This window comes from Xanthobacter versatilis, from assembly GCF_043193975.1.
Lineage (GTDB): Bacteria > Pseudomonadota > Alphaproteobacteria > Rhizobiales > Xanthobacteraceae > Xanthobacter > Xanthobacter autotrophicus_E.
Genome location: NZ_JBAFVB010000007.1, coordinates 227,679 through 268,212, shown reverse-complemented (window position 1 = coordinate 268,212; position 40,534 = coordinate 227,679). Strand labels below are relative to the sequence as shown.

The 40,534-nt window shown below is 65.1% G+C and carries 29 protein-coding genes and 1 riboswitch (1 of these 30 running past the window's edge); of the genes, 17 read left to right on the top strand and 12 right to left on the bottom strand.

Annotated features, from left to right (window positions below; genetic code table 11):
- Positions 1-159: 159 nt before the first annotated feature.
- From V5F66_RS15565 to V5F66_RS15530, 8 genes are all read left to right on the top strand, one after another.
- A complete protein-coding gene (locus V5F66_RS15565; RefSeq protein ID WP_394094198.1) occupies positions 160-372 on the top strand; it encodes a ribbon-helix-helix domain-containing protein in 213 nt (70 codons plus the stop codon).
- A 41-nt stretch (positions 373-413) separates the two neighbouring features.
- Positions 414-3,581: a helicase-related protein gene (locus V5F66_RS15560; RefSeq protein ID WP_394094197.1), complete on the top strand. Its 3,168-nt coding sequence runs from the start codon at positions 414-416 to the stop codon at positions 3,579-3,581.
- Positions 3,578-4,363: a DUF4391 domain-containing protein gene (locus V5F66_RS15555; protein WP_394094196.1), complete on the top strand. Its 786-nt coding sequence runs from the start codon at positions 3,578-3,580 to the stop codon at positions 4,361-4,363. Before V5F66_RS15560 ends, V5F66_RS15555 begins: the two co-directional genes overlap by 4 nt.
- The gene (locus V5F66_RS15550) at positions 4,360-6,309 is read left to right on the top strand and encodes a GmrSD restriction endonuclease domain-containing protein (RefSeq protein ID WP_394094195.1); all 1,950 of its coding nucleotides are present in this window, start codon (positions 4,360-4,362) and stop codon (positions 6,307-6,309) included. Before V5F66_RS15555 ends, V5F66_RS15550 begins: the two co-directional genes overlap by 4 nt.
- The gene (locus tag V5F66_RS15545) at positions 6,306-8,222 is read left to right on the top strand and encodes a site-specific DNA-methyltransferase (RefSeq protein WP_394094194.1); all 1,917 of its coding nucleotides are present in this window, start codon (positions 6,306-6,308) and stop codon (positions 8,220-8,222) included. Before V5F66_RS15550 ends, V5F66_RS15545 begins: the two co-directional genes overlap by 4 nt.
- A 10-nt stretch (positions 8,223-8,232) precedes the next feature.
- Positions 8,233-11,220: a type III restriction-modification system endonuclease gene (locus tag V5F66_RS15540; protein ID WP_394094193.1), complete on the top strand. Its 2,988-nt coding sequence runs from the start codon at positions 8,233-8,235 to the stop codon at positions 11,218-11,220.
- 281 nt (positions 11,221-11,501) lie between these two features.
- Positions 11,502-12,065: a type IV toxin-antitoxin system AbiEi family antitoxin domain-containing protein gene (locus V5F66_RS15535; RefSeq protein WP_394094192.1), complete on the top strand. Its 564-nt coding sequence runs from the start codon at positions 11,502-11,504 to the stop codon at positions 12,063-12,065.
- Positions 12,066-12,229: 164 nt separating this feature from the next.
- Complete coding sequence (locus tag V5F66_RS15530; protein WP_445329425.1) at positions 12,230-12,967, top strand: nucleotidyl transferase AbiEii/AbiGii toxin family protein; 738 nt, start codon at positions 12,230-12,232, stop codon at positions 12,965-12,967.
- Positions 12,968-13,344: 377 nt separating this feature from the next.
- Here V5F66_RS15530 and V5F66_RS15525 read toward each other — a convergent pair whose 3' ends face one another.
- Both V5F66_RS15525 and V5F66_RS15520 read right to left on the bottom strand, forming a co-directional pair.
- Positions 13,345-14,121 carry an SDR family oxidoreductase gene (locus V5F66_RS15525; protein WP_394094191.1) on the bottom strand — a complete coding sequence of 259 codons (777 nt, stop codon included), beginning with the start codon at positions 14,119-14,121 and terminating at the stop codon, positions 13,345-13,347.
- Positions 14,122-14,168: 47 nt separating this feature from the next.
- Entirely contained in the window at positions 14,169-14,918 is a 750-nt protein-coding gene (locus tag V5F66_RS15520) for a GntR family transcriptional regulator (RefSeq protein ID WP_393999643.1), read from the bottom strand.
- 129 nt (positions 14,919-15,047) lie between these two features.
- Here V5F66_RS15520 and V5F66_RS15515 point away from each other — a divergent pair, with 129 nt between their 5' ends.
- From V5F66_RS15515 to V5F66_RS15485, 7 genes are all read left to right on the top strand, one after another.
- Entirely contained in the window at positions 15,048-16,325 is a 1,278-nt protein-coding gene (locus V5F66_RS15515) for an ABC transporter substrate-binding protein (RefSeq protein WP_393999644.1), read from the top strand.
- Between the two features lie 112 nt (positions 16,326-16,437).
- Positions 16,438-17,319, top strand: coding sequence for a branched-chain amino acid ABC transporter permease (locus tag V5F66_RS15510; RefSeq protein WP_011996087.1), 882 nt, complete (start codon positions 16,438-16,440; stop codon positions 17,317-17,319).
- Positions 17,320-17,392: 73 nt separating this feature from the next.
- Positions 17,393-19,918, top strand: a complete 2,526-nt coding sequence (locus V5F66_RS15505; protein ID WP_394094190.1) for a branched-chain amino acid ABC transporter ATP-binding protein/permease — start codon at positions 17,393-17,395, stop codon at positions 19,916-19,918.
- Between the two features lie 256 nt (positions 19,919-20,174).
- On the top strand, positions 20,175-21,122 hold the full coding sequence (locus V5F66_RS15500) for a 3-hydroxyacyl-CoA dehydrogenase (RefSeq protein WP_011996085.1): 948 nt from the start codon (positions 20,175-20,177) through the stop codon (positions 21,120-21,122).
- Positions 21,123-21,235: 113 nt separating this feature from the next.
- The gene (locus tag V5F66_RS15495; protein ID WP_011996084.1) at positions 21,236-22,201 is read left to right on the top strand and encodes a beta-keto acid cleavage family enzyme; all 966 of its coding nucleotides are present in this window, start codon (positions 21,236-21,238) and stop codon (positions 22,199-22,201) included.
- A gap of 204 nt (positions 22,202-22,405) precedes the next feature.
- Positions 22,406-26,623: an amino acid adenylation domain-containing protein gene (locus V5F66_RS15490; protein ID WP_394052658.1), complete on the top strand. Its 4,218-nt coding sequence runs from the start codon at positions 22,406-22,408 to the stop codon at positions 26,621-26,623.
- A complete protein-coding gene (locus tag V5F66_RS15485) occupies positions 26,620-27,831 on the top strand; it encodes an MFS transporter (protein WP_011996082.1) in 1,212 nt (403 codons plus the stop codon). The genes V5F66_RS15490 and V5F66_RS15485 overlap by 4 nt, the downstream gene beginning before the upstream one ends.
- Positions 27,832-27,936: 105 nt before the next feature.
- On the opposite strand, the gene V5F66_RS15480 is transcribed toward V5F66_RS15485, so the two are convergent.
- From V5F66_RS15480 to V5F66_RS15450, 7 genes are all read right to left on the bottom strand, one after another.
- Positions 27,937-29,370, bottom strand: a complete 1,434-nt coding sequence (locus V5F66_RS15480; protein ID WP_394094189.1) for a DUF1254 domain-containing protein — start codon at positions 29,368-29,370, stop codon at positions 27,937-27,939.
- A gap of 149 nt (positions 29,371-29,519) precedes the next feature.
- Entirely contained in the window at positions 29,520-31,748 is a 2,229-nt protein-coding gene (locus V5F66_RS15475; protein WP_394094188.1) for a TonB-dependent receptor, read from the bottom strand.
- 135 nt (positions 31,749-31,883) lie between these two features.
- A complete protein-coding gene (locus V5F66_RS15470; protein ID WP_394008421.1) occupies positions 31,884-32,267 on the bottom strand; it encodes a DUF2946 domain-containing protein in 384 nt (127 codons plus the stop codon).
- Between the two features lie 175 nt (positions 32,268-32,442).
- Complete coding sequence (locus V5F66_RS15465; RefSeq protein WP_394094187.1) at positions 32,443-33,120, bottom strand: energy-coupling factor ABC transporter permease; 678 nt, start codon at positions 33,118-33,120, stop codon at positions 32,443-32,445.
- Positions 33,121-33,156: 36 nt separating this feature from the next.
- Positions 33,157-33,385: riboswitch (cobalamin riboswitch) on the bottom strand.
- A gap of 72 nt (positions 33,386-33,457) precedes the next feature.
- Entirely contained in the window at positions 33,458-35,149 is a 1,692-nt protein-coding gene (locus V5F66_RS15460; RefSeq protein ID WP_394094186.1) for a copper resistance CopC/CopD family protein, read from the bottom strand.
- A gap of 48 nt (positions 35,150-35,197) precedes the next feature.
- Positions 35,198-35,755, bottom strand: a complete 558-nt coding sequence (locus tag V5F66_RS15455; RefSeq protein ID WP_011996076.1) for a copper chaperone PCu(A)C — start codon at positions 35,753-35,755, stop codon at positions 35,198-35,200.
- 88 nt (positions 35,756-35,843) lie between these two features.
- Positions 35,844-36,239 carry a DUF2946 family protein gene (locus V5F66_RS15450; RefSeq protein WP_394094185.1) on the bottom strand — a complete coding sequence of 132 codons (396 nt, stop codon included), beginning with the start codon at positions 36,237-36,239 and terminating at the stop codon, positions 35,844-35,846.
- Positions 36,240-36,406: 167 nt separating this feature from the next.
- On the opposite strand from V5F66_RS15450, the gene V5F66_RS15445 reads away from it, so the two are divergent.
- Together V5F66_RS15445 and V5F66_RS15440 are read left to right on the top strand one after the other, a co-directional pair.
- Positions 36,407-36,571, top strand: a complete 165-nt coding sequence (locus V5F66_RS15445) for a hypothetical protein (RefSeq protein WP_394008412.1) — start codon at positions 36,407-36,409, stop codon at positions 36,569-36,571.
- Between the two features lie 164 nt (positions 36,572-36,735).
- Complete coding sequence (locus V5F66_RS15440) at positions 36,736-37,146, top strand: DUF983 domain-containing protein (RefSeq protein WP_394008410.1); 411 nt, start codon at positions 36,736-36,738, stop codon at positions 37,144-37,146.
- Positions 37,147-37,156: 10 nt separating this feature from the next.
- Here the strand turns inward: V5F66_RS15440 and V5F66_RS15435 are convergent, their stop codons facing one another.
- The 3 genes from V5F66_RS15435 to mtaB form a co-directional block, all read right to left on the bottom strand.
- The gene (locus V5F66_RS15435) at positions 37,157-38,539 is read right to left on the bottom strand and encodes an aminotransferase-like domain-containing protein (RefSeq protein WP_394094184.1); all 1,383 of its coding nucleotides are present in this window, start codon (positions 38,537-38,539) and stop codon (positions 37,157-37,159) included.
- A gap of 107 nt (positions 38,540-38,646) precedes the next feature.
- On the bottom strand, positions 38,647-40,236 hold the full coding sequence (ftsY, locus tag V5F66_RS15430) for a signal recognition particle-docking protein FtsY (protein ID WP_394094183.1): 1,590 nt from the start codon (positions 40,234-40,236) through the stop codon (positions 38,647-38,649).
- A 26-nt stretch (positions 40,237-40,262) separates the two neighbouring features.
- Positions 40,263-40,534, bottom strand: partial view of a tRNA (N(6)-L-threonylcarbamoyladenosine(37)-C(2))-methylthiotransferase MtaB gene (gene mtaB / locus V5F66_RS15425; protein ID WP_394052678.1) — the 3' end only. The gene runs 1,042 nt beyond the window's last position; 272 of the gene's 1,314 nt are visible here — the last part of the coding sequence; its start codon lies beyond the right edge, outside the window; its stop codon occupies positions 40,263-40,265.

Genomic DNA, 40,534 nt, shown 5'->3' with positions numbered 1-40,534 from the left:
GCAGCATTCCCCATACGAGTGCCGAACACTTCCATTCGCGCTTCGGCTCATCTTGTTCAGCCCATGCAGCACGGCTTCGGGCACCCTTCTGGTGAAAAGTGCATCACTTTGTTGAAGTCTGATGCGCGAGCCGGTAGGTTGATATGAGGAACCGTGGGGATGGAAATGAACGAGCGTCCGCGCAAGGCAACGCGACTGACCGTGAGTCTGGAAGAACAAGATTATCAGACTCTGTGCCAGATCGCGCTATCGAGGGACGCTTCGGTTTCGTGGGTCATCCGCCAGGCGATCCGACAATTCATCGAAAGCTCGTCCGAACCCCGTGGCCCATCGTCTATGTCTAGACCCCCTCGGAAGGGTGGTGAGGCATGAGGCTTATTAGGAACAGCGGGACGGACCGTGCCATCGACAGATTGCGCGAATGGCTGGATCAGGGCGCTCTCATAGACATCGTTTCCCCGTCCTTTTCACTGCTTGCATTTGCCGAGCTTCGAGGCGTTCTCGATCGAATCGAGCGATGCCGGCTGTTGCTGGGAGACGCCAGTTCCGTTCTTCCCAGCCTTCTCGGCGGTGAAGCTGACATCGTCTTCCGGGGACAACTTCAAGGGCGTTGGCTCGCCCGTCTCGTCGCCGAATGGGCGCGGAAGCGGGTTGAGATTCGGCACGCACGTCGAACACCGCCACAGTCGCTAGTACTCGTCAACGGCAAACCCGACTTCCGCCGGGCCATGGTCGGGACATGCTCATTCACGTCCGATGGTCTGGGTGTCACCCCGAGCGGTCGATTGGGGTTGGTTCAAGCAACCGAGTCGGATGCCGAGACCGCTGATTTTTCGGAATGGTTTCGCTCGAACTGGGAGGACATCGAGGCGAGCCCATCGGCGAAGGCCCACTTTCTGAACGCACTGGAGGAAATCGCCTCGCAGCGCGCGCCATCTCTCGTCTATTTCCAGATACTCTATCAAGTCTTCAAGGACCTGGGTGATGAGCTCGACGAGGAGCGGATCATCAAGTCGGCGACGGGCATTCGAAACACCGTCGTGTGGAAGAAGCTGTTTCGCTTCCAACGCGATGGGGTGGTGGGTGCGATCGACAAATTGGAGAGGATCGGCGGCTGCATTATTGCTGACAGTGTTGGCCTCGGAAAGACATTCGAAGCGCTCGCAGTTGTAAAGTACTATGAGCTTCGCAATGATCGCGTTCTCGTGCTTTGCCCGAAGCGCCTTCGTGATAATTGGACCCTTTATAAGGCAAATGACCGCCGAAACATTCTGGCTTCAGATCGGTTCAATTATGATGTTTTGAACCACACGGATCTGTCGCGCGATGGCGGTGTATCCGGCGACATTGATCTTGCTCACGTAAACTGGGGCAATTACGACCTCGTGGTCATCGACGAGTCGCACAACTTCAGGAACAAGCCGACCCATAAGGACCGCGACAGCCGCTACGACCATCTCATGAAACGGATCATTCTGTCGGGGGTGAAGACCAAGGTGCTGATGCTGTCTGCAACGCCGGTCAACAACCGTCTTGCCGACCTCAAGAACCAAATCGCATTTGTAACAGAAGGGAATGACGTGGCTCTTGCGGCCAATGGCATTCCAAGCATCGCAGCGACGATCCGGAAAGCGCAAGGGCAGTTCAATCGTTGGCTCGACCTTTCGGAAAGCGAACGCCGGCCCGCTAAGCTTATGGACATGCTCGGCTTTGATTATTTCAAGTTGCTCGACATGTTGACGATCGCCAGGTCACGAAAGCATGTGCAACGCTATTATGGGATTGAGGAAACGGGGCAGTTTCCTGACCGGCTGCCGCCGGTGAACATCAAGGCGGACGTTGATCTCACGGGTGAGTTTCGGCCTATTCGCGAGGTCAACAACGAAATTCGTCGCCTTACTCTCGGTGCCTACGCGCCACTGCGATACGTGCTGCCACACAAGCAGGCTGCGTATGACGAGAAGTACAGTACAAAGATTCGAGGTGGCGATCAGTTCTTCCGGCAGCTCGACCGCGAGGAAAGCCTCACCCACCTCCTGCGTGTGAATATCCTGAAGCGCATGGAGAGTTCCGTTGCGTCGTTCTCCCTGACCATCGAACGCCAACTTGCGGACGTTGATGCACTGCTCGCCAAAATCGACTCCCATGACGACGCGATCGAGGAAATCCCGATTGACGACGTGGATGTGGACGATCCCGCATTCGAGCCGCTGCTCGTCGGCCGAAAGGTCAAGGTGCTTCTCCAGGACGTTGACCGTATTCGCTGGCGACAGGATCTTGTCGAGGACCATGAACGTTTGGCGGCGCTTCTATCGGCCGCGCGTCTTGTTATCCCCAAACGGGATGCCAAGTTGGCTGCGCTCAAACGGCTTGTCGTTGAGAAGGTTCGTAATCCGATAAACCCGGACAACCGGAAGATTTTGCTGTTCACGGCGTTCGCCGATACGGCTGACTATCTCTATCGCGAGTTGGCCGATTGGGCGCCCTCGGCACTTAGCCTACATAGCGCGGTCGTTACCGGCGCTGGGGCGAATAAGACCACATTGCCGGGCGTTCGCGGGGATATGAGCAGCATTCTGAGCGCTTTCTCTCCAAGGTCCAAAGAACGGCCGGCAGAGCTTGTCGCCGAGGGAGAAATCGATCTTCTGATAGCCACGGACTGTATTTCGGAAGGTCAGAACCTTCAGGACTGCGATTACCTCGTCAATTACGATATCCATTGGAACCCTGTCCGGATCATCCAACGATTTGGCCGCATCGACCGGATCGGCTCCCGAAACGCTAGGATTCAGTTGGTCAACTTCTGGCCGAATATGGAGTTGGACGAGTACCTCGACCTCGAATCCCGCGTCAGCGGGCGCATGATGCTCCTTGATGTGTCGGCAACCGGCGAGGAGAACGTCATCGAGTTCCAGGCGGGCAACGAGATGAACGATCTGGAATACCGTCGCGCGCAGCTTCAGAAGCTGCAGGACGCCGTGATCGATCTCGAGGACTTGTCCAGTGGCGTTTCCATCGCGGATCTCACACTCAACGATTTCCGGATCGATCTGGCGGGCTATCTGGGTGCCAATCGGGAGCGGCTCGATGCGTTGCCGCTCGGCACCTATGCCGTCACAGAGGCTCCCGACGACGGAGAGAGCCCAGTTCCGCCGGGTGTCATCTTCTGTTTGAGGGCTGTTGGCGAGACAGCTTCCTCCGTCGTCGAGCCGGGCTATCCGCTGGCGCCCCATTACGTTGTTCATGTCGGAGAGGATGGAGAAGTCCTGCTTCCCTACACGCAGGCGAAGCAGGTGCTCGATCGTCTGAAGAAGCTCAGTCTCGGCCGTGACCAGCCGGACCAGGCGGCTTATGGTCGATTCGACAAGGCCACGCGCGCCGGTCGCGACATGGAGCCCTACCGCAAGCTGCTCGCCCGCGCCGTCGGTACGATTGTCGGCAAACGTGAAGAGCGAGCGGTTGCCAGCCTGTTCCAAATGGGTGGCACCCACGCGGTGAAGGGGGAGTTTGCCGGCGTCAATGACTTCGAGGTTATCGCGTTTTTGGTGGCTCTGGCTCCGACGACGGACGTGGCGCCATGACGGAGGTGGCGGCAACTGACCCGATCATAACGGCTCTGGATTTGCCGCCGGGCGCGCGCCTTGACATGCGCGTGCCGAAGAAGGCGCTGCTTGAGCAGGGTGCGCCGACGGCGACCGACAAGCGGGCGATTCAAGACGGCATCGAAGAGATGCAGTGGATCGCGGCTCTCAAGCCCAACACCGTCGCCATACCGGCATTCGTGCACGAAGGCCGGAACTATTCGGAGATTGCAGTCCTATCCGCGATACTTCGGCCGGAGGCCCGCTCGCCCCGCCTAACGGAACTCATTCATCGTGCCATTCCCTATCCGGTTCTGCTGATCACTCTGTCGGGCTCGCACGCGGCCTTGTCGGTCGCACCTAAGCGGGCGGCTCAGAACGAGGGCAACAAGATCGTGGTCGAACGCATCGTGCTCGCGGACGAGATCGATCCTGGCGCACCGTCGGCGATCGAACGGTCATTCCTGGAAAGCCTGGCACTCGCACAGCAACCCGCACGCGATCTATCGACGGTGTACGACGGGTGGCTGGTTCGGATCGAGGCGCTGAACGCCGCGCGCGTCTCGGGCCAATTCGTCCTCGCCAGTGTAGCCGATCGGATCGATCGTCGTCGCTCGGCGCTGGAAGAGCACGCTCGGCTTTTGCGCGAGATCGCACAGTTGCGGGCGCAGGCGGGCCGCGCCAAACAGATTAGTCAACGGGTTGATTTGAATCAGAAAATCAAGGCGGTCGAAGCCGCCATCGATCGAGCCAAGCGGTCGATGTTGGGGGATGGCGAATGAAGATTTCCACGATTCTGGACCATATTGACAGTGGGCACATGGCGCTGCCTGAATTCCAGCGTGGCTATGTCTGGAACCGCGATCAGGTTCGCGGCCTGTTCGACTCGCTGTACCGTCGGCATCCGGTCGGTGGCCTGCTTGTGTGGGCAACGGAGGCTAAAACGGCCGCGCATCGCGGCGACGGCCCGATCGCGGCAGGCATCGTCAAACTCCTGCTCGACGGTCAGCAACGCATGACATCGCTCTACGGTGTGGTGCGCGGGGATCCGCCGAAATTCTTCGATGGCAACACCCAGGCCTTCAGTGGCTTACGGTTCCATCTCGGAACAGAGACCTTCGCCTTTTACCAGCCGGTCAAGATGCAGGACGATCCGCTATGGATCGATGTGACCGCCCTGATGAAGGCGGGGAACGCCGGGCTTGGGGCATTGATCGCTCAGCTTTCCGCCGATCCCGCCCATGTGGCGAATGTCGGCGCTTATGTCGGCCGGCTTGGCGCTCTGCTCGGCGTCACCGAGATCGATCTGCACGTCGAGGAGGTCACCGGCCAGGACAAGACCCTGGATGTCGTCGTCGATATTTTCAACCGGGTGAACAGCGGCGGCACCAAGCTGTCGAAGGGTGATTTGGCGCTCGCGAAGATCTGTGCCGAATGGCCGGAAGCGCGCGACTCCATGAAGGCCAAGCTGAAGGAATGGACGGCCGCCGGCTACCAATTCAACCTCGATTGGCTGCTACGCTCCGTCAACACGGTCCTGACCGGAGAGGCCAAGTTCAGCTATCTCCACGACAAGGGCGCGCTCGACATTCAGGATGGCTTGAAGCGCGCCGGTAAGCATATCGATGCGAGCTTGAACTTCATCGCCGGGCGCCTCGGGCTCGATCATGACCAGGTGTTCTTCGGGCGCTTCGGCGTGCCCGTCATGGTGCGCTACATGGACAAGACGAAGGGAGCGCTGGACGCCAAGGAGCGCGACAAACTCCTGTTCTGGTTCGCGCAAGCCGGCATGTGGGGGCGCTTTTCGGGCTCGACGGAGACCTTCATCGATCAGGATTTGGCCGCCCTCGAAGGGCCGAACGGCGGCCTGGACACGCTGCTGGAACAGCTTCGGCTCTGGCATGGCGGGCTTCGGGTTGAAGCCGGCCACTTCACCGGCTGGAGCCTCGGCGCGCGCTTCTATCCGGTGCTCTATATGCTGACCCGCATGGGCGAGGCGCGGGATTGGGGGACGGGGTTGCCTCTGCGCGCCAGCCTGCTCGGCAAAATGAGCCGCCTGGAGGTGCATCACATCTTCCCCAAGGCGCAGCTCTACAAGCTGAAACACCGCCGGGCCGACGTGAACGCGCTTGGCAATTTCTGCTTCCTGACCAAGGACACGAACCTCAACATCAGCGATCGTTTGCCGGAGGAGTATTTCCCGGAGGTCGAGGCGCGACACCCCGGAGCGCTGGCGTCGCAGTGGATACCGGCCGAACCCGCACTGTGGAAGATCGAGCACTACCTCGATTTTCTCGAAGCCCGCAAGGCGTTGCTGGCTGAAGAGGCGAATCGGCGCTTCGAGGATTTGCTCCATGGCGATACCCGCTGGCTCGGCACGGCAGCGCCGGTGACGGAAGCCGAGACACAGACTGCGGGCGGCATCACGAGCGAGGTCGAGGAAGCTGAACTCGAAGCCCTCAACGATTGGGTCGACGGCCAAGCCTTGCCGCGTGGCCTGCTCGGCTTCGACTACGCAGATCCTGTCACGGGTGCGCAAAAGGCGCTGTTCGATCTGGCGTGGCCGGACGGTCTGCAGCCTGGCTTGAGCGCTCCGATCGCCGTGTTGCTCAATGAAGGCCCGGAGATCCTCGCCCTGGCGAGCAAGGCGGGATTCCGCTGCTTCACGTCCTCGGCTGATTTCCGCACCTATGTCGAAACCGAAATTCTGCACCTGGAAGCGGCGTGACCACTGCTTTGCCTCGTTTGCACCTGATTGAGTTGGAAAAAATGAAGAAACTTGATGCCGAGAGCCCCGAGACCAAGAGCGCCGATATCATCTCCGGCAACGTCGAGGTGCTGAAGTCCCTGTTCCCCGACGCCTTCACCGAAGGGAAGATCGACTTCGAGGTGCTGAAGGCGCTGCTTGGCGGCTCTGTGGACGAGCGCGAGGAGAAGTACGGGCTGAACTGGCATGGCAAGCGCCGCGCCCGGCAGATCGCGCTGACCCCGTCGGCGGGGACGTTGCTCCCTTGCCCGGAAGAAAGCCTCGACTGGGATACGACGCGGAACCTGATGATCGAGGGCGACAACCTCGAGGTGCTGAAACTCTTGCAAAAGAGCTACGCCGGAAAAGTGAAGCTGATTTATATCGATCCGCCCTACAACACGGGAAAGGATTTTGTATATCCAGACAATTTTAGGGACGGTATTGGAAACTATCTCGAAATAACTTCGCAAATAGACGATGATGGGCGGAGATTAAGTTCCAATACGGACTTTTCGGGACGATTTCACACAAATTGGATAAATATGATGTATCCTCGCTTAAAACTGGCGAGGAACTTGTTGCACAATAATGGTGTAATATTTGTAACCATCGATGACACCGAGGTTGCGAATTTGCGAGAAATTGCGAACGAGATTTTCGGCGAAGAAAATTTTGTCGCGAATGTCGTATGGCAGAAAAAATACGCCAAGCAAAATGATGCTACTTGGTTCAGCACAAGCCACGATCACATCCTTGTATTTGCTAAGAGTAAGGATGCGTGGAGGCCGAACCTCCTTGAGCGGACGCAGGAGCAGCTTGGCGGCTACGCAAATCCGGATAACGATCCTCGCGGACCTTGGCAATCTGTCGTTTACACCTGCAACAAGACCCGCTCTGAGCGGCCAAACCTATATTACGGCATCGAACACCCATCGAGGACGGAGCGGGTGTTCCCAAGTGAAACACGAGTGTGGGGCTACGAAGAGCCGACGCATCAAAAACACGTAGAGGAAAAGCGGCTCTGGTGGGGAAAGAATAACGACCTCGACAAGCCTCGCCTGAAGGTCTTTTTGAAGGAAGTTGGGACTGGTCTCGTACCTGACACGCTTTGGCTTCGTACTGACGTCGGTGATAATCAGGATGCTAAGCGTATATTGCTTGATCTCATACCAGAAGCGGCCTTCGAAACGCCTAAACCGCCCCGACTGATTGAGAGAATGATAGAACTCGCCACTAAGCCGGACGCAGATGATATTGTGTTGGACTTCTTTGCCGGATCGGGGACAACTGGGCAAGCCGTAATGAATGCCAATTTGGCAGACTCGGGCAACCGACGCTGGTTATTGGTGCAACTTCCCGAGCCAACCGGGAGGACAGACTACAAGACTGTGTTTGACATTACGAAAGCCCGTGTGACGCGCGCGGCTGAAAGAATCTCAACCGGTGACAGAGCCTTGGACTTTGGCTTTCGCGTCTTCAAACTCGCAGCTTCAAACATCCGCGCGTGGGAGCCTGACGCCTCGGATCTCGAAGACAGTCTTCTGAAGAATGCCGAACATCTCGTGCAGGGTCGCAAAGAGCGAGACGTGCTTTATGAGCTCTTACTCAAGCTCGGCCTCGATCTCTGCGTGCCGGTCGAGACAAAGACGATAGCAGGCAAGACAGTTCATTCCATTGGTGGCGGAGCGTTGATCGTCTGCCTTTCGGACGGATTGACGAAAGGCGTGGTTGAGGAACTCGCGAAAGGTATCGTCGATTGGCGGAAGGCGCTGGCGCCGGCCGTCGACACGCGCGTCGTGTTCAAGGATACCGGCTTCGCCGACGATATCGCCAAGACCAACATGGCCGCGATCCTGAATCAGGCCGGCATCGCCGACGTTCGCAGCCTGTGAGGACGGTTCGATGAAGCTGCATTTCGAACCCGATCTCGATTACCAGAAACGCGCGATCGAGGCTGTCGCGGACCTGTTCCGTGGCCAGGAGATCAACCGCACCGAGTTCACCGTCACCCGGCAGGAGGCGGGCGGACTACAGGGCGAACTCGGTCTGGTCGAAAGCGAACTCGGCATCGGTAACCGGCTTACGCTGCTGGACGACGAGATCACCGCCAATCTGAAGGATATCCAGCTCCGCAATGGCTTGGCGCCATCCGCCGCGCTGACCTCTGGCGACTTCACGGTGGAAATGGAGACCGGCACGGGCAAGACCTATGTCTATCTCCGCACCATCTTCGAGCTGAACAAGCTCTACGGCTTCACCAAATTCGTCATCGTCGTGCCGTCGGTCGCGATCAAGGAGGGCGTCTACAAGACGCTCCAGATCACCGAGGAGCATTTCAAGGGCCTCTATTCGGGCCAGCCCTTCGACTATTTTCTCTACGATTCCGCCAAGCTCGGCCAGGTGCGCAATTTCGCGACCAGCCCCAACATCCAGATCATGGTGGTTACGGTCGGCGCCATCAACAAGAAGGACGTGAACAACCTCTACAAGGACAGCGAGAAGACGGGCGGCGAACGGCCGATCGACCTCATCCGCGCGACCCGGCCGATCTTGATCGTGGACGAACCGCAGAGCGTCGACGGCGGCCTGTCTGGCGCGGGCAAGAACGCCCTCGACGAGATGAATCCGCTTTGCACGTTGCGCTATTCGGCGACCCACGTCGACAAGCATCACATGGTGTTCCGCCTGGACGCGGTCGACGCCTACGAGCGCAAGCTGGTCAAGCAGATCGAAGTCGCCTCGCTCGAAGTGGAGGGCGGGCACAACAAGGCCTATGTCCGTTTCGTCTCCGCCAGCAACGCCAAGGGAACCATCACCGCGCGCGTTGAAATCGACGTGCTCGATGGCAAACAAGTGCGTCGCCAGGAGGTGACAGTTCAGGATGGCTACGATCTGGAGGAACTGACCAAGCGCGCGATTTACGCCGATTGCCGGATCGGCGAGATCCGCGCCGGACGGGACAATCAGCTCCTGGAGGTGAAGCTGCCGGGGAGTGAAGAGTTTCTCCAGCCCGGCCAAGCCGTCGGCGATGTTGATGCCGACGCACTGAAGCGCCTGATGATCCGCCGCACGATCCACGAGCATCTGGTAAAGGAGAAGCGCTTGGCGCCGCTCGGCATCAAGGTGCTGAGCCTGTTCTTCATCGATGCGGTCGAGCACTACCGGTCCTACGACGCCGATGGAAATCCCGTGAAGGGCAAATATGCCCGCATCTTCGAGGAAGAGTATCGCCGCGCAGCGAAGCTTCCCGACTTCGTAAGCCTGTTCAAGGAGGTCGACGTTACTTCGGAAGCCGAAGAGGTGCACGACGGCTATTTTTCGATCGACAAGGCGCGGCGCTGGACCGATACGGCCGACAACAATCAGGCAGGCCGCGACAATGCCGAGCGTGCCTATAACCTGATCATGAAGGACAAGGAGAAGCTGCTCAGCTTCGAGACGAAGCTGAAGTTCATCTTTTCGCACTCGGCCCTGAAGGAGGGGTGGGACAATCCCAACGTCTTCCAGATCTGTGCGCTCCGCGAGATCGGCACCGAGCGCGAGCGGCGGCAAACCATCGGCCGTGGTCTTAGACTGTGCGTGAACCAGAATGGCGAACGCCTGCGCGGCTTCGACATCAACACGCTGACCGTCATCGCCACCGAGAGCTATGAGGACTTCGCCGAGAATCTGCAGAAGGAGATCGAGAAGGACACCGGCATTAAGTTCGGCATTGTCGAGAAGCACCAGTTCGCGACAATCCCCGTGGTCAACTCGGACGGCTCGACCGGAATGCTGGGTTTCGAGGAATCCGCCGCCATCTTCGATCATTTGAAGGCTGAGGGCTTCGTCGACACCAAGGGCAAAGTGCAGCACACGCTGCGCACCGCCTTGAAGGACGGAACGCTCGCGCTGCCGGTGGCGCTCGCCGCCCATCTTGGCGCGGTTTGTGACGTGCTGAAGAAGGTCGCCGGGAAGCTCGACATCAAGAATGCCGACGAGCGCGTCACCGTCAAGACACGGCAGGCCATTCTCGAAAGCGCCGAGTTCCAGGCGCTCTGGGATCGCATCAAACATAAGACGACGTATCGCGTTCACTTCGACAACGAGAAGCTGATCACCGATTGTGCCAAGGCCATCGCCAATGGCCCGCCGGTGTCGAAAGCTCGGGTGCGGGTCAGGAAGGCCGATCTTTCCATTGGGCAGGGTGGTGTCGAGGCCAAGGAGCACGACAAGAACAGCGGAACCATCATCACGATCGAGGAAGGCGATATCGTCCTGCCCGACGTGCTGACCGATCTTCAGGACCGGACCCAACTCACCCGCAAGAGCCTCGTCCGCATTCTGACCGAGTGCGGCCGCTTGATCGACTTCAAGCGCAATCCGCAGGCGTTCATCGAGATCGCTGGTGAAGTGATCAACCGGACGAAGCGTTTGGCGATCGTGGACGGCATTAAATATCAGCGGATCGGCGACGAGCACTATTACGCGCAGGAGCTTTTTGCGCAGGAGGAGCTGACCGGCTATTTGCGCAACATGCTCAAGGACGCGCAGAAGTCGGTCTTCGAGCACGTCGTCTATGATTCCGGAGGTGTCGAGCGGACATTCGCCGAGCAGCTCGAAAAGAACGAAGCTGTGAAGATCTACGCCAAGCTGCCCGGGTGGTTCAAAGTGCCGACTCCACTCGGTACCTATAACCCCGACTGGGCGGTTCTGGTCGAAGTCAGCGGCGAGGAGCGCCTGTATTTCGTCGTGGAGACCAAAGGCAGTCTCTTCGTCGATGACTTGCGCGACATCGAAGCCGGCAAGATCGCGTGCGGGGAGGCGCACTTCAGCGCGCTCGCCTCCGGGCCGAACCCGGCTCGCTACATAAAGGCGAGAACCGTCGACGACCTGATGGATCACACATAAGGCGGCATCGTTCGTGAGGGCGGCTGTCCGTCAATTGCCTTGCACCAATGGGGGTGAGTATGCGCCGTCATCGAGGTAAGGGGCGCCACTAGGGCTTGAAGCCAGTGCTTTGGTGTCGCCGATGCGGTGGCCCCTTGAAAGGGCGATCGCATCGGATTTGCCCTTTCCTGTAAATGTGATAAAACCTCTGCTATATTTTGAATTTGCCGAGGAAACATCACATCGCTACGGCCATGGACTCTCAACGCGCTCAAGCGCTCAAGCTGCTGAAGACGTGCCCCATGATGCGGCTGAAGGACTTTGCCGCTCGCGGCATCGCGCCTGAAACCCTGGCGCGTCTTGTCAGGGATGGCGAAGTCGTTCGTCCCGCGCGCGGCCTCTACCAGCTCGCGGATAGCTCGGGTGATGCGGCGCGCGTCCTGGCCGAAGCATCGCTGCTCGTTCCCAAAGGCGTCATCTGTCTGACCTCGGCGCTGCAGTTCCACGAGCTGACGCTGCAAATGCCGTCGGCCGTTTGGGTGGCCATCGATCGCACCGCCTGGCGTCCCAAGATCGACTATCCACCCATTCGCTTCGTGCGCTTCACCGGCGCCTTGCTGACAGAAGGTGTCGAGCGGCACGCCATCGATGGCATCGAGGTGGCGATCACAAATTCGGCGCGCACGATCGTCGATTGCTTTCGCTATCGAGCGAAGGTCGGGCTGGATGTCGCACTGGAAGGTCTGCGCGAGGGGCTTCGACAGCGAAAAGTCACGAGTGACCAGCTCTGGACCTATGGGACCAAAGGCAAGGTCTGGTCGACCATGAAGCCCTATGTGGAGGCGATGGTGGCCGATGGCGCGTGAACCGAGAAAAAATGTCGGCGCTTCGGTCCGGGCTCGTCTGCTCGACCGGTCTCGCGTCGAACGCACGGACTTCCAGATTTTGCTGACGCGCTACGCGCTGGAACGGCTTCTCTACCGGCTGAGCCAGTCACCCCCACCGCGACCGCTTTGTTCTGAAGGGAGCGATGCTGTTCGTGACCTGGGTAGAAGACCCGTTCCGGCCGACACGCGATCTCGATTTCCTCGGCTATGGCGAAAACAGCCCTGAGTCGATCGGCGGGGCCTTTCGCGAGATCTGCGGGCAACCGGTCGATGATGATGGCGTGGAGTTCGATATCGTCGCGATCACGGCTGTTCCGATCCGGGAGGACATTGAATACGGCGGCATTCGCGTGCGCACCTTCGCGACGATCGCCGGCGCCCGCGTTCCAATTCAAGTCGACATCGGTTTCGGTGATGCCGTCACGCCGGGACCAGTCGAGATCGTCTATCCGCCACTGCTCGACGCGCCGGCGCCCCGCCTGCGCGCCTATCCAGTGACGACAGTGGTGGCCGAGAAATTCCAGGCGCTCGTGCTGCTCGGCATCGCGAACAGCCGGCTGAAGGATTTCTACGACCTCTGGCTGATCGCGCAGACGTTCGAGTTTGACCGGGCATCGCTTGCCGAGGCCATCCGCCAGACCTTTGCACGGCGCGAGACCATGCTTCCAACCGAGAAGCCTATCGGTCTGAGCGATGCTTACGTGGAGGCTTGGGGGCAACAGTGGAGGGCCTTTCTGGGGCGAGAGCGAATGGCCTCGGCGCCGGCTGACCTGGCTGTCGTCGTCTCCGACCTCGCCGGATTTCTGCTTCCCCTGATCGAGCCCGCTGAAAAGGATGAGCGTTGGAAGCCCGGCGAAGGCTGGAGGGCATCGAATGCGTAGCCTGCAGAGGAACGCGGAACGCGCACACGGTTTCGCCATCTATCATAGTCAATCGCGAACTTTTGCGATCGGCTCTAGCTATTTCTCCCGCGCTTCGTATATAATGCAAACGTACAGATCGACGCCGCGCACTGCGCCACATTTATTGCGGAAAAACAATTGCGTATGAATCTGACGGTATATCTGACGGTAAGCGTCGACTTCTCCGTTTTACACTCATCGAAAATTCAAATACTTACCGCTCCGGTTAATCATCGAGTGGGAGTGATTTTGGCCCATCCGAACGCCGCCGCATGAGCGCAGGGCCGCCCCACCGGGCCTTGAGATAGAATACCGGCCGGGGCGGCTGGCGCGGGCTGGCGCAAGGCCGGTGGCGGCTACACCAGCATCTGCAGATCGCCGTCCACGGCGATGGCCTGCCCGGAAATGGTGGAGCCCAGCGGGGAGGCGAGGAAGACCGCCACGTTGGCCAGATGCTGCGGGGGGATCAGGCGCTTCAGCGAGGTGGCGGAGAGCGCCATGGCCTGAACCTCCTCCATGGACAGGTTGCGCTCGCGGGCCTTGTGCTCGAACACCGAGCGGATGCGCGGCCCGTCCACCGAGCCCGGCAGGATGGCATTGGCGCGGATGCCGAATTCGCCCAGCTCCATGGCGAGAGACTTGATGAAGCCCACCACGCCCCACTTGGCTGCCGCATAGGGCGAGCGCAGCGGAAAGCCAAAGCGCCCGGCCGCCGAGGCGAGGCCGATGATGGAGGGATTGTCGCTCTGCTTCAGGGCCGGCACGGCCAGCCGGGTCACGTTGAAATGGCCGGTGATGTCCACCGCCAGCGTGCGGTCCCAGTCCTCGGGGGAGATCTGGTCCACGCGGCCGGTGGGGCCGGCGATACCCGCGTTGTTCACCAGCACGTCGAGCCCGCCGAGGCGGCCGAGGGCGTCATCCATGAAGCGCTGCACCGCCGCCCGGTCGGCCACGTCGCAGACGGAGCCGGTGACGCCGGGCGCCGACTGCGGCAGGTCATCGAGCGCCGCCTGATCCACGTCGCAGACTTCGATGCGCGCGCCCTCGCGGGTGAACGCGCGGGCGATTTCGAGGCCGATGCCCCCGGCGCCCGCGGTGATGATCACGCGGATGCCGGTGATGCCGAGGTCCATGGCGTTTCTCCGTTGAAGTGCTTGTTGTTCTGGGTGTGAAAGCCGCGTCAGTCCGGCAGGACATCGCGGGACAGGATGAAGTCGCCCGCGCTCCAGATATCGGCGACGAGGGCGGTCCGGGCAGCCGCCGGGTCACGGGCCTTGAGGGCGGCCACCATGGCTGCATGGCGGATGTGCGCCTCGCCCTGGCGCACGCGCTCGGGACCGGCGCGGAAATCGAGGTTCAGCACCGGGCCGATCTGCAGCCACAGCCCCTCGATCATCTGGAACAAGGTGGGCAGATGGGCGGCGCGGTAGAGCGCGAAATGCAGGTCCTTGTTGTGGCGCATGGCTTCAGCGCCGTCCGGCTGCGGCTTGTCCCGCTCGGCGGCGAACAGGCGCTCGAAGCGCTCCACTTCCGCGATCTCGGCGTCGCTCGCCTCGCGCACGGCGATCTCGGTGGCGAGGCCTTCGAGGCTGCAGCGGATGAGGCGCAGTTCCTGGAAGCGGGCGCGCGGCATCAGCGGCACCCGCACCGCCCGGTTGGGGAGGACTTCCAGCGCATTCTCAGCCACCAGGCGCGACACCGCCTCGCGCACCGGCATGGCGCTGGTGCCGATGGCGCCAGCAAGGCCGCGCAAGGTGAAGCGCTCGCCCGGGGCGGCGCGACCGGAGAGCAGGATCTCCTTTAGGTCGCCATAGACCTGGTCCGCCAGCGTCTGGCGCACGATGCGGCCGACGCGCGCGTCGAGGCCTCCGGACGCCTCTCCCGCTGCCCCGTCCTCCCGCTCGTCCGCAGATGCCGACTTGTGTTCCATGTTTCCCGTCTGCTATGTGTGATCACAGATAACAGATAGCCGAGCCTATCGGCAATCACCCGGTGCGGGTTGGACAGGGAAAATCCCGCCTCCGCAGCACGCCGGATCAAAAGGGAGGAGACCCACGCCGTGAACGACACGTCACATCCCACCTCCATTGCGTCTGCCCCGCTGGCCCGCCGCACCCTGCTGAAGGGCGTCGGCGCGGCCGCGCTCCTCGGCGGCGTCGGCATGCCGGCCATCGTAAGGGCGCAGGCCGACACCATCACCTTCGGCCACCTCACCCCGCTCACCGGCTTCCTCGGCCCGCTGGGCGCCTATGGGCAGATGGGCGTGCAGCTCGCGGTGGAGGAGCTGAACGCCGCCGGCGGCATCAACGGCCGCAAGATCAATCTGGTGATGGAAGACAGCGTGAACCCGGCCACCGCCTCCTCCAAGGCGGAGCGCTACATCGAGCGCGACAAGGTGCCGGTGATCATCGGCGAGATTTCCTCCGCCTCGGCGCTGGCCATCTCGCAGGTCGCGGCGCGCAACAAGGTGGTGTTCGTGAACACCGGCGGCAATTCGGATGCCCTGCGCGGCAAGGATTGCAACCGCTACATGTTCCATGTGGAAGGCGCCAACACACAATATGTAAAGGCGGTGGGCGCGGCCATGGTCCGCGACGGGCTGGTGAAGGGCAAGAAGCTGTTCTTCCTCACCGCCGACTACGCCTTCGGCCACGATCTCTCCCGCGTGGCGAAGATCTACATCGCGGCCAACGGCGGCGAGGTGGTGGCCGACGAGCTGGTGCCCACCGACGCCACCGACTTCTCCCCCTATCTCCTGAAAATCCGGCAGGTGCGGCCGGACGTGGTGATCTCCAATCTTGCCGGGAACCAGATCACCAACTTCATCAAACAATATTCGGAATTCGGCCTGAAGTATCCGTTCGGCGGCTTCGGCTTCGACACGGCAGTGGCCTGGGGCGCCGGCAAAGGCACCTTCGGCGGCCTGTGGCCCCTGATCTGGCACCATGACGTGCCCACCGCCGATTCCAAGGCCTTCGTCGCGGCGTTCGTGAAGAAGTTCGGCAAGCCGCCGGAGAACCAGGCCTGGGGCGACTATGTGGCCACCAAGGTGGTGGCCCGCGCCATGATCGAGACCAAGAGCACCACGGCGGCCGACCTCATCGGCTACTTCGAGAAGGAGCCGGAGCTGGACATCCTGAAGGGTCGCAAGGGCTATTTCCGCGCCTGGGACCACCAGCTCATCCAGGAAATGTACACCGTCACCGCCCGGCCGGTGGCCGAGGTGAAGGACCAGTGGGACCTGATGATCCTCGGCCCGGCCGTGCCCGGTCCCGAGACTGCGCTCTCGGCCATCGCGCCGACGCCGGAAGAGAACGCCTGCACCTTCCCGGGGTGAGGTCGTCGTCACGCCTCCCCCTCTCCCGCACGCGGGAGAGGGGCTTGCCGTCGTCCGGGACGCGATGCGCAGCGCTCGCGCCGGGTTTCCGCCTCAGGCCGGAGAAGCCCCCATGCCTCTCGAACTCGTCTTCCTGATCGAGCAAGTGCTCAACGGGCTGCTGGTGGGCGTCGCCTACCTGCTCATCGCGCTCGGTCTCTCGCTCATTTTCTCGCTGGGCGGCATCGTGAACCTCGCCCATGGCGGCTTCTATGCCATCGGCGCCTATATCGGCGTGGAGATCGGCAACCGCTTCGGCTTTCCCGCCGCCTTCGTGGCGGCGCCGCTGTCGGTGGCGGTCATCGGCATGGTGGTGGAGCGCCTCTTGTTCTCGCGCTTCTACCGGGCCGATCCCATCCTCTCGCTGCTGCTCACCTTCGGCCTCGCCATGGTGATCGAGCAGGCGCTGCGCATGACCTTCGGCGCGACGCCCATTCCCTTCGCCATCCCGGAATTCCTGAAGGGTCAGGTGTTCGTCGGCGACTTCATCTATTCGCGCTACCGCATCACCATTCTCCTGGTCGCCGCCGCGGCGGTGCTGGGGCTGTGGCTGCTGCTCCAGCGCACCGCCTTCGGCCGGGTGGTGCGGGCCGGCGTGCAGAACCCCGACATGGTGGGCGCACTCGGCATCTCGCTCCGGCCCTATCTCACGGCGGTGGCGGCCATCGGCATCGGCCTTGCGGGGCTCGCCGGCATCATGCTCGCGCCCATCTCCGGCGTGCATCCGGCCATGGGCGCGGAGATCCTCACCGCCGCCTTCGTGGTGGTGGTCATCGGCGGGCTGGGCTCGTTCTGGGGCGTGGTGCTGGCGGGACTGCTGGTGGGGCTGGTGCGCGGGCTCACGGTGTATTTCATCCCGCCGGCGGCCGAGGCCTCCATGTATCTGCTGATGCTGATGGTGCTGCTGCTGAGGCCGCGCGGTCTCTTCGGCGAGCGCATCCTGCGGTTCGAGTGAGGCGGCCATGCTCCAGCCCCCCAACTCCGCCCTTCGCCCCGAACTGTCCGCCCGCTCGGGCAAAGGAGGCGCCATGCTCGCGCGCAACGCCAATCTTCTGGTCGCCGCGGCAAGCCTCATCGCGCTGCCGTCGGTCTTGTCCGCCCTCGGCCTGACGCTGACCTCCGCCAGCGACGTGGTGCTCCTCGCCATGGCCTGCATGGCGCTGAACCTGCTCGTCGGCTACACCGGCCTCGTCTCCTTCGGCCATGGTGCATGGTTCGGCCTCGGCGCCTATGCGGCGGCCCTCATCCAGCACCACCTCCTGCCCGGATGGGGCGTGGTGCTGGCGCTGCCGGCGGCGCTGGTGGTGGCGCTCGCCGCCGTTCCCATCGGCTTCGTGGTGCTGCGCCGGCGCGGCGTCTATTTCTCGCTGCTGACGCTGGCCTTCACTGCGCTGCTGTTTTCCGTCGCCTTCCGCTGGACCGCCGTGACCGGCGGCGAGAACGGCATCGGCGGTGTGCGGCGCGGCACCCTCCTCGGCTTTGACCTGGAGACGGGGCCGGCCTTCTACGCCGTCGTCGCGGTGGTGATGTTCGTCGTGGTGTTCAAGCTGCAGCGCTTTGTGCGCTCGCCCATGGGCTCGGTGCTGGTGGCGATCCGCGAGAACGAGCAGCGCGCCCGCTTCATCGGCTACGACACAAGGGCCTACAAGATCGCCTGCTTCACCCTCTCGGCCGGCGTCGCGGCGCTGGCTGGCGCGCTCATGACCTTCAACCATCGCTTCGCCTCGGCGGACCCCATCGCGGTGGCCTTCTCCGGCGAGCTTCTGGCCATGGTGGTCATCGGCGGCATGCGCAGCTTCCTCGGGCCGGCCCTGGGTGCGCTGTTCTTCGTGCTGTTCCGCGAGTTCCTGTCCATGTGGACGCCCAATTGGCTGTTCTATTTCGGCCTGCTGTTCATGGCCTTCATCGTCTATTCCCCCACCGGCCTCGTGGGGGTGGCGGGCCGCCTCATCGCGCCCCTGCGCAAAAAGAGCGAGGAAGCCGCCGCTATGGGCCAGCGCACCGGGGCGCGGGTCGCGGCCCTGCCCGCCGGCCTCACCGCCCGCCCGCGCTGGGATAGCCCGGAACCGGTGCTGGAGGCGAAGGGCCTTGTGCGCAGCTTCGGCGGAATCAAGGCGGTGCGCGAGGGCGCGGTGGCGGTGAAGGACCGCACGCTCCACGCCCTGATCGGCCCCAACGGCGCCGGCAAGACCACCACGTTCAACATGATCTCCGGCATGTTCCCGCCCAATGCGGGCGAGATCCGCCTCGCCGGCGAGCGCATCGACGGCCTCGCCCCGGAAGCGGTGTGCATGAAGGGGCTGTCGCGCTCGTTCCAGATCACCAACCTCTTCCCCACCCTGACCGTGGAAGAAAACCTGCGGCTCGGCGTGCAGGCCACCCACAAGAGCCGGCTTGATCCCTGGCGGGATGCCGCCGCCATTCCCGAGATCGTCGCCGAGACCCGGGAGATGATGGACTTCCTCGGCGTCGCCGGCATGGAGAAGGCGGAGGCCGGCGCCCTCTCCTATGGCGGGCAGAGGCTGCTCGACATGGGGCTCGCCCTCACCTCTCGCCCGCGGGTGCTGCTGCTGGACGAGCCTTTGGCCGGCCTTGCCGCCGCCGAGCGCACGCGGGTGTCCAACCTCATCAAGCAGATCTCCGCGCAGGTGCCGGTACTGCTGGTGGAGCACGACATCGACCGGGTATTCGAGCTGGCCGACGCCGTCACCGTCATGGCTGACGGCGCCGTGCTGGTGGACGGCACGGTGGAGGACGCGCGATCCAACAAGAAGGTGCAGGAGGTCTATATCGGCTCTGGCTCGGCGGCGCTGGCATCGCGGGACCTTCAGTCCGCCGCCACCGACACCCCCATGCTCACGCTGGCGAAGGTGGATGCCTTCTACGGCAAGAGCCGCATCCTCACCGACGTGTCGCTGGAGGCCAAGGAGGGCGAGATCCTCGCGCTGCTCGGCCGCAACGGCGCCGGCAAGTCCACGTTGCTGAAGACCATCACCGGCATCGTGAAGCCGGCGTCCGGCTCCATCATGCTGGCGGGCGATGAGCTGGCGGGCCTGTCATCCGCCGCCATCGCCCGGCGCGGCGTCGGCTACGTGCCGCAGGGCCGCGCGCTGTTCCATGGTATGAGCGTGCGCCACAACCTGGAACTCGGGCGGCTGAAGCGCATCACCGGGGCTGGCAGGCACTTCTCCGAAGAAGAGGTGCTGGAGCTGTTCCCCCGCCTCAAGGTGCGCCTCGATACGGCGGCGGACCTGCTCTCCGGCGGCGAGCAGCAGATGGTGGCGGTGGCCCGTGCCCTCATGGGCGACACCCGCGTGCTGCTGCTGGACGAGCCGTTCGAGGGCCTGTCGCCTGCGGTGACGGAAGAGCTGTTCGACGCCTTCGACCGGCTGCGGCAGTCGCTGACCCTCGTCATCGTGGACCACCATCTCGACGTGGTGCTCAACCTCGCCGACCGGGCCGTAGTGCTGGAGCGCGGACAGGTGATGCACGAAGGCCCCGCCCGGCCGCTGGCCCGCGACCTCGATTTGCGGCGGCAGGTGCTGTGGCTGTGAGGCCCATTCGAGCATTCGCCCGGATGGCGCTTGCAGCCGTCTCAGGCCCTTCATCGCCGTCATGGCCGGGCTTGCCCCGGCCATCCACGCGGAGAGGCTGGGCACGATTTTCGTACGCTGTTCCAAGCTGTTCGGCTTGGATGCCCGGGACCAGCCCGGGCATGACGGGAGTGATCGCGGGTACGCCCTTCGGCGTATCCAAAGCGGCTGTAGAGGTCGCCCTCCTCTCGCAAAGGTTCATTCTGAAGAGGCTTCCATGACCAAGATCGCCATCATCGGCTCCGGCTTCATCGGCCGTGCCTGGGCCATCACCTTTGCCCGCGCCGGCTTCGACGTGGCGCTGGCCGACCACGCGCAGGGCGCCCCCGAGGCGGCGCTGGCCTATATCGAGGGCGTGCTGCCGGACCTCGCCGACAACGACCTGCTGAACGGCGCCTCCCCTGACGCGGTGCGCGCGCGGCTGTCGGCCACCACCTCCTATGCGCAGGCGCTCGACGGGGCCGTCCATGCGCAGGAGAACGCGCCGGAAGACCTCGCCATCAAGAAATACCTCTATGAGGAACTCGACTCCCTCGCCGGCCCCGACACGGTGCTTGCCTCCTCAACCTCGGCGCTCCTGCCGTCCCTGTTCTCCAAGCACCTGAAGGGGCGGGAGCGGGTGTGCGTGTGCCATCCCATCAACCCGCCCTACCTGATCCCCGCGGTGGAGGTGGTGCCCGCCCCCTGGACCAGCGCCGATACCATGACCCGCGCCGCGGACCTCATGCGTGCCGCCGGCCAATCCCCCATCGTGATGAAGAAGGAACTGGACGGCTTCGTCATGAACCGCATGCAGGGCGCCTTGCTGGAGGAGGCCTTCCGCCTGGTCGCCGACGGCTATGCGAGCGTGGAGGACGTGGACATCGGCATCCGCGAGGGCCTCGCGCTGCGCTGGTCGTTCATGGGGCCGTTCGAGACCATCGACCTCAATGCGCCCGGCGGCGTCGCCGACTATGTGGCGCGCTACCAGCAGATCTACGAGCGCATCTCGCCCGACCAGTGGCGCCGCGTGGACTGGGCCGGGCCGGTGCTCGAAACCGTGCTGGCCGAGCGCCGCGCCCGCCTGCCCGAAGACGGGCTGGCCGAGCGTCAGGTATGGCGCGACCGGCGCCTGATGGCGCTTGCCGCCCACAAGCGCAAGGCCGCCAAGGACATCGGCGCCTGACGATGCCAAGCCCGCGCGGCGCTTGAGCGAAGTCCCTCGGCACCAGTCAAGGACCGAAGCCGCCGGCAGGATACTCCCATTCATTTCCCTATTTCCACAGAGGCTTGAACACCATGGCCGAGACCACGCCCGCCCCCAAGGCCCCCTCCACCGCATCCCGCAAGGTGGTGATCACCTGCGCCATCACGGGGGCGATCCACACCCCCACCATGTCGCCCCACCTGCCCATCACCCCGGACGAGATCGTCACCGACGCCCTCGCGGCGGCGGAGGCCGGCGCCGCCATCCTGCACCTGCACGCCCGCAACCCGGAGACAGGCCAGCCGGACCAGACGCCGGAAGGCTTCTCCCGCTTCCTGCCGCGCATCAAGCAGGCGACCAACGCGGTCATCAACATCACGTCCGGCGGCAGCCCCTACATGAAGGTGGAAGAGCGCGTGCTGCCCGCCGCCACCTTCAAGCCGGAGGTGGCCTCCCTCAACATGGGCTCCATGAATTTCGGCCTGTTCCACCTGGCCGACAAGTACAAGGAGTTCAAGCACCCGTGGGAGAAGGCGCATCTGGAGAACACGCGCGACCTCGTCTTCCGAAACACCTTCAAGGATATCGAGTACATCCTCTCCACCTGCTACGACAACGGCACCCGCTTCGAGTTCGAGTGCTACGACATCGGGCATCTCTACAACCTCGCCCACTTCCTCGACCGCGGGCTGGTGAAGCCGCCGTTGTTCGTGCAGTCGGTGTTCGGCCTCCTGGGCGGCATCGGGCCGCATCCGGAGGACGTGATGCACATGAAGCGCACCTGTGACCGGCTGTTCGGCGACAAGTATCGCTGGTCCGTGCTGGGGGCCGGGCGCAACCAGCTGCCCATCGCCGCCATGGCCGCCTCCATGGGCGGAAACATTCGCGTGGGGCTGGAGGATTCGCTGTGGGCCGGGCGCGGCAAGCTCGCCACCTCCAACGCCGATCAGGTGAAGCTGGCGGTGAAGATCATCGAGGGCCTGGGTCTGGAAGTCGCCTCCCCCGACGAAGCGCGGCAGATCCTGGAGCTGAAGGGCGCCGACAAGACCAACATCTGACCTCCCCCGGTGCCGGCTCCAACCGGCACCGGCTCGGCTGGCCCATGCCCCGGCGTCGGCTGTGTCGCATGGGATACGAAACGTGAGCTTAGCCTCTTGCTTGAAGGCCGGTTTCCTGCATCAATCCGGCCGCTCGCCTCGTCCCAACCCGCATCCGTCCCCCTCCGCACGGCAACCCCGCGCGCCAGCATCGGGAAGACCTCGATGAACGTCGTCACGGCCCCGATCCCGCTTGCCGTCGTCACCCAGCGCATCTGGCTGGAATGCAAGCGGGCCCCGGACAGCTCGGCCTATTTCGTGCCGTTCGTCTATCGCCTGAACCCCGATATCGACCCCGACCGGCTGGAACAGGCCCTGCGCGAGACCATCGCCGCGCATCCCGCCCTGCGCTCGGTGATCCGGGAGGTGGAGGGCAAGCCCTACCAGGTGGTTCTGGATACACCAGCGCGGGTGCTGGAGCGCTCCGACAGCTGGGAATGGGCCATCACCAAGCCGTTCGACGTGGAGAACGGCCCCCTGTTCCGGTTCGTGCTGTGCGGCGACATCTTCGTCCTCAACGGCAGCCACATGGTGCTCGACGGCGGCTCCATCATGCTGCTGATGGAGGAGGTCGGCGCCCGCTATCACGGCGAGGCGGTGCCCGAGCCTGGCCCTGGCCCGGCAGCGTGGGACGCCCACGAGCGCGCCTATCTGGACAGCCCCGACCACGAGGCCGACCGGGCCTATTGGATCGAGGCGCTGGCCCAGTCCGATTTCCACGCCGGCCTGCCGACGCGGCGGGAGAGCTACCAGGGCGAGAAGGACGGCAACCTCTATTTCTCCCTGCGCCTGCCGCAGATGAATGTCAGCCCGTTCATCACCACGCTGGCGCTGGTCCAGGCCCTGATCCACCGCTACACCGAGCAGGAGATGGTGGCGGTGCTCTACCCCACGGACCTGCGCGGCAAGCCGTTCGCCCGCTCCATGGGCTCCTTCGTCAACACGCTGATCGCCACCGCGAGCTTCACGCCGGAGCTGACCTTCGCCCAATTGGTGCAGCAGGTGCAGGAACAGCGCCGCGCCACCCGCGAGCACGACCGCCTGTCGTTCCAGGAGGTCATCGCCGGCCTGCGCAAGGCGCGCCCGTCCGATGGCATCCAGCTGCCCAACGTCTCCGTATCCTGGGCCAAGCCCCTGTGGCCGTTCGCGTTAGGCACGCCGCTGCCGCTCGAGACGGTGGATTGCCAGAACGACCTCCTGTTCCTCGCCTTCGCCGAGGGCGAGCGGCTGGACGTGCGGCTGCAATACCAGGCCGCCCAGTTCACCCGCCGCTTCGCCGAGGAGTTGGCGGCCCACCTCTCCCTGCTCGCCGATGCGGTGAGCGCCCAGCCTGATGCGCCACTGTCGAAGCTGAAGCTCGCCACCGAGGCGGAGGTGCAGCGGATCGAGACCGAGTGGACGCCGCCGCCCGCACCCCGTCCCGACCTGCAACTGATCCACGACGCTTTCTCCGACTGGGCCGAGCGCCAGCCGGACGCACCTGCCCTGCTCATGCGTGAGCGGGTGGTGACCTATGGCGAGATGGAGCGCCTGACCAACCGCATCGCCCACGGCCTGCGCCGGCGGGGCGTGAAGCCCAACACGCTGGTCGCGGTGATGATGGAGAAGGGATGGGAGCAGGCGGTGGCCTGCATGGCCATCCTCAAGGCGGGTGCCGGCTACCTGCCCATCAATGCCGCCTGGCCGCCCGAGCGCATGGATGCCGTGAACGCGCAGGGCGAGGTGGAGATCGTACTGAGCCAGCAGCGCGTGCTGGACCGGCTCGGCCGCCCCGGCCTCGCGGTGGACGACGACGCTCTGTGGGCGGACGAGCCGGACACCCGCCTGCCGTCCGTCAACGACATCGGCGACATCTGCTACGTGCTGTTCACCTCCGGCTCCACCGGCAAGCCCAAGGGCGTGACGCTGACCCATTTCAGCGTCATGAACACCCTGCGCAACGCCAATGCGGAGCATGGCGTCGGGCCGGGCGACCGGTCGCTGCAGCTGTCGGATTTCAGCTTCGACCTCTCGGTCTACGACATCTTCGGCATGCTCTCCGCCGGTGCCGGCGTGGTGATCCCGGACGAGGACCGGCACCTGGAGCCGCCGCACTGGGTGGAACTGGTACGCCAGCATCAGGCCACCATCTGGCTCAGCGTGCCCATGTATGTGGACATGTGGGTGCAGTCGGGCGAGGCGCTGCCCACCATCCGCGTGTTCATGATGGGCGGCGACAAGATCCCCACCGACCTGCCGGACCGCATGCGCCCGCTCGCCCCCGACGCGGTGATCTGGAGCGTGGGCGGCCCCACCGAAACCTCCATCATCTCCAACTGGTACCGCATCGGCGCGGTGGACCCGATCTGGACCACCATCCCCTATGGCCGGGCCATGCCGAACCAGAAGATGCTGGTGCTTGACCCCGGTCTCAACCACTGCCCGCCCTTCATGCCGGGGCGGATCTTCATGGGCGGCGTTTGCCTCGCGCGGGGCTACTGGCACGACGAAGAGAAGACCGCCGCCGCCTTCATCACCTATCCCGCCACCGGCGAGCGCATCTATTACACCGGCGACCTCGGCCGCTGGCTCCCGGACGGGCAGGTGGAATTCCTCGGCAGGGCCGACTTCCAGGTGAAGGTGAACGGCTTCCGGGTGGAGCTGGGCGAGATCGAGGGCGCCATCGAGGCGCTGCCGGGCGTGAAGGCCGCCATCGTGGACGGGCAGGACCAGCCCAACCGCAAGGGCAAGTTCCTGGTGGCCTATGTGGTCTCGGAAGACGCGCTGGACGCCGCCGAGATGCGTGCCGCCCTGCAGGACAAGCTGCCCTATTACATGATCCCGCGGGTGTTCGTGCCGCTGGAGCGCATCCCGCTCTCGGCCAACGGCAAGGTGGACCGCAAGGCCCTGCCCCGTCCCGACGTGGCGCAGATGCCGGGCGAACTGCCCTACGTGCCACCGCGCACCGAGACCGAGGCGGCGCTGGTGGACATCTGGCAGGCCGTGCTGAAGCACGAGCCCATCGGCATCCACGACAATTTCTATGCGCTCGGCGGCGATTCGCTGCTGGCGGTGCAGCTCGGCATCAAGGCACGGGAGGTGGGGCTGCCGCTCGATCCCACCGCGCTCCAGCGCACCCCCACCATCGCCGAGCTGGTGCAGGGCCTTGCCCCGGTGAAGGCAGTGGATGCAAGCGAGGCGACAGGCGACGAGCCGCTGTCTCCCATGCAGCGCTACTACTTCACCTGGGCGACGGAACGGCCCCAGCAGTTCAACGTCTCCGCCGTGTTCCGCTGCGCGCTGGAGCCGGAGCGGCTGCGCGACGCCCTCAAGACGCTGGTGGCGCACCACGACGCCCTGCGCCTCCGCTTCCATGACGGACGGCAGTATTATGTGGAGACCGGCATCGAGGTGCCGCTGGAGTGCGCCGACATCCCGCTGGCGGATGTGGCCGCGCGGGCGGCGCAGATGCAGGAGACCATCGACATCGCGCAGGGCCCCATCATGCGGGCCGGCCTGTTCACCACGGAAGACGGCCAGCGCCTGGTGCTGATCTGCCATCATCTGGTGACCGACGGCCTCTCCTGGGGCGCGGTGGTCACCGACCTGCAGCGGGCCTATCTGGGCCAGCCGCTGGCACCGGCGGGCGGCACCTACAAGGCCTGGGTGGAAGGCCTCATCAGCTACGCCGCCACCCCGGAAGCCGAGGCGCAATTCCCCTACTGGTTGGAACAGCAGGGCCCCACCTTCACCCCCGACAGCGACCAGCCCGGTGCCCGGCAGCGGGACATCGTGACATTCCAGAGCGTCATGCTCGATGAGACCCCGCACAATCCTTATGAGCGCGTCGCCGCCGCCCTGGTGGAGGCCTCGGGCCAGGACAGGCTGATGCTGCACGTGGTGGGCCACGGGCGCGAGCCGGTGGTGGAGGGGGTGGACCCCACCCGCATCTGCGGCTGGTTCACCACCCATACGCCCATCGTGCTGTCGGGCGGCCTTGCAGACGTAGCCGGGCAGCTTCACGCCATGCCCCGGCACGGCATCGCCCATGGCGCGCTGCGCGCCTATCATCCGCGCGGGGCGGAGTTGGCGGTGCAGGACCAGGTGAAGATCCTGTACAATTTCTTCGGCGAGACCTGGGACGCGAGCTTCCACGGCGCGGTGTTCGAGAAGCCGGAAGAGGACCTGCTCTACCTCAAGAACCACGCCTTCGCCGATAACCCGGCGGACTTCTGGCTGTATCTGGTGGCCGTCATCCATGAGGGCAAGCTTCAGGTGCGGTTCCAGTATTCGTCCGTCAACTACAAGGAAGAAACCATCCGCGGCTTGGCCGACCGGATGCGGGAGAGCCTGAAGGCGCACCTAAACGACCCCGTCGCAGCTCCGATCGCCGCGCCGGCATGATCGCGCTCTATCTGCTGATCCTGGTGGATTCCATCAGCGCGACCGTCATCATCCCGCTGCTCGGTCCGCTGCTGATCGACCCGGCGACGCTGGTGTTCCTGCCGGATGCGTCGCTGCCGCTGCGCAATTTCGTCAGCGGGCTGCTGGTGGCGACCTACGTCCTGCTGATGCTGTACATGGCGCCGGTGCTGGGGCGCCTGTCGGACCAATGGGGCCGCCGGCCGGTGCTGCTGCTGTGCGGTGCTGGCGTGCTGCTGGGCAATCTTCTGGCCGGCCTCGCCATCGACCTGCACCTGCTGCCGCTGCTGTTCCTCGGCCGGTTCATCGGCGGCGCCACCGCCGCCGCCCAGCCCACGGCGCAGGCGGCGCTGGTGGATACCGGCAGCAACAAGGCCCGGCTTTTGAGCTACAGCATGCTGTTCTCCTCGCTCGGCTTCGTGCTCGGTCCGGTGGTGGCCTCCGGCCTGTCCACCCTCTCCTTCTCCGCGCCGCTGCACCTGTGCACGGCGCTGACGCTCGTCGCCCTGGTGCTGCTGTGGACCGGCTACCGGGAGGAAGAGAAGCCCGGGCGAAAGGTGGACTGGTCCACCATCTCCATCTTCGAGGGCGTGCGCTGCTTCCGGGAGGCGGCGGGCGACAAGGCGGTGCGCGGCATCCTCGGCGGCTTCCTGCTGATGCAGGTGGCGTGGGGCAGCTTCTTCGTCTTCGTCTCGGTCTATCTCATGGCCGCGCCCGGACTGCGGCTGAGCCTGCATCAGGTGGGCGCCTTCATGTCCATCATGGGGATCGGCTTCTGCATCTCCAACGCGCTGGTGCAGCCGGCCCTGTCCGAGCGCTTCGGCATGCGCAGCCTCGCGGTGGCCGGGCTCGCCCTGAATGCGACCACCATGGTGGCGTGCCTGCTGCTGGGTTCGGCCTATCAGGCCTATGCGGCGGCGTTGATCGCCGGCATCACCGTCAACATCGCCTACCCCTCCATCGTCACCATGCTGTCGGATCGCGTGGCGCCGGAGCGACAGGGCTGGATCCTGGGCATGGTCGGCTCGGCGGCGGCCATGGGGTGGGGGATTTCCTCAGTGGTCTCCGGCGCGCTGGGCGGCCTCGGGCAGGCCCTGCCGGTGGTGCTGGCAGCAGCGCTGATGGCGACCGCCGCCCTCGCCATGACCGTGGCGGGCTCCGGCAGGACGATGGCCGACGCGCCGGACTGAGACCAACTGTGATCGGGCGTGAGGCGCGAGCCTTCGATCAGGCCCGCGCGTCCGTCGAGGGGCGAAATCGGCAAGCCTCAATCGCCCTCATGCTGCACCTTCGTGCTAACCGACCTTGGTGACCGCCGGGATCGTCCACGAACCGTCGAGAATGGAGGGCTTCCGCTCGTCCGGCCAATACAGCCGGAGCATGAGCAGGAACTTGCCCTTCGGCGCCGGCAGCCAATTGGCCTCCTTGTCGGCCCCCGGCGACTCATTCTGGATGTAGATGACCAGGGAGCCGTCCTTCTCCAGCTTCGGATTGGTGCGGACGCTCATGGAGTAGCGGTTGATGGGATTGGCGACGAAGAAATAATCCTCGTCATACATGGTCAGCGACCAGAACCCTTTCACCGGGGGGAGCTGACCCCTCGGAAAGCGCAGCACATATTTGTTCGAGCCCTCGTAGGACCCTCCGGCCGCCGGCTTCAGCGACGTGGGATAGACCGCGTCCTGCGGGCGGTTAGCGCCAAGGCCGATGGCGGTAATGAGCGCGCGCTGGATGTAGTTGGTACCATAGAGGCCGGTCTTCGTCGAGAAGCCCCAGCCATTGATAAGCTGGATGTCGCCATCGCTGAACTTGAAGTGCATCATGATGCGATCGAACGACACCTGCGGCAGCCGCTTTTCCCACCGGGCGTCGATCGCCTTGCCGTCGAAGCTCTTGCCTGGCACCAGCCCGATCTTCGCGAAGCGCGCGATGGCGGGGGCATCCTTCGGCGCCGGAGGGTTGGTCTTCATCAATTCTGCGAGCAACGTGAAATACTCGGTGGCGGTGAGCTTGTTCACCTGCTCACGAACCGCCGTCTTCATGTCTATGGCGGGGTCCACCTTGCCCTCGGGCGGGGTCCAGTCCTTGCCATAGGCGCTGAGCGGATAAAGCTTGAACTGGTCCTGAAGCGCATGCACCGCGGCATAGTCTTCGGGCGTGCCGGAACAGTAGATGCGGCCCAGCAGCCACACGAGGCTGGTCGGTGATTTGAGCTGCTTCATCCCCGCCGGTACCGGCCCGCTCCAGTTCGGCCCCGAGATCAGGTAGGTCTGCGGCCCGGTCCCGGTGGTGCGCTTTCCGGGAACCTCGAACACGTCGGTCCAACCGCTGAGCAGGGGCAGGAGGAAATAGCGGTCCTTCATATCGGGAACGCTCAGCACCCAGGGCTCGGCGCCCACATCGAAGAAGGAGGTGGTGTAAAGCGTATCCGCGTTCGGCGCGGTCACGTCGCGGAACGCAGCATCCGGGTAGGAACGCAGCTTGATGAGCTGCCCCATGGGCGCCCGGGTGCCTTCCGGCTTCACGACATTGGTGATGACGCGCCGGGTCATCTCCATCGTAACGAGCGGATAGCCGTAGACGTAGGCGTCGGAGGCGATCTTGAAGTCCTCGACCCCCTCCACGAGATCCGTAACAAGACCGTCCCAAGCTGACGCTGCGGATGGCAACCCCAGGGAAGCCAACAATCCCAGCCCACCGAATGCCGCTTCACGGCGCGTTAACCTCATGGCCCCCTCCATTTATTCAATACATCCGTGGGAATGCGCAGAAAAATAGACTGAACCAAGGCAGCCGGAACCCATTTTTACATGGAGGTAGCGGCGCCCTCCCATGCGCATGGTCAGGCGCCGCCCGGTGGTTTGTGACCGACGTTCCGTCAGAACTTCACCGTGACCCGGGTGTTGAAGGAGCGGCCCATGCCGGCCACCGGGTAGCCCCACGCAGCCGACGATCCCATCATGCTGGCCACCTGGTAGTTCACGAGGTTTGCCCCACCCAGCGGCAGGTCATAATTGGTGTCGAAGATGTTATCGACGCCGAAATCGACCTTCACCATGTCCAGCTCGTAGCTGGTGCGGAAGTTGAGCAGGGCATAGGCTGAGGTTTCAAGCTCGTTACGCACCTGGCTCACCAGCGTCTTCGAGGACACCAGCTGGAGCTCGAGGCTGGAGGACCAGTGGCCGAGGCTATGGTCGATGGCCACCACGCCATTCAGCGGCATCATGTGGTAGAGGTTGACGCCATCGGTCCTCTGGCCCTGCACGAAGTTCAGGCTGCCGCGAAAGGCGCCCTTGCCGTAGGTCGCGTCATCCCACAACGCCAGCTTGCCGTCGATGTTGACGCCATAGAGCCAGGCGTCGTGGTTGGCGAACTGCAGATAGACGAAATTGTTGGTGGTGATGAGGTTGCTGGGCAGGTTGGGGCAGGTGGACAGGGCGCAGCGGTCGGCGTCGATATAGTCCAGCACATAGCTGTAATAAGGCGAGACCCGCAGCTCCCACACCTTCTTCGCCGGATCGTGCCAGGTGGCGGTGAAGCTCACCGTGTGCGCCGCCTCCGGCTCGAGGTCGAGATTGCCCACATAGCCGTTGCCGTCCCCGAACCAGCCGATCATGCTCATGGCCATGGCGTTGGTGGACCAGGCATAACGCTCGTAGAAGTTCGGCGAGCGCGTCTTGCGGGCAAGACCCAGCTCGTAGAGGCTCGATTCATTGGCCTCGTAGCGCAGGATCGCGGACGCATCCACGTTGAAATCGGTGCGGGCATGGTCCTGCGCATTGAACAGCGCGGCATTCTGCCCGTACATCATTTCGTTGTAGCCCTGCACGTCGCCGGTATTCATCCAGACGATGTCGTTGCGCAGGCCGAACACCGCGGTCCACTTGTCGTCGATGTGGCGTTCCCACTCGCCGAAGGTGCCGAGGCGCAGCCGCTGGCCGTTGTTGATGTTGATGAAGGTGTCCGGCCCCATCATCATGGAGCCCTCCACTGGGGGCCACCAGTCATCAAGGTTATTGTAGTAAAGCTCGTTGCCGAGGCGGATGATGTCGTGGGCCGAAACTCCGAACGTCCCCTTCACCGCATAGCCGAGGTCGGTGCTGCGCGTATCCATGGGCATGTCGCCGCTCTTGTCCGGCTCGATGAAGCCCATGGTGTGCCGCACGCGATTGGCGAATACGGTGGCTTCCAGCTTGCCCCAGTCGAACAGGCCCTCGTAGCGGGCGTTGCCGAAGAGGCTCTTGTTCTCCACCAGGTCCATGTACTGGTTGACATAGCCCTCGGACGGAATGAACTGCCCGCCGATCTGAAAGGTGAAGAGCTGGTCCTGGATCTTCTTCGAAATGCTCAGGGCATGGTTCTGCGTCTCATACATGGTGGACTTGATGGTGGTGCCATCGCCCGCCGTATAGTCGCTCGCCCGCGCCCAGCCGCCGGTATAGGTGACGCTGGTGTCCTCGTTGGACACGGTGACATTGGCATCCACGCCATAGCCGTCACCGTTGCTGCGGTAGAAGCCGGAAACGCTGCCTTGGGTGGTCAGCGCCTGGCCCGGCGTGAACTGGGCCGGCGCGACCGAAACATCCACCTTCGCGCCCGTATAGTCGCCGCCGACGCTCACCGGCGCGGTGCCCATATAGACCCGCGCCCCGGCGATCATCGCAGGGTTGACGAAGGACAAAGGCGGATTCATCTCGTTCGGGCAGGCGAGGCCGAACAGCATGCCGTTGATGGAGACCTGGACCCGGTCCGCCCCCATGCCGTTGACCGCCGGCAGGCTCGACACGCCGCCGGCGCCCCAGGCCGCACCACCTGGAATCCGGCTGATGAGCGAACCCGAATCGCTGGTCGAGAGGGTCTCGCCTTGGGCCTGCGCACCGGAGATGGTCGCGGTGTCGGCCGGGGTGAACGGACCGTCGGCTGCGCCTCCCGCCGTGGTGGATGGGGTGTCGGAGCGGACCACCACCGTGGGCAGTTCCATCGCGCTCTGTGCTCGCGCGCCGGAGGTGAAGAGCGGCGCCATGCAGAGCACGGCAAGCGAGGGCCGCACCAGCGCGCTCGTCAGATGCAGGGCGCGGCGTAGGGTGTTTCGGGATTGAATCGGCATGGGTCTGTCCGGGCTGCCGACGGCAAGACGTGCGCTGCGCCGGCTACGACGAGCCGCGCACGCGCAAGCGTCTTCCGACGTCTCGGCGAGAAAGGGATGAGTTGGTGTGATGCGCGCGGCGAGCGCGCGGCGGTCCTAGGCCCGGGCCGGCGGCGCGCGAGGCTGGAACGGGAGGGCGACAGGTTCGCCCTGAAGCGAACTGCGCAGCACCGCCTGGTAGTGCAGCTCGATGGCGATGCGGTCGATGACAGGAGTCATCACCGGCGGCGGCAGCGCCGCCACATCGGTGCGGAAGAGGCAGAGGGGACAGTGGACGATGGATTTCGGGGTGCCGCCGTCATCCGACTGCGGGTCCGAAGACGCGTCGGAATGGCAGAAAGCCGTCATGGCGCCAGCGCCGTCAAGCGAGACCGAGGCCATCAGGGCGCTGGTCAGGACGATCTGGAAGACAAGGGCATAGGCCGCCGCGAACGCAGCGATCCAGCCAATCCCCCATGCCTGTCGCCGCCGCCTGAGCATCAGATCCCTTCCCTCACGGTAAATTTACCATGGGGCTGGTCATAAGGAAACGACGGCCAGATGCGACCGATGTGCCGGCGGGCCCATCTTCCAATCATGAGGACGCGGGCCACGCCAAAAAAGAACGGCGGCACCCCAAGGGGATGCCGCCGCCTTCATACGGGAGCGAAAACGATCAGGCGGCTTCAAAAAGCCGACGCTCGAACAGCGGGCTGCCCTTCAGGCCATTGAGCGCCTTGGCCGCCGCGAGCACGGCGAGATCCACCAGCGGCTCGACGATGATGACGAGCAGATAGGCGCCGCCGAAGGACCCGATGGAAGCGGCGTTCTCGGCGGTGAAGCCCTGGCCGTAGAAGGCCCAGAACGCCACCCAGGCGACGATTCCGGCCTGATAGGTGGTGGAGAGCGCGAGTGCCTGGCGATACTTCAGGTCTACATAGGGCGTATTCGGCGCGATGACCTTGGGCGCGAGTGCCGTGAGCGCGAACAACGGCACCAGCAGGGTGGTCACGTTCATGCCGAACTGCGGCAGGTCGAAGGGCGCGAAGAACAGGCCCTGGACCAGCAGGCCGAGGGCAAGGCCGAAGGCGGCGGGCGCGGCGCCCAGAATCAGGAACAGGGTCGAGCCCAGGATGAGGTGCACCTCGGAGACGCCCACCGGATAGTGCGGCAGCACCTCGAAGAAGGAGAACACGAGGGCGGTCGCCACGGCGCTGCGCGTCAGCAAGGACACGGCGCCGCGCTCGCGCAGGGTGTTGAAGGCGAGCTTCAGCGTGTAGCCGCCGGCGCCAGCCGCCGTCACGTAGCTCAGCCAGATCTTTCCGCTATCCACAAGGCCAGGTTCGATGTGCATTGAAAGCTCCGTTGCCGTCTCACCCGACGGCGTGAGGGTGAACACATGCCCATGGTCGGTCTCCTGACTTGCGGGTCGTCGCAACCATCCGCCTTCCCAGACCCGGCCTCGAAAGGCTCAGGTCCAGTGGCATCGTGGAAGGCCACTCGCCGCTCACAGTCGCGGGGGCGGTCGGGGCTTCGGGCGGTCAGGCCCTTCCCCGTTCCCAGATCCATCGAAGCGCGTCGCCGCGCGCCGATGGAAAACCATGTGCCTTTGCAGCAGCGGACAATCGGCGGTTCCTGTCAAGCCTGATCGCCAAGAAGCGCCCGCTGCGCAGGCGCCCTCCCCGCCGAAATCAGGGGCGGATCTCGATCTCGCCCGCCAGTTCCTTCAGGGCGTCGGCCGGGCCGACGATCTCGATGCGGACGGACCAGCGGCCCGGATGAGGAAGATCCAGCGCATTCACGCGCCATGTGCCATCTCCGGGCTTGGTCGCCGGCCACCGCACCGGCCCGATTCCAGCCGCGGGATTGTCGAGGACCAGCGTCACCGCCTTGGCGTCGAGCGGGCCGAACTCCCCGGTCAGGATGACCATGGACGCGCTGACGGGACCTGAGCGGCCCGGTGCGATGGACAGATCCGCCATGGCCGCGCCGGTGTGGACATGCAGCGAGGCCGGCTCCGCTGCGATGGCAGCCAGCACGCGGGGCGGCGGCGTGAAGCGCCACACCGCCGCGACCGCGAAAATCGCGAACATGAGGACAATCTCGGCGCAGATGGAGCGGCGCAGATGCGCGATCGCCGTCGCCTCTCCCCGCTCCGCCGGCGCCGTCAGCCTGACACGGTTGACGGCCGCCAGGGCAAACAGCGGCATGAGCAGAGCCACCTTCGCCAGCAGCACCGCGCCATAGTCGGTCGTCCAGAGCGCCGTGAGGCTCCCCAACTGGATGACCGCCAGCAGCAGGCCCGCCGCAGCCAGGGACAGCACCGCAAACGGCGCAAGCACCGAGAAGCGACGCAGGACCGCTGCCGCCTCGGGCGATCGCGACGCGAATGCCCTGCCCAGCGGAATGAGGCCGCCGGCCCAGACCGCGATCCCCACGGCGTGCAGGAACACCGCCGGCCGGGTCACTTCTTGCGGGTGCGCCGCGCTGGCATGGCCGCTGGCGGCGAGGGCGCATCCCGCCAGCAGCAGTGCCGCCAGCGACAGGAGCTTGCCCGCGATGCCCTTCAGCCCGAAAGCACCCAGCCCCGTGACAAGAGCCGCCACCGCGATCTGCGCGCTCACACCGTAGCTGGTTGAGAAGCCGGTCCGCCACACCACCGGCTCGGGCAGGTTTCCCAGCGTCGCGCCGAGGCCATCGAGCCCCAGCAGCCCGACGGACAGCGGCGCGGCCACAAGACCGGCCAGGATCACGCCTGCGCCGAGGCGGGTCGCTGACCGGGAGCGTCCGCCGACCCAGTTGGCGAAGAAGGCCCCGCCAACGCCCACGAACAGTCCGGCATAGAGGGCAAGCCTCGCGACCCAGGCGGCGATGCGCACCGGCCAGTCGATGACCTCAACGGCGGCGGCGGAGACGCCGGGGCTGGGCGCTCCGATGGAGAAGGCCACCGCGCCGCCGATCGGATGACCGTCCTGCGAAACCACGCGCCATATGAGCACGTGCGTTCCGTTCGGCAGGCCCGCCGGCGCCTCCACATCCAGCGTCGCACCGCGTTGCACGAAGCGGTCGAGGGTGACGGCGGTGCCATCCGGCCCGGCGAGCCGCAGCACCAGCGGGGAGATGGGCTCGCTGAAGGTGAGCGCGAATGTCCGGGGCGCGTTGGCCACCATGGCGCCGTCGGCAGGCGAGGCATGGACCAGCGAGGCATGGGCCAGGGCGTCGCCGGCAAAAAGCAGCGCGCCGGCCATGACCAGCACGGCCTGCAGGATTGCCCGCGCGCCCGCCGGGATGCCGGCCCTCCCGCAAGCGGCCGGGGTGGCCACGGTGCGGGTGCCGGACGTCAACGGCAGGAAGCGCGTGGCTGCCACGATGGCGGCAACCACGCCCGTCAGCCCCGCTCGCCCGCTGCAAGAGGGGCGCATGCGGATGAACTACTTGGCCGAATGCGAATGGTCGTGGCCGCTGCCCTCGGCGGCGATGGCGTCCACATTGAATTTCACCGCGACGGTGCCGGCCTTCTCGAAGGTCAGGGTGCCGTCCACCACCGCCCCCTGCTTCAACGGCTGCTTCAAGCCGAAAAACATGATGTGGTAGGAGCCGGGCTTCAGCACCACGCTGCCGCCGGCAGGGATGGCGAGGCCGTCCGGCAGGGGGCGCATGGTCATGACCCCATCCTTCACGGCCATCTCGTGGATCTCGACCCGCTCGGCCACATCGGAGGCCGCCGACACCAGGCGATCCGGCGCGGAGCCGGTGTTCTTCAAGGTCAGATAGCCGGCGCCCACCGTGGCGCCACCCGGCGTCGCCCGGGACCACGGGTGGTCGATCTCGATGGCGCCGGCCTTGAATTCGTGCGCCAGCAGCGTCTGGACTGAAAGCACCAGGACGAAGGCGGCGAAGACAAAGGCCGCAAGGACTTCTTCCGCGAAGGGACGATAGGGTGCGCGGGTACCGGCGCTGCCCTTAAGAAGGCGCGTGAGGCTGGACATGGCAAAGCTCCATTGACGAGGGCGCATCCCGGGACCGGGAGCGGAAAACCGACGGGTAACAGACGAAAACCCTGCCTTCGCAGGGCGTTCAGACCGTGCCGGGGGGAGCTCTGGGAAGACCGGGCGAAGACCCGCGCACCGAGCGCCGGGCCTCACGGGACAAGGGGTAGGCCGCGTCGGCCACCACCATCACCGGGTGCCGAACGAGGCTCCATTCGGCCGGCGGCGGGGCAGCGCCCGGGCCGAGCATGGAGCAGCCGAGCACGCAGCAAGACAGGCTATTGTGGGACGGGGGAGCGCCGTCGTCCGCCGGCGCCGTTCCGCCGTGGGCGGACGGACCGCACATGGCCGTGGCGACAGGATCGAGGCCGAACGACGCCGCATGGACACCGCCCGCGATCCCCGTGACCAGCACCTGCAGGACGAGCAGATAGGCCGCAGCGACTGCGGTCCAGGCTCTCCAGGCAGGTTGAGGGTTGGTCACGAAGCCATGGCCTTTATCGATTAACGCGGCGCTTCATGCTGCCGCCCATGCTGCACTTGTAGATGACGCAGGGCGCATCTTGCGATGCGTCCAGCGGCCACACAAGATGCCTGCGGTCCGCGAGGATCGGCTCGATTAAACACAACCTTATTGCGTCGATTAGATCAATGGCGCCCGCGTTCAAGGCCGGCCCCATCGTGGTCGACCATACCTGGTCCCCCGCCATGCCCGGCGGCTCATCCGTCACGGCCGGCGACCTGACGCACAGGAACCAGTTCCAGGTGGAGAGTATCGGCGCCTCCGAAAGCGGGCATCCCCACAAGAGCCATTGAGTCTGAAGGCGAACCCCGGAGGACCGGGGTCCGGGACCAACCGTCGCGAACGATCGAGAGAAGGCGCAGCCGAACGCATTCCAGATATGCACGCATACAATATTGTTATTGTATGCGTGACACGGTATCGTCGGTCCAACCTCATGGACGAAACGAGCCTTGTCATGTCAGCCGAGCACTGGCCCTCGCTCTCTCCGCTTCAGACCGGCCTGCATGGCCGCTGCCCCCGCTGCGGCCAAGGGCATCTGTTCAACGGCTTCCTCACCCTGCGCCCCTCCTGCGAGGCGTGCGGGCTGGATTATGGCTTTGCCGACCCGGCGGACGGCCCGGCGTTTTTCGTGATGATGTTCGTCTGCATCCCGGCGGTGATCTTCGGCTTGTGGCTGGAGATGGCCTATGAGCCGCCCATGTGGGTGCATTTCGTGACCACCCTGCCGCTCATCCTTCTGAGCTGCATCCCGCCCCTGCGCCCGCTGAAGGGGTGGCTGGTAGCCTCGCAATTCTTCTACAAGGCGGAGGAAGGCCAGCGCGTGACCGTCAAGGACGAAGTCGCCGCGCCCCGGCCGCTGCCCTGATCCCGGCGCCTCAGACCACCCCGTCCTGATAGCGCGCGTGCAGGGTGCTCATGATGGCGGCGAGCTTCTCCAGCGCCGCCTTGAGCCTTGCCCGGTCCGGAACACCGCCGATGGAGATGCGCACCGCATCCGGCGGGCGAGGCTCGACGCTGAAGGCGTCCGATGCCGTAACCCCCAGCCCCTCGCGCCGCGCCGTCTCCACCAGGCGGTAGCGGTCCCAATGCGCCGGCAGGGGTTGCCACAGGTGCAGCCCGTTGCGGTGCGACCGGGCCGATGGAAACAGGTGCCGGGCCATCTCCTGTCGGGCGGCGGCCTCCTCGCGCACACCCTTGAGCAACTGAGCGGCCTCGCCGCTGCGGATCCAGTCCGTCGCCAGCGCCGTCATGAGCGGCGCCGGCATCAGCACATGGGCCCGCAGGGCGCTCACCAACCCATCCGGCGGGGTGCCGTCCGGCACCACCACGAAGGCTGTGCGCAGGCCGGGCGTGAGCACCTTCGACAAGGTGGAGACATAATAGGTGCGCTCGGGCGCCAGGGTGGCGATGGGCGGCGGCGCGTCGGGCGCCAGCAGGGCGTAGGGGTCGTCCTCGATGAGGATGAGATCGAGCGCCGCCGCCACGCGGGCAAGCGCAGACCGCCGCGCCGGGGAAAGCGTCACGGCGGTGGGATTCTGGATGGTGGGGGTGAGGCAGAACACCCGCGCCCCATGGTTCCGCGCCGCCTGTTCGAGACCCTCCGGCAGCGGCCCGTCCGCGTCCGCGGGCACGGCAACGGGGCGCACCTGCCAGTGTCGCGCCGCCGCCAGCAGGCCGGGATAGGCTAGCGGCTCGGCGAGGATGACGCCCTCCCGCCCGACCAGGCTCCCGACAAGGGCGGACAGCGCCGACTGGGCGCCGGGGGCCACCACCAGCCGCTGCGGATCCACCGCGCCCAGCAGCGGTTCGAGCCACGCGGCGGCGGCCATCCGGTCCGCCAGGGAGCCCGCGCCCACGTGATAGCTCATGAGCAGATTGGAATCGGCGCGCGCCAGCACCGAGCTGATCCCCCGCTGCATGAGGTCCGCCAGCCGGATGCCCTTGGGCGCCGGCGGAATGTTCATGCTGAGGTCCAGCAGCGGCCCGCTTGGCTCGCGCCGCACCGCGACGAAGGAGCCGCGCCCGGTCACCGCGTCGATCAGGTTGCGGCGCCGCGCCTCGGCATAGGCGCGGGTGACGGTGGTCAGGTCCACGCCCAACTGGTCGGCCAGCTTGCGCTGCGGCGGCAAGCGGTCACCGGGACGCAGCCGCCCGGCGGCGACGGCCTCGGCGACGAGATCCACGATCTGCAGGTAGCGCAGCCCGCCGGCCGGATCGAGCGGGCGGATCCATGACGACGTGCTGTCTCCCCTCGCCATGGCAGCCCCACGAGCCATACAATCTCAAATATTGTACGCAAACATAGCCGCACCATCCCGGGCGAGGCAATAGCGGCTGCCCCAGCCTGCTCCCGGCTCGGCCACCCTCAGTTCAACCCGGCGATGGCGCGGGCAAAATCCCGGGCGGCGAAGGGCTGGAGGTCCTCGGCCGCCTCGCCCACGCCGATGAGGTGCACCGGCAGCTTGTGCTTGGCGGCGATGGCCACCAGGATGCCCCCCCGCGCCGTGCCGTCGAGCTTGGTCATGACCAGCCCCGTCACCCCGGCGATGCGGGTGAAGGCTTCCACCTGCGACAGCGCGTTCTGGCCCACCGTGGCGTCGAGCACCAGCAGCACTGCGTGGGGCGCCGAGGGCTCCAGCTTCTTGATGACGCGCACCACCTTCTCCAGCTCCGCCATCAGCTCGGTGCGGTTCTGGAGGCGGCCGGCGGTGTCCACCATAAGGATGTCGGCCCCGGTCGCGCGCGCCTCCACCACCGCCTCATGGGCGACGCCGGCGGCATCGGAGCCCTGCTCGCGGGCGATGACGGTGGCGCCGGTGCGGGTGCCCCAAACCTTCAGTTGCTCGATGGCGGCGGCACGGAAGGTGTCGCCGGCGGCGAGCACCACCTTTTTGCCTTCGGTGCGCCACTGGGCGGCGAGCTTGCCGATGGTGGTGGTCTTGCCCGAACCGTTCACCCCCACCATCAGCACCACGAAGGGCTTGTGCGCCGTATCCACCACCAGCGGCTGCGCCACCGGAATGAGGATGCGCTCCACCTCCTCCGCAATAAGGCGCTTCACCTCCTCGGGGGAGATCATCTTGTCGTGCCGGCCCTTGCCCACCGTCTCCACGATGCGCATGGAGGTCTCCACGCCGAGATCGGCGCGGATGAGCACGTCCTCCAGCTCTTCCAGCGTGTCGGCATCAAGCTTGCGCTTGGAAACGAGGTCGGTGATGCCCTGCCCGAGGCTGGACGCGGTGCGGGCGAGGCCCGAGGCAAGCCGGCTCCAGAAGCCTTTCTTCGCCGGCTGAGGCTCGGCGGCGTGACCGTCGGCGACAGGCTCGGGCTCCACCGGAAGCTGCTGCGGCACGTCGACCAGCGCAGGCTCGACGGCGGGAGGCGGGACCTCGGGCGCGGGCTCCGCCTCAACAATGGGGGCTTCGAGAACAGGCGTTTCTTCGGGTGGCGCCTCAAAGGCCGGCGCGCTGGCTGCCACGCTCTCGGATGGGATGGCCGGCGGGGCTTCGGCGGCCGGCGCCTCGGGCTCCGGCTCGGCCATGGGAGCCAGAACCGCTTCGGACGTCGATTCAGCCACGGCCGGAGGGACAGGCACCATGGTGGGGGCCGGCGGCTGTTCGATCTGCGCACCGAAAGCCGGGCCGCCTGCGGGCGCCACGGGGACCTCCACAGGGACCGGGGGTGGCACCTCGGCCACCGGCGCAGGTGCTGCTTCCGGTCCGGCTTCGGCGGCGGGGACAGGCGTCGTGGATGCAGCCTCGCCGGCCACGGCCGCGGCATCGCCCGACGGCACGGGTGCAGCCTCGCGCCCCTCTTCAGCCGGCGCGCCGGCCTCCTGCGGGGTCTCATGGGTGAAGCGCGGGACCGGGTCCTCGAAGCCGGACTTCAGCCAGCCCCACAGGCCGCGCTTCTTCTTCTGCGCGTCGGCGGGGGAATTCTGGTCGTTGTCGCTCATGGCTCAGGCCGTTCCTTGAAGAGGGGTCACGCCGCGATGAGGCGCGCGCCGTCATGTCCGGCGATGCGCAGCGCCGTGAGGCTGCCGCGCTCGGCCGGCCAGGCGAGGCGCACCGGGGTGAAATGTTCGGTATGGCCGCGTCCGCCGGCCTCCACCAGCACCTGCCGGCGCCGGCCCACCTCGCTTGCGAGATGGCGGCGCAGCAGGTCGGCGGCGGTCTCGCGCAGCCGGCGCGCGCGCTCCGCCACCACGCCGGCGGGAAGCTGCGGCATGCGGGCGGCGGCGGTGCCGGGCCGCG

What these genes read in the sequence shown, in the direction of transcription:
- V5F66_RS15565 (WP_394094198.1), top strand. Translation starts at nt 160, where the DNA reads ATGGAAATGAACGAGCGTCCGCGCAAGGCAACGCGACTGACCGTGAGT.
- V5F66_RS15555 (WP_394094196.1), top strand. Translation starts at nt 3,578, where the DNA reads ATGACGGAGGTGGCGGCAACTGACCCGATCATAACGGCTCTGGATTTG.
- V5F66_RS15550 (WP_394094195.1), top strand. Translation starts at nt 4,360, where the DNA reads ATGAAGATTTCCACGATTCTGGACCATATTGACAGTGGGCACATGGCG.
- V5F66_RS15540 (WP_394094193.1), top strand. Translation starts at nt 8,233, where the DNA reads ATGAAGCTGCATTTCGAACCCGATCTCGATTACCAGAAACGCGCGATC.
- V5F66_RS15535 (WP_394094192.1), top strand. Translation starts at nt 11,502, where the DNA reads ATGATGCGGCTGAAGGACTTTGCCGCTCGCGGCATCGCGCCTGAAACC.
- V5F66_RS15530 (WP_445329425.1), top strand. Translation starts at nt 12,230, where the DNA reads ATGCTGTTCGTGACCTGGGTAGAAGACCCGTTCCGGCCGACACGCGAT.
- V5F66_RS15525 (WP_394094191.1), bottom strand. Translation starts at nt 14,121, where the DNA reads ATGGACCTCGGCATCACCGGCATCCGCGTGATCATCACCGCGGGCGCC.
- V5F66_RS15520 (WP_393999643.1), bottom strand. Translation starts at nt 14,918, where the DNA reads ATGGAACACAAGTCGGCATCTGCGGACGAGCGGGAGGACGGGGCAGCG.
- V5F66_RS15510 (WP_011996087.1), top strand. Translation starts at nt 16,438, where the DNA reads ATGCCTCTCGAACTCGTCTTCCTGATCGAGCAAGTGCTCAACGGGCTG.
- V5F66_RS15505 (WP_394094190.1), top strand. Translation starts at nt 17,393, where the DNA reads ATGCTCGCGCGCAACGCCAATCTTCTGGTCGCCGCGGCAAGCCTCATC.
- V5F66_RS15500 (WP_011996085.1), top strand. Translation starts at nt 20,175, where the DNA reads ATGACCAAGATCGCCATCATCGGCTCCGGCTTCATCGGCCGTGCCTGG.
- V5F66_RS15495 (WP_011996084.1), top strand. Translation starts at nt 21,236, where the DNA reads ATGGCCGAGACCACGCCCGCCCCCAAGGCCCCCTCCACCGCATCCCGC.
- V5F66_RS15490 (WP_394052658.1), top strand. Translation starts at nt 22,406, where the DNA reads ATGAACGTCGTCACGGCCCCGATCCCGCTTGCCGTCGTCACCCAGCGC.
- V5F66_RS15485 (WP_011996082.1), top strand. Translation starts at nt 26,620, where the DNA reads ATGATCGCGCTCTATCTGCTGATCCTGGTGGATTCCATCAGCGCGACC.
- V5F66_RS15480 (WP_394094189.1), bottom strand. Translation starts at nt 29,370, where the DNA reads ATGAGGTTAACGCGCCGTGAAGCGGCATTCGGTGGGCTGGGATTGTTG.
- V5F66_RS15475 (WP_394094188.1), bottom strand. Translation starts at nt 31,748, where the DNA reads ATGCCGATTCAATCCCGAAACACCCTACGCCGCGCCCTGCATCTGACG.
- V5F66_RS15470 (WP_394008421.1), bottom strand. Translation starts at nt 32,267, where the DNA reads ATGCTCAGGCGGCGGCGACAGGCATGGGGGATTGGCTGGATCGCTGCG.
- V5F66_RS15465 (WP_394094187.1), bottom strand. Translation starts at nt 33,120, where the DNA reads ATGCACATCGAACCTGGCCTTGTGGATAGCGGAAAGATCTGGCTGAGC.
- V5F66_RS15455 (WP_011996076.1), bottom strand. Translation starts at nt 35,755, where the DNA reads ATGTCCAGCCTCACGCGCCTTCTTAAGGGCAGCGCCGGTACCCGCGCA.
- V5F66_RS15445 (WP_394008412.1), top strand. Translation starts at nt 36,407, where the DNA reads ATGGCGCCCGCGTTCAAGGCCGGCCCCATCGTGGTCGACCATACCTGG.
- V5F66_RS15440 (WP_394008410.1), top strand. Translation starts at nt 36,736, where the DNA reads ATGTCAGCCGAGCACTGGCCCTCGCTCTCTCCGCTTCAGACCGGCCTG.
- V5F66_RS15435 (WP_394094184.1), bottom strand. Translation starts at nt 38,539, where the DNA reads ATGGCGAGGGGAGACAGCACGTCGTCATGGATCCGCCCGCTCGATCCG.
- ftsY (WP_394094183.1), bottom strand. Translation starts at nt 40,236, where the DNA reads ATGAGCGACAACGACCAGAATTCCCCCGCCGACGCGCAGAAGAAGAAG.